Source organism: Citrobacter sp. U14242, assembly GCF_046555775.1.
Lineage (GTDB): Bacteria > Pseudomonadota > Gammaproteobacteria > Enterobacterales > Enterobacteriaceae > Citrobacter.
Map to the genome: position 1 here is coordinate 224,419 of NZ_JBKGLW010000006.1, position 57,671 is coordinate 282,089.

Sequence of the window (57,671 nt, forward strand, 5' to 3'; positions counted from 1 at the left end):
GAAGTGCGCTATCGCCCCATTGTGGAAGATGCGGACGACACCGAGCGCGACCAGCTGCAGGCCATTTTCGACGCAGTAGATGAACTGGGACGTGAAAGTCAGGGCGACATTCTGATCTTCATGAGCGGCGAGCGCGAAATTCGCGACACCGCCGATGCGCTGAATAAGCTGGATTTACGCCACACCGAAGTGCTGCCGTTGTATGCGCGCCTCTCTAACAGTGAGCAAAATCGCGTATTCCAGTCGCACAGCGGGCGGCGTATTGTGCTGGCGACTAACGTGGCGGAAACCTCGCTGACCGTGCCGGGGATCAAATACGTCATTGACCCTGGTACCGCGCGTATCAGCCGCTACAGCTACCGCACCAAAGTGCAGCGGCTGCCGATTGAACCGGTGTCGCAGGCCTCTGCCAACCAGCGTAAAGGTCGCTGCGGACGTGTATCGGAAGGGATCTGTATTCGTCTGTATTCCGAAGACGACTTCCTGTCGCGCCCGGAGTTTACCGACCCGGAAATTCTGCGTACCAACCTGGCGTCCGTTATCTTGCAAATGACCGCGCTGGGTCTGGGGGATATTGCGGCATTCCCGTTTGTTGAAGCGCCGGATAAGCGCAATATTCAGGACGGCGTGCGCCTGCTGGAAGAACTGGGTGCGATCACCACCGACGAACAGCAAACGGCTTATAAGCTAACCCCGTTAGGCCGTCAGTTATCACAGCTACCGGTCGATCCGCGTCTGGCACGAATGGTGCTGGAAGCGCAGAAACATGGCTGCGTGCGCGAGGCGATGATCATTACCTCGGCGCTGTCCATTCAGGACCCGCGCGAGCGCCCGATGGACAAACAGCAGGCGTCTGACGAAAAACACCGTCGTTTCCACGACAAAGAGTCCGATTTCCTTGCGTTTGTGAATCTGTGGAATTATCTCGGTGAGCAGCAAAAAGCGCTGTCGTCGAACCAGTTCCGCCGTCAGTGCAAGCTCGACTTCCTCAACTATCTGCGCGTGCGTGAGTGGCAGGATATTTACACGCAACTGCGTCAGGTCGTGAAAGAGCTCGGTATTCCGGTGAACAGCGAACCCGCTGAGTATCGGGAGATCCACGTCGCGCTGCTGACCGGTTTACTGTCGCATATCGGGATGAAAGATGCCGATAAGCAGGAATTTACCGGCGCGCGTAACGCCCGTTTCTCGATCTTCCCCGGTTCCGGTTTATTCAAAAAACCGCCTAAATGGACGATGGTGGCAGAACTGGTGGAAACCAGCCGACTGTGGGGACGTATTGCCGCGCGTATCGATCCTGAGTGGGTGGAGCCGGTTGCCCAGCATCTGATTAAACGTTCGTACAGTGAACCGCACTGGGAACGCGCGCAGGGCGCGGTGATGGCGACAGAAAAAGTCACCGTCTATGGCCTGCCAATTGTCGCTGCCCGTAAGGTGAACTACAGCCAGATCGATCCTGCGCTGTCGCGCGAACTGTTTATCCGCCATGCGCTGGTGGAAGGTGACTGGCAGACGCGCCACGCGTTTTTCCGCGATAACCTGAAGCTGCGAGCGGAAGTGGAAGAGTTAGAACACAAATCACGCCGCCGCGATATCCTGGTCGACGATGAAACGCTGTTTGAATTTTACGACCAGCGCATCAGCCATGATGTGGTTTCCGCCCGCCACTTTGATAGCTGGTGGAAGAAGGTCAGCCGCGAGACCCCGGATCTGCTCAACTTTGAAAAGAGCATGCTCATCAAAGAGGGCGCGGAGAAAATCAGCAAGCTGGATTACCCGAACTTCTGGCATCAGGGCAATCTCAAACTGCGGTTAAGCTACCAGTTTGAACCCGGCGCCGACGCCGACGGTGTAACCGTGCATATTCCGCTGCCGCTGTTAAACCAGGTCGAAGAGGCCGGGTTTGAATGGCAAATTCCGGGGCTGCGCCGTGAACTGGTGATCGCACTGATTAAATCGTTGCCGAAGCCGGTTCGGCGTAACTTTGTGCCCGCGCCAAACTATGCGGAAGCGTTTTTAGGCCGCGTGACGCCGCTGGAACTGCCGTTGCTGGACTCGCTGGAACGCGAGCTGCGCCGGATGACCGGCGTCACCGTTGACCGCGAAGACTGGCACTGGGATCAGGTGCCCGATCACCTGAAAATCACCTTCCGGGTGGTGGACGATAAAAACAAGAAGCTGCAGGAAGGGCGTTCGCTGCAGGCGTTGAAAGATCTGCTGAAGGGCAAAGTTCAGGAAACACTCTCGGCAGTGGCAGATGACGGCATCGAACAGAGCGGGCTGCATATCTGGAGCTTCGGCCAACTGCCGGAAAGCTACGAGCAAAAACGCGGTAACTACAAAGTCAAAGCGTGGCCGGCGTTGGTGGATGAGCGTGACAGCGTGGCCATCAAGCTGTTTGATAACCCGCTGGAGCAACAGCAGGCCATGTGGAGCGGGTTACGCCGTCTGTTGCTGCTGAATATCCCATCACCTATCAAATATTTACACGAGAAGCTGCCCAACAAAGCCAAGCTGGGGCTGTATTTTAACCCGTACGGCAAAGTGTTGGATTTGATTGACGACTGTATTTCCTGCGGTGTGGATAGGCTTATCGATGCTAACGGTGGTCCGGTATGGACGGAAGAGGGCTTTGCGGCGCTGCACGAGAAAGTGCGTGCCGAACTGAACGATACCGTGGTGGAGATTGCCAAACAGGTCGAACAGATCCTGACGGCGGTGTTCAATATCAATAAACGCCTGAAAGGACGCGTGGATATGACCATGGCGCTCGGGCTTTCGGATATCAAAGCGCAAATGGGCGGGCTGGTTTACCGTGGATTTGTCACCGGCAACGGCTTCAAGCGTCTGGGCGATACTCTGCGTTATTTGCAGGCGATTGAGAAACGTCTGGAGAAACTGGCCATCGATCCGCACCGCGATCGCGCGCAGATGCTGAAAGTGGACAGCGTGCAGCAGGCCTGGCAGCAGTGGTTCAATAAACTGCCACCTGCGCGGCGTGAAGATGACGATGTCAAAGAGATCCGCTGGATGATAGAAGAGCTGCGCGTCAGTTACTTTGCTCAGCAGCTCGGCACGCCGTATCCGATTTCGGATAAACGTATTCTGCAGGCGATGGAGCAGATATCGGGTTAGACCGTATGCCGGATAAGGCGTAGTCGCCATCCGGCATGTGCACCCGGTAAAGAACAACGATCAGGAGTCATGAACATGAGACAGTTTCCGCCACTTTCCGCCACCACCCTTGCGGCGATTAACACCGTAGGGCAATGGCTGGCGCAGAATGATTTCGCTGAAAATATCACGGTTCAGGCAGATTGCGTGATTCTGGCCGGGAACGCGGTGATCCCGACCATCGATGCGGCTTGCCGGATAGCGAAAGAACAACAGGTTCCCTTGCTGATTAGCGGCGGTATCGGCCACTCCACAAGCTTTTTGTATGCCGCCATCGCTCAGCACCCACTCTACAACACCATTCGTACCTCCGGACGTGCGGAAGCGGCAATCCTTGCCGATATCGCGCACCAGTTCTGGCACATTCCCGGTGAGAAGATTTGGGTGGAGGATCAATCCACCAACTGTGGGGAAAACGCCCGGTTCAGTTGTGCGTTGCTGCGTCAGGCGGCCCAAACCATGGAGACCGTCATTGTGGTGCAGGACCCCACCATGCAGCGCCGTACAATGGCAACATTTCAGCGTGTAACGCGTGACGACCTGCAGGCGCCGCGCTGGCTCAGCTTTCCCGGTTTTGTCCCCGAGTTGACCGAGCAGGGCGACGGCGTGGATTTTGCGCCGACCGCCGAAGGTCTGTGGTCGGTGGATCGCTACCTGTCACTCATTACCGGTGAGCTTCCGCGTCTGCGTGATGATGAAACCGGTTATGGGCCCCGTGGTCGCGATTTTATTGCGCATGTGGATATTCCGCAGGCCGTTGAGGAGGCGTGGTTACATCTGCAACACGACGCCGCGCTGATTGACTTATTGAATAGCCGTTCTCTGTAATCTCCGCTGCCCGTTTGTCGTTTTTTTTGTGCAAACGGGCATTCATCCCGCCGGTTTTTTCTCTTCACGACGACGTTGTCTGACGCTTTTATGAAGCGGCTCACAGAACCACCATCACAGTGGCAATGTGTTATGCATGATTGATATTAATTAACAATAGTTTTACTTGTTAAAAACAAATCAATCACAGGAGAAGCGCATGTCAGTACCCGTACAGCATCCTATGTATATCGATGGGCAGTTTGTGACCTGGCACGATGACGCCTGGATTGATGTCGTCAATCCGGCGACGGAAGAGGTGATTTCCCGTATCCCTGATGGCCGCGCCGAGGATGCACGTAAGGCTATCGACGCCGCACATCGCGCCCAGCCTGAATGGGAGGCGTTACCTGCCATTGAACGCGCCAGTTGGCTACGCAAAATTTCCGCCGGGATCCGTGAACGCGCCAGCGAAATCAGTGCGCTGATTGTGGCAGAAGGTGGAAAAATCCAGCAACTGGCGGATGTCGAAGTCTCGTTTACCGCCGACTACATCGATTATATGGCGGAGTGGGCGCGGCGTTATGAAGGCGAGATCCTGCAAAGCGATCGTCCTGGCGAAAACATCCTGCTGTTTAAGCGTGCGTTGGGCGTAACGACGGGCATTCTGCCGTGGAACTTCCCGTTTTTCCTGATTGCCCGCAAACTGGCGCCTGCACTGCTGACGGGGAATACCATTGTCATTAAACCGAGTGAGTTCACGCCAAACAATGCCATCGCCTTCGCCAAAATTGTCGATGATATCGGCCTGCCGCGTGGGGTGTTTAACCTGGTGCTCGGGCGTGGCGAAACGGTGGGGCAGGAACTCGCCGGGAACCCGAAAGTGGCGATGGTCAGCATGACCGGCAGCGTGGTGGCGGGTGAGAAAATCATGGCTGCAGCGGCGAAAAATATCACCAAGGTGTGTCTGGAATTGGGCGGTAAAGCCCCGGCTATCGTGATGGATGATGCGGATCTCGAACTGGCCGTGAAGGCCGTTGTCGATTCCCGCGTGATTAATACCGGGCAAGTGTGTAACTGCGCCGAGCGCGTGTACGTTCAGAAAGGTATTTATGACCAGTTCGTTAATCGTCTGGGCGAGGCGATGAAAGCCGTGCAGTTTGGCAATCCGGCGGAACGTAATGACATCGCGATGGGGCCGCTGATTAACGCCGCCGCGCTGGCACGTGTGGAACAGAAAGTGGCGCGCGCGGTGCAGGAGGGAGCCCGTGTGGTGCTGGGCGGTAAAGCCATAGAGGGGAAAGGCTATTATTACCCGCCAACGTTGTTGCTGGATGTGCGTCAGGAAATGGCGATTATGCACGAAGAAACATTTGGCCCTGTATTACCGGTGGTATCGTTTGACTCGCTGGATGAGGCAATTGCGATGGCCAACGACAGCGACTACGGACTGACTTCATCGATTTACACGCAAAACCTGAACACGGCGATGAAGGCGATTAAGGGGCTGAAATTTGGCGAAACGTATATTAACCGCGAAAACTTCGAGGCAATGCAGGGCTTCCACGCAGGCTGGCGCAAGTCCGGCATCGGTGGCGCAGACGGTAAGCACGGTCTGAACGAGTATTTGCAAACGCAGGTGGTTTATCTGCAGTCTTAATTTTTATGCCGGGTAGCACTGTCGTTACCCGGCATCCTTCAACGCATTAAAGCGTGATAAATTTATCCAGTGTACGAATCAGTTGGGTGACAAAACCGTACTCGTTATCGTACCAGGCCACGGTTTTTACCAGTTGCAGATCGCTCACTTCGGTGATCTCGGTTTGTGTCGCATCAAATACTGAACCGAAATGTGAGCCAATGACATCGGACGAGACAATCTCCTCATCGGTATAGCCGAATGATTCGTTATTCAGCGTCGCCTTTTTCAACGCGTTATTGATCTCCTCGGCGGTGACTTTTTTGCCCAAAACAGAAACCAGTTCGGTGACTGACCCGGTCTTAACCGGCACGCGCTGGGCATGGCCTTTCAATTTACCGCTCAGTGCCGGGATCACCAGACCAATCGCCTTCGCTGCCCCGGTGGTATGAGGAATGATATTTTCTGCTGCCGCGCGTGAGGCGCGCAGATCCTTACCTCGTGGCCCATCAACAAGTGACTGTGTCCCGGTATAGGCATGGATGGTGGTCATGGTACCAAGCTGAATACCAAAGTTATCGTGCAGCGCTTTTGCCATCGGTGCCAGGCAGTTAGTGGTGCACGACGCGACAGAGATAATCCGATCGCTTGCATCCATCGTGTCGTCATTCACGTTAAAGACGATGGTCTTCATGTCACCGGCAGGGGCGGAGATCAGGACTTTTTGGGCACCGGCATCCAGGTGGGCTTGCGCTTTTTCTGTCGAGGTATAAAAACCAGTGCACTCGATGATAATTTCCGCACCTGTGGTTTTCCACGGGATATTTTTGGCCTCTTTTTCGGCGTAAACGGCAATTTTTTTACCATCGACAATCAGTGCGTCCTCGGTAAAGTCGACGCTCCAGGGAAATGGTCCGTAGTTTGAATCGTGTTTTAACAGATAGGCGAGGATTTTCGGGGAGGTAAGGTCATTAATAGCGACAACCTCCACGCTGCTTTTGACTTCCAGTAGCCGACGCAATACCAGACGACCGATACGACCAAAACCGTTAATGCCAATTTTACTCATGGTTTTCTCCTGTCAGGATGAGACGGTACGACATATTTTCCCTACCAGGCATAGTCCAGTCAGGCATCCGCAGCAATAGCTGTTTTTGCGGTTAAACGTAACTGACTGAAAAGGAGTGAACAAAACTTAATGAATTTTTAACAAAAGCCCGTTATGTTGACGCATTATTGTTTTTATTCGAGAAGTGTTATGGGGAATAAGTATTCTGGCCTGCAAATTGGCATTCACTGGCTGGTCTTTTTGTTGGTCATTGTGGCCTACAGTGCTATGGAGTTTCGCGGATTTTTCCCGCGCAGCTATCGTCCCGGGTTCAACATGGTGCATGTTTCCTGCGGTATCACGATTTTAGCGTTGATGGTGGCGCGTCTGCTGGTCAGACTTAAGTATCCGGCACCACCGATTGAACCAAAACCGAAGCCGATGATGACGGGTATGGCACATCTGGGGCATCTGGTTATCTATCTGTTGTTTATTGCGCTGCCGATTATTGGCCTGGTGATGATGTATAACCGGGGAAATCCGTGGGTTGCATTCGGCATTGTTATGCCACATGCAGCAGAAGCCAACTTTGAACTGGCCGATATGTTGAAATCATGGCACGAAACGCTGGCAAACCTGGGTTATTTTGTCATTGGCCTGCATGCCGCCGCGGCTCTGTTACATCACTATTTCTGGAAGGATAATACGCTCCTGCGCATGATGCCGCGTAAGCGTTCGTAACATTGATTATCATCGCCCCGTGTTATGCGGGGCGTTTGTTTTTAGGTCGATTATTTTTGGATACTCTGTACCTGCGCAGTTCGTTTTTTCAGGCTGATGATGGCCAGCGCCAGAACAATCAGCACAATCCCGCTACCTTCGACAACGCCAGGTTCTTCGCCGAGCAACCACCAGGAAAATAGTACCCCACAAACCGGCACCGCCAGCGTGCTTAAGCTGGCGATACTGGCAGGCAGGTTACGCAACACAAACAGCCATAAGCTCCAGGCCAGCGCTGTGGCCAGTACGGCGCTATATCCTAATGCCCAGAATACGACAGGCTGCCAGTCAGGCGTTCGCTGTGGGACCAGCCAGGCTACCAGGCTCATCACCAACGCGGCATACAGCATCTGCCACGAGGTTAGTGCTAACAGGTCGATATTGGGATGACGAACATACATACGCTTAGCGACAACCGCACTGGCTCCCCAACTGATGCCCGAGAGAATTGCCAGCAGCGCGCTCTTCATTGACGAAAAGTCCAGTTGCCACGGCTGTAATACCAGTATCAATCCAAACGCTGCCACCGCAATAGCGACGTACTGCAAACGACGCATGCGTTCACCAAGAAAAAGGGCGGCCATAATGACCACCCAGAAGGGCATGGTATAACTCAGAATGGCAACTTTTCCCGCACCGCCGCTGACCAGTGCCCACTGCGATAACCCCACCATACCGCACGTTTGTAACAAGGCTATCGCCAACGTATAACCGAACGGGGTCGGGCGCATTCCGCGTCCGCGTAGCATCAGGACAATAAATAATAACAACGCCCCAAAAGAACAACGTAATGCGGTGAAGTCGAATGAACCAATGTAGTGCGTGACCTGTTTCATGGCAATCCAGCTATAGCTCCAGATGAGCGTTAGCGCGATCAGGCCGCCAATGGCCAGCGGATTGCTTTTCCCTGCGGTAGTCATAGTGTGTCCGTTTTGATGATTTTATGGCGCTATTATACCCGGTTTCATGTCGCGATACTTTTGTGCAGACACTAGTCGTTATAATTCATGTGAATAGCAATAGCGCCACAAAAAGCCTCTTGAACAACTGCTCAGATAAAACTACTGTATATAAATACAGTTAATATTGGATGAGTCATTATGTTGTTTCTCAAGCCAGCGGATCTCCGCGAAATCAATACAATCCCTTTGTTTAGTGACCTTGTTCAGTGCGGGTTTCCCAGCCCTGCTGCGGATTATGTCGAGCGGGGCATCGATTTGAATGAATTGCTAATTCAGCATCCCAGTGCCACGTACTTCGTGAAAGCAGCGGGGGATTCAATGATTGAGGGGGGGATCGATGATGGTGATTTGCTGGTTGTTGACAGTTCGCTGACGGCGGTACATGGCGATATTATTATCGCTGCTGTCGATGGCGAGTTCACGGTTAAGCGGCTGCAGCTTCGTCCAACGGTACAGCTCGTTCCAATGAACAGTGCTTATGCACCGATCGTTATCGGTCGTGAAGAATCACTGAATGTATTCGGTGTCGTTACCTATGCCGTGAAGGCTCTCCGCTGATGTTTGCGCTCTGCGATGTAAATTCGTTTTACGCCAGCTGTGAGACCGTTTTCCGGCCTGATCTCTGTGATAAACCGGTTGTGGTTCTCTCAAATAACGATGGCTGTGTTATTGCCTGCAGCGCGGAGGCCAAAAAACTGGGGATCCAAATGGGGGCTCCGTACTTCAAACAAAAAGATCTGTTTCGACGTTACGGCGTGACGTGCTTTAGTTCAAATTACGAGCTGTATGCGGATATGAGTAGCAGAGTCATGTCCATTCTGGAGGAACTCTCTCCGCGCGTAGAAAGATACAGTATTGATGAAGCGTTCTGTGACTTGACGGGGGTGAGGAACTGCAGGGATCTGACTGATTTTGGTCGCGAGATGAGGGACTCTATTTTGCAGAAAACTCATCTTAAAGTGGGTGTCGGTATTGCCCAGACCAAAACACTGGCTAAGTTGGCAAACTATGCGGCTAAAAAGTGGCAGGATCAGACTGGCAGTGTGGTCGATTTATCGAATAGCGAGCGCCAACGCAAACTGATGGCCGCAGTTCCGGTAGATGAAGTCTGGGGCATTGGCCGCCGTATCGGTAAGAAACTGGATGCAATGGGCATTAAAACGGTTTGCGACCTGGCCGAAACCGATATTCGCTTTATTCGCAAACATTTCAGCGTTGTGCTGGAGAGAACCGTACGGGAATTGCGCGGCGAATCGTGTCTGGCGCTGGAAGAGTTTGCGCCGGTAAAGCAGGAAATCATCTGCTCAAGGTCGTTTGGTGAACGGCTCACGGATTACAATGCCATGCGGGAGGCGATTTGTACCTATGCTTCACGTGCAGCGGAGAAGTTGCGCGGAGAGCACCAGTTCTGCCGCTTCATTTGTACGTTTATTAAAACCAGTCCATTTGCCCATAATGAACCTTACTATGGTAACAACGCGTCGGTAAAACTACTGACACCAACCCAGGACAGCCGGGATATTATTGGTGCGGCGACGCGTTGCCTTGACGCCATCTGGCGAGAGGGGCGGCATTATCAAAAAGCAGGCGTGATGTTAGGGGATTTTTTCAGTTCCGGTGTGGCGCAGCTAAATCTTTTTGATGAAAACGTCCCGCGGCATAATAGCGACAAGTTGATGACGGTTCTGGATACTCTTAATGCTAAAAATGGTAAAGGGACGCTCTGGTTTGCCGGACAAGGGATACAGCAGCCATGGGCAATGAAACGAGACATGCTCTCACCTCGCTATACGACGAGATACAGTGATTTACTGCGGGTGGGGGATCTCCAACGGTGTAACGCCACATCTACGATTGCGTGTATCTGACATCGTGAGCTGCGGCGGGCGAAAAATAAAGTTGAGCAGTGGGAGCGTGTTTGTGCAGCGCTGCGGGAGTTGAATAAGCACCGGGATATAGTCGTCCAGCTTCGCAAGGAGGATGTTCAGGGAAGAACGATTAAACCCATGGGGTAATTTTTAAATAGATTAAAGGAAATCGCCCCATAAAGGGGCGATAACAATAGTTCTGCGGAAAATTTAGTTTATACGAAATAGGGGGAGCGGGCTCTTTGCGTTACAATGTTAGCCGTCAAAGTTCTATCTTCCCGTCAATTCATGAGAAATCTTAGCAATATCTTTATCAGAAAAAGTAATGTTACTTTTACGTCCAGAATCTGCCAGTATTTTTTGAGCTATCATTTCTGTTAATGGTGCAATGATATTGAAATGATCCCCGTTTGGAATTTTATAAATGAAAAGCGGGATTTTTTCTTTTTTCGCTACTTTTTCAATATTGTCAAATGCTTGCCAATAAGCTTCTTCTCCTTCGAAATACCATGTGGGCTTTTTGATTGATTTAATGTAGCTTGCAGGTGAACGTAGTTGAAACTCCTTTTTTGTTTGTTTAAAAGGAACTATTACCGACATTTCGCCACCTTCAACGCGAGCTTTCAGGTCTGGTATTCCGCCAAGGCTGAAATATCCTCTAAATTTTGTACTATATTCACTTGCAAGCAGAACTCGTGTACCACCAGTGCTGTGGCCTGCAAGGTATATACGTTCTGGATCGACATAGCTCTGCCTCGATAACCAATCATAAGCTGCTTCAATATCATCTAATTCACCATAGAACATTTCATAGCGACCGGGATTTTTATCCTCGCCACGGAAACTTGGCAACATGACTACCAGACCCGCTTTACGAAATGCACTGGCGCTTTGGTCATTATCTCTGTCATGTTCTCTCCAAAAAAAATCCTCACTGTCACTTAATCCACCATATCCACCCGATATCCATATTACGGCAGGATGCCGTTTACCATCCTTAGGGTCCGGGGTGACATAGGTCGTCATATCTCCAAGTTGTGTCGGATATTTTGTTAATATATAAGTGTCTCCTGGGGGGTAAGTATCCGCCCTGAGTCAGTAAAGCTTTCAGCAATAATTTGAGTTGAGTAACCATTACGTGACTCTCGTAATGACTTATTACTCATAAGTACCAGATGACCGGTATCAGGAATTTTAATCACAGGTATCTGGTTAAGCATTGCTTTCCTTTTCTCTTCTTTAGCCTTTACAATTTCAGCAGATTGAATGTTTTCTTTTTTTTGCAACTTCTTGTTTACGTCACTTTCATCACAACCGGCTAACATTAATGACAGAGCAATAATAAAAAACTGATATTTTAATTTCATATGCAAATCACATGGTTATAAAATTGATTAAATCCGTTGCTTTTTATTGGCTTGTACATCTACATAATATATCTATAGGTTGCCCAGTAGAATTTCTCCTTAAAACCAAACACTAGATGGCGAAGAACGAAGACATGTCACGATCTTTAACCTGGTTATCCCTGCAGTTACCGTAAAGCCAGAAATTAGCAATGTATTTCATGCTGTTATGCATCAATTTATCATTCATCCAGCCTGAAATCGTTGTTTGTATGATCCAGGCTGGATGCTTTCCCAGGAATAGTAGAATTTATTCGACTGAACTTAATGGCTCATGTTCATCTGCAACATTAAGTGTTCAAATTTAGGATCTTTCCCAAAACGGTTCTCACCAATAGTACCTTTTTGACACAGGAAGATGAATAGCACAATGTCACCAATGATGGGGATTAAACCAAGTAAAATCCACCACCCAGAACGGTCGGTGTCATGTAATCGTCTAGCTGTAATGGATGTAATAAGTAAGATGTGTACTGCCATCCATATGAACTGGGCTAGTTCTATATCCGTCCCCGTAAGGAGTAAACCTACTGCAAGCGGGAGTATAATAAAGAATAAAACACCTAAGCGATAATACCAATATTCCCTTCTCCTGGTTCGGCCATTGAAGTTAGTGAGGTTTTTTAATGGGTTTTTGAAACAGTATGAGAACGTCAAAGACATTATTGAATCACCATAAATAATTTCGGCAAAAGAGTGTCATTGTTTTAAATAAACTTGTTAAACTAATCCTTTCGTGTTGTTGCGTGCTTTAATACCTCCTGTGTACCGAACTAAATTCTACAGATGTGCCGTAAAACATCGACCTTCAGAGTTAGGATATAAGGCGCGATTTTCCAATTAACGGTATTCATTGAAAGCAACAGCAATAAAACGGCTAGCGGCGTTCAAATTCCAGTTAAGATCAAGTAGTCAGCAGGGGTTGAATTGGGGCGTTTTTTTGGAACCTGTCGTTTCGTTTTTAACCGCGCGCCCTTACTTTATAAAAACAGAGCCCATACCAGACAGGATGCAAATAACACAACGGTTGCAAATGGAATATAGAATGCATAATTATCTTCTTTCATAATCACGGTCTCCACATGGTTATCATTAAAAACACATTGCGACATAATTTTATTTTTTAACTGATGTCTTTTGGGTATTAGTCTATAACTATTTTACAACCATGATTAATCAAATTTTATGTTTTTATAACCAGTTTTGTCGATTAGGATTAATGATAAGAGGCCACTGCTGTTGATTGCTGCATCGGGTTGAATAAAAACCCCTTGCTTGATTAGCGGCAGGGAGAAGAAGAATTGACTCATCTTGAGGAGATGTTTCATGTTTTTAGAATATTGGTTTACTGGATAAAAAAAGGCACGACCAACGTCATTCTGGTCGTGGGACAAGGTCCGGGAATGTCTACGATGAAAACGAGGAGAAAAAAGAGCGCGGCTGTCGGATTAGAAGCCGCGGGACAATGTCCGTGATAATTAAACCAACTTGCCGTTCCATCCAGGGAACAGTGACACTATAAATATTAATCTTTATGGTTTAAATACCATAATTAACCTGAATTATAGGTAAGCCTTATTCCCCGGAACCTCACCTGGTATGCCTCTCAATCCTCTCTAAATAATTCCTGTGCAAAGGTGGCAGCAGGTGACTTTGCGTGGGTGTTATTGACGGGGCACTGGCGGCCCTGTTTATTTACAGGAGAACATTATGTCTGAACCCGTATCCGGGACGGGTATGGTTGCGGCGCCGGGAGGATATCCGTGCATACCCGGTGGGATGGCCGGAGATGGAAAGTGAGTAAATTTACGACCCCAGCGGTGCGGCACATCGAAAGACAATGTGATTTCAGTCATTCACACCTCCGGGATATGAAGCAGGGCGCCGCAGCCACGTCGTATGCAAGAACGTTGCTGCGGCAGACTGGCGTTCGTTCGATATTGCGAGTATGGAATGACTGCCAGTCGGCGCAGAGTGTACTTGTCCAGTATGACGATTCAATATGTTTAATCTGAAAACATCCACATATCAGCGTCTTCATCAAACCGGAGCAATGAATGTCTACCCGAAAATTTCTCACCCACCATGAAGTTTCTTTGCTGCTGCAGGCAGTGGTGACCAGCCGTCACCCTGAACGCGACACCTGCATGATACTCCTGGCTTTTCTCCACGGGCTTCGGGTCAGTGAACTGCTGTCACTGCGGCTTGCTGACCTTGAACTTGTATCCCGAAAACTGTGTGTCCGGCGCCTCAAAAACGGATTCAGTACCGTTCATCCTTTACTGGCAGAAGAGGTGAAATGCCTCAGAAGCTGGCTTGGGGCCAGGGAAACGATGACATCACCGGCTGCAGAAGAAGAAGGGGACTGGCTTTTTATTTCCCGGTCGGGGCGTCCGCTTACCCGTCAGCGGTTCTATGACCTGCTGGCTGATGCCGGGAGGAAAGCCGGACTGGCTGTCTCTGTCCACCCCCATATGCTCAGGCATGGCTGTGGTTATGCGCTGGCGGATAATGGTATTGATACGCGGCTGATTCAGGATTATCTGGGACACCGGAATATCCGGCATACGGTGATTTATACGGCTTCAAATTCGGCCCGTTTTGAGCGGGTATGGAATCGGTCAAAAAAGGGGAAAAAGCAACTTTTTGACCCAAACTGTAAACTGCCTGTATTGCATCCACAAATGTTAAAAAAACGCATGTCATGCAGACAACAATTTATGAAGTAATGTTTGATTTAAATCAATAAAATCCTCATATCACTTCCCTTCTGTAAAGGTGTCACATTGACAGCCGTCATTTTTCTGAATTGTTCAGAATTCTGCGTCTGGCGTAAAAATCTAATATTCTCATGATGATTGGTGAATAACTCCAGTAATACGCCTGAATTTGGGTTATTAACCCACTATTGTCAAAATGGGTCATTTTGACAACCACGGATCCTCTTCCCGTACACCTGTATTGCGCGTTACCCGGCACTGATACCCAACACATACGGTAACCGATGTCTGTTGTTATTACTGGAGTGGAGGGATGTCAGTGCTTCGTATTTCATACTTCTGACGGAGAGATATTCAGGTGGCGGGTATGCCTGAGAGACGCAGCCGAAAAAAGAGACCTTTTTTCTGTCCCGAGTGTGTTCAGGATCTACAGGCTAAGCCACTGTATATCATCGTGGCCTTCTGGGGGATGCGAACCGGCAGGTTACTGACAGTGGAGCTGGTCAGCCGGGAATTTCATATTCCCCAGCGAACAGCAAAAGATATTCTGCATTACATTGAGCACGAGGGACGAAACCATATCTGCAGCAGGCGCTTCATACAGAACGAACCGACAACGGGACGAAGACGCGCCCTGCGGATCCTGGATGTGCAGGAGCCACAGAAAATTCCGGCCAGTTCAGGAGCAAAACTGGATTTTCTGTCGGAGCCTGTTGCCCCTGTAGCAAAACAGCCACCCAGGCCACTGACAAAATTCCAGAAACTACGTCAGTGGATGTTATCGAGAAAACAGAATGAACAGGCTCCTCCGGAGCTGACAGAAGACGGATGAAACAGATATTTTTGATGAGTCAGTGTCAGTACACCCGCCTCGGGCTTTTTGAACTGATGGGAAATACCGGGAAACATGCCGTTCAGGTTATTTCCGTGGAAACACCGGAGCAGATTGTGTCGCATATTCTGTCTGACAGCCACCTTCACGTGAAAAAGCGTGTCATTGTGGTGGATCTGACCTGTCATGAGTCATCAGTAATGGTGAAGGCGTTGTGGTTTTTGTGGAATCTGTCAGTCCTTTATTCTGAACGCCACGAACTGAGAGTAACTCCCTGCATTTTATTTGGGCATCAGGGGGAGAGGAGTAATATCAGATACCCTTTCCCCTGGGTTTCTCCGTTACAAGATCTCCGTCAGTTGCAAAATATTTTTCTGCGCATTCTGGCCGTGCCTTCGCGCTATATAAATAGTGGGTATGGATTTCAACGTTTAAGTGTTAACGAGCGACGGGTGATAAATGCACTTCTTGGTGGGGAAACGGTAAGTGATATTGCAAAGCGTATGCAGATACATTACAGGAATGTGTGTTACTACCGACAAAGGGCAATATTTAAAATCGGCCTGAGAAACCGGAATGATATTGCATGGATTATGAACAGGACGTTTTTGTAAGCGCTGTAACGATATGTGCTGACCGGATGCACTTCCGAAATTGATAAGTCTTTCCACACATAAACTGTAAACTAACTCCTGCGCGTAGCCGGAAGTAATGCAGAGAACATTTCATCTGCAACGACTAAAGTCGTTGACTAAACAGGATGGGATGCGCGAGGTGATGACATTATAAGAAAGACACGTCAGTTATATTGTTAGCGTACTCATCGTGCTTTTCAACGCTTATATATTTTTGAAGGTGAAAATATGTCAACGCTGAAGAATACATTTTTTATCCCTCCGCCTGACACGCCAACACAGGCCGGACCTGAAAATATCTTTTATGATTTTAATGATGGCGCCCGTGTATTGCTTCCTGAAGGGAAATGGCACGTGCGTCTGCTGGATGCGGATTCAGACAATATTCTTTTCTGCTGCGATGTGGATAAAGGCTGGGTGACCAGCCGTAAGAAATATTTTGTGCGTTTTCGTATTCAGGTATTCCGTCAGGGGGAAGAAACGCCCCTGCTGGATGAAACCCTGAAATTAAAAGACCGGCCTGTGCTGATTTCATTCCCGACCGGGACGCTGGGCGATTTGCTCGGCTGGTTCCCTTATGCCGAACGCTTCCAGGCCCTGCACAAGTGCCGTCTGGAGTGCACGATGGCGCAGGACATTATTGACCTGCTGGCACCTCAGTATCCGCAGATACAGTTTTCCACGCCGGATAAACCGCGCACGGGGGCGCCTTATGCCACCTATCGTGTGGGGCTCTATTTCGGTGGTGATACAGACAATCAGCCGGTGGATTTCCGCAAGGTCGGTTTCCACCGTTCTGCGGGCTACATTCTGGGCGTTGACCCGCGTGAAGCCCCCGTCCGGCTTGACCTGTCTGCGCCCCGGGTTATCCAGGAGCCCTATGTGTGCATCGCCACACAGTCCACCTGTCAGGCGAAATACTGGAACAACGGCACCGGCTGGAGTGAGGTTGTCGCTCACCTGAAATCGCTGGGTTACCGGGTGCTGTGCATTGACCGGGATGCCCATTATGGCCAGGGCTTTGTCTGGAACCATATCCCCTGGGGTGCAGAGGACTTCACCGGCAGGCTCCCGCTGCAGGAGCGGGTGAACCTGCTGCGGCATGCCAGCTTCTTCATTGGCCTGCCAAGCGGCCTGTCATGGCTGGCGTGGGCTACCGGAATCCCGGTGGTGCTGATAAGCGGCTTCAGCCTGCCCAACAGCGAATTTTATACCCCGTGGCGGGTATTTAACTCTCACGGGTGCAATGGATGCTGGGACGACACGTCGCTGAATTTTGACCATAAAGATTTTATGTGGTGCCCGAGACATAAAAACACCGACCGGCAATTTGAATGTACCCGGCTGATAACCGGCGCCCAGGTCAATGGCGTCATCAATAAACTTCACCGTTTTTTAACTGAGCAGGGTGTTGAGGTCCCCCTGGAGAAAGGAGTAAGCAATGAATAAGGTTTATAACACTGTGTGGAACGAATCCACCGGGATGTGGGTCGTTACCTCAGAGCTGACCCGGAAAGGAGGTCGGCGCCCCCGTCAAATCAAACGTACCGTGCTGGCAGGGCTGATTGCCGGCCTGCTTATGCCGTCGGCGCCCGCTCTGGCTACAGCCTATGACAATCAGACGCTGACAAGTTCATCCATGTACCTGTCTGCAGGCGATACGGCGACAAATACCACCATTAACAGCGGTGGGAGCCAGTATGTTTCCAGTGGTGGTAGCGCCACGGACACTACCATTAACAGTGGTGGGAGCCAGTATGTCTCCGGTAGCGCCACGGACACCACCATTCACGATGGGAGCCAGTATGTCTACGGTAGCGCCACGAGCACCACCATTAACGATGGGACCCAGTATGTCTTCGGTAGCGCCACGGACACTACCGTTAACAGTGGTGGGTACCAGTATGTCTACAGCGGAGGCAGTGCCACGGGCACCACCATTCACGATGGGACCCAGTATGTCTTCAGTGGGGGCAATGTCACGAGTACCATTATTAACAGCGGTGGGAGCCTGTATCTCAGCTCTGGCGGCAGTGCGGTTGATATTACTCAGAACAGCGGCGGCAGAATTTCCACGGATACCGGTGCCGCCCTGAACGGTACTCACACTAACGGCAGCTTCAGTATTGCCGGGGGAAGCGCCAACAATATGCTGCTGGAAAACGGTGGCTCTCTCGATGTACTCAACGGGCATCAGGCCACGGGAACCACCATTAACAGCGGTGGGTATATGCGTGTCAGCAGCGGTGGTAGTGCCGCAAGTACCACCATTAACGACAGAGGGACCCAGTATGTCGACGGCAGTGCCACGAGCACCACCATTCACGATGGGAGCCAGTATGTCTACGGTAGCGCCACGAGCACCACCATTAACGACAGAGGGACCCAGTATGTCGACGGCAGTGCCACGAGCACCACCATTAACGACAGTGGGACCCAGTATGTCTACGGTAGCGCCACGAGCACCACCATTAACGACAGTGGGACCCAGTATGTCTACAACGGTGGTAGCGCCACAAGTACCACCATTAACGACAGAGGGACCCAGTATGTCGACGGCAGTGCCACGAGCACCACCATTAACGACAGTGGGACCCAGTATGTCTACAACGGTGGTAGCGCCACAAGTACCACCATCAATGGTGGACGCCAGTATGTCTACGGCAGCGCTACTGACACTACTATTAACAGCAATGGCTTACTGCATGTCTCCAGCGGCGGTAGTGTCACGGGTACCATTGTTAATAACGGTGGCCGCGAGAATATCTATTCAGGCGGCAGTGCCACGAGCACTACCCTTAACAGTGGTGGTGTCCAGGCCGTCTCTGGTGGCGGTGTTGCCTCGGCCACTCTCATTAACAGCGGGGGGAGCCAATATGTCTACAGCGGCGGCAATGCTTTGAATGCCTCTGTTAATGACGGAGGGCGTCAGTTTGTCTCAAAAGGCGGCAGCGCCAGGGCAACTTCTGTTAATAGCGGCGGTCGCCAGTATGTCCGTATCGGCGGCAGTGCCACTGACACCGTGATTAACAATACTGGGCGCCAGTTTGTCTCCAGCGGCGGCATTACCACTGACACTACAATTAATTCCGGTGGGGGGCAGTTTCTCTACGGCGGAAGTGCCACAGGTACCTCTATTCTCAACGGCGGACGCCAGTACGTCTCCAGTGGCGGCAGTGCCACGGACACAACCGTTAACAGCGGTGGACGTCAGCATGTTTACATCGACGGCAATGTCACAGAAACGACCATTACCAGCGGCGGCATGCTGCAGGTGGAAGCCGGTGGTTCAGCCTCTAAAGTTACCCAGAACAGTGGCGGGGCAGTCGTCACCAATACCAGTGCATTCCTGAGTGGTACCAGCGATAAAGGCAGTTTTAGTATCGCTGGCGGCAGTGCAGCCAATATGCTGCTGGAAAACGGCGGATACCTGACGGTGTTTGACGGTCATCAGGCCAGCGCTACAACTGTTGGCAGTGGTGGTACGCTGGATGTCCGCAGCGGCGGTGTGCTCTACGGCACCACCACCCTGACTGATAAAGGGACGCTCGTCGGTGACGTAGTCACAAATGAAGGGAACCTGTATTACCTCAACAACAGTGCTGCGACCTTCACAGGCACCCTGACGGGTAGCGGTATCCTGACACAGGAAGGCGGGAGCACCCGCTTCAGCGGTCTGTTGTCTCAGGACGGCGGGATTGTCCTTCAGAGTGGTGGGGCCATGACGATGGATGCCCTTCAGGCGAAAGCTAATGTGACGACCCAGTCAGGCACCACCCTGACGCTGGATAACGGGAGCATCCTGACGGGGAGCGTTGAGGGAGACAACACCGGCGCAGGTGATATGGCGGTTAAAGGTGCGTCTGTCTGGCATCTCGATGGTGACTCCACTGTCGGCGCATTAACGCTGGATAACGGGACCGTTGATTTCCGTCCGCCAACAACCACGCGTCTGACGCCAGCCTTCCAGGCGGTGTCGCTGGCGCTCGGGAGCCTGTCGGGTAGCGGGACGTTCCGGATGAACACGGATATCGCAGCACATACCGGAGATATGCTGAATGTCACGGGTAATGCCAGCGGTAACTTTGTGCTGGATATCAAAAACACCGGCCTGGAGCCAGTATCTGCTGGTGCACCGCTTCAGGTGGTGCAGACCGGCGGCGGTGATGCGGCGTTTACCCTGAAAGGCGGGAAAGTCGATGCCGGTACCTGGGAATACAGCCTGAGTAAGGAAAATACCGACTGGTATCTGCAGGCTGACACCCCACCTCCGGTTACTCCGCCGGCTGAGCCGGATGCAGGTACATCGTCGTCTCCGGTGCGTCGCACAACCAAATCAGCCGACGCGGTACTGGGCATGGCGACGGTACCGGCATACGTTTTCAACAGCGAGCTGGATAATCTGCGTTTCCGTCACGGTGATGTGATGCAGAATACCCGTGCCCCAGGGGGCGTATGGGGCCGTTATACCGGGTCAGAAAACCGCATCAGCGGCGGGGCCAGCTCCGGCTATACCCTGACGCAGAACGGTTTCGAAACCGGCGCCGACAAGGTCTTTGACCTGGGTGAGAGCCGTTTAGCTGCAGGCACTTTCTTCTCTTACAGCGACAACAGCATTAAGCATGCGCGTGGTGGAAAGAGTACAGTCGACAGCACAGGTGGTGGTCTGTACGCGACCTGGTTTGATAATGACGGCTACTACGTGGACGGGGTTATCAAATTCAACCGCTTCAGTAATGAGCTGCGTACCTGGATGAGCGACGGCTCGGCGGTGAAAGGGGATTACAGCCAGAACGGTTTCGGCGGCAGTCTTGAAGCGGGCAGGACCTTCAGTCTGAATGAGAATGCCTGGGCGCAGCCATACGTGCGGACAACGGCGTTCCGGGCCGATGGGAAAGATATCAGCCTGAATAACGGCATGAAAGCCAGTATCGGTGCGACCAAATCCCTGCAGGCTGAAGCTGGCGTGAAGCTGGGGATGACCCTTGACGTTGCAGGAAAAGAAGTCAAACCGTACCTGTCGGCGGCGGTGAGTCATGAATTTTCGGACAACAACAAAGTCCGTATCAATGACACCTACGACTTCAGGAATGATATCTCCGGGACGACCGGGAAATACGGACTGGGTGTCAGTGCGCAGCTGACCCCAAATGCTGGCGTCTGGGCTGAAGCCCGTTATGAAAACGGTAAGCAGACCGAGTCACCGGTCACGGGCAGTGTCGGGTTCCGTTTTAATTTCTGAGCCGAGTCCTGAACACAGCAGGGATTAAATCCTGCGCTGCGGGCGGAAGCTGAAAGGCTGCCGTCCGCGTTGAATACAAAACTTTATATAAAAAACTATATTTTTTATTATGGAAAATAGAGGAGTTATCATGGAAATAGCAATCAAACATCCACGTTTTCAGGGTAAAAAACTCAGCGTTAGTACCAGGACAATATTTAAAAACCCCTCTCTACTGATAGATGGTATAGAGCAAAAGAAGATGAAAGGTCTAAAAAAACGGTATCTGTTGGAAGACGATAATGGATCACCAGCCATAGTAGAAATTAAGTCAGTCATCGATCCTATCCCAACTATTGTCATTGACGGGGAAAAAATACCGCTGGCTCCTCCAATGACCTGGTATGAGTATGTATTATTATGCCTGCCATTTCTTCTCATATTCATTGGTGGTGCGATAGGCGGTTTCGTAGGTTTAGTTGGGGCAATGATCAATGCCAGTATTATTCGTGGTCAGGGCTCAGTTATAGCGCGCTACGGGTATGCTTTGTTGGTGACGATTATTTCTTATCTTGTGTTTTTTGTTATAGCGAGTGTTATAGCGAGCATGTTTTCATACTTGAGGTAATACATATTGCTCGCCTGAAGAATACTTATTCGGCACGAAAGTGATATATCAAATGATTGTGCAAAAAGGTTATTCATCAATAAACTAACAACATACTGTGTAATGAGATTGGCATCCTCCCCGTCCTGAAGGACGGGGTTCTACGGTGTTGTGCTGGCTTGGAGTTGGGCTATTTCGCCTCCCTAAGCGCAAGCGGCTTTGTTCATTGATGAAACCCTAATTTTAAACTCCTGATTCAGTCAAAACCGATAGCTAAAGAAGATAAAGTCTGGGGGCATATTGGGGGCAAAATTGCTTTGGAGGCAGATTTTGGGGCATGAAAAAGGCTGTGTATGTCCACATATGTCTATATGTGCTGTTTGTACAACTCATTAAATAATAACAAGTTATTTATTTTACAATTAGTTAAAAAAACTGATACCATACCCCCCTATAGTATATGGAGGGCGTATGCCGCATTCACCTGAAGATAAGAAACGCATTCTCACCCGTGTACGGCGTATTCGCGGCCAGGTTGATGCGCTTGAGCGCGCGCTGGAATCCGGCGAGCCGTGTCTGGCTATCCTGCAACAAATTGCCGCCGTGCGCGGCGCATCCAATGGCCTGATGGGCGAAATGGTTGAGATCCACCTGAAAGATGAACTGGTCAGCGGGGATACAACCCCAGACCAGCGTGCTGTGCGCATGGCTGAAATCGGCCATCTTCTGCGCGCTTATCTAAAATAACACTATCACCTCGCAATAATGGGAAGAGACAAATGAAATCACGTGCAGCAGTTGCATTCGGCCCCGGCCAGCCGTTAAAAATTGTCGAGATCGACGTCGCACCGCCAAAGAAAGGTGAAGTGCTGGTTAAAATTACCCACACAGGCGTGTGCCATACTGACGCTTTTACGCTCTCTGGCGACGATCCGGAAGGTGTGTTTCCGGCGGTACTCGGTCATGAAGGCGGTGGTATCGTGGTTGAAGTGGGTGAGGGCGTCACCAGTCTGAAACCGGGTGACCATGTGATCCCGCTGTACACGGCAGAATGTGGTGAGTGTAAGTTCTGTAAGTCTGGCAAAACTAACTTGTGTCAGGCCGTACGTGCTACCCAGGGTAAAGGCCTGATGCCGGATGGCACTACGCGTTTCTCTTATAACGGCGAACCCATCTATCACTATATGGGTACCAGTACTTTCAGCGAATACACCGTTTGTGCAGAGATCTCGCTGGCAAAGGTTAACCCGCAAGCACCGCTGGATAAAGTGTGTCTGTTGGGCTGTGGCGTAACCACCGGGATCGGTGCAGTACATAATACGGCGAAAGTGAAAGAAGGCGATACCGTGGCCGTATTTGGACTGGGCGGCATTGGTCTGGCAGTGATCCAGGGGGCAGTACAGGCGAAAGCAGGGCGTATTCTGGCGGTTGATACTAACCCGGAAAAATTCAAGCTGGCGGCTGAAATGGGGGCGACCGATTTCATCAACCCGACCGATTATGATAAACCGGTTCAGGATGTGATTGTCGAGCTTACCGACGGTGGCGTGGACTTCAGCTTTGAATGCATTGGTAACGTAAATGTCATGCGTGCGGCGCTGGAATGCTGCCATAAAGGATGGGGTGAAAGCATCATCATTGGTGTGGCTGGTGCCGGACAGGAAATAAAAACCCGTCCGTTCCAACTGGTAACCGGACGCGTGTGGCGCGGGTCTGCGTTTGGTGGCGTGAAAGGGCGCACCCAGCTGCCTGGAATGGTTGAAGATGCAATGAGCGGGAAAATTCAGTTGGACCCGTTTATTACCCATCGCTTACCGCTGGAGCAGATCAACGAAGCGTTTGATTTAATGCATCAGGGTAAGTCCATTCGTACCGTTATCCACTTTGGCGATAACTGATTCATTGGCCAGCGGAATTCACCGCTGGCACTTTCCTGAATTTCTTTGAATGATGTTGTGAAAGTGTGACGAATCTTGCGCTTTTCACGGTAAGCAAACTTTATGAATTGCCGATGACTATCTAATGGGCGTGTTTTCACGCATAACCCCTACAAGAGAGTCGACGGTCATGGACAATACAATATCGATGCAAGCCCAGAATAAACTGGGCTTTCTGCATCAAATCAGACTGGTTCCGCTGTTTTCCTCCATTCTCGGTGGCATCCTTCTGCTGTTTGCTTTGAGTTCCGGGCTGGCAGGCTATTTTCTTATGCAGGCCGATCGCGATCAGCGCGACGTGACCGATGAGATTCAGGTCAGGATGGGGTTATCTAACAGTTCTAATCACCTACGTACAGCCCGTATCAATATGATCCACGCCGGCGCAGCGAGTCGCATTGCCGAAATGGACGATATGAAGGCCAATATCGCAGAGGCGGAAAAACGCATTAAGCAATCTCAGGATGGTTTTACTGCTTATATGTCTCGCGTGGTGAAAACGTCGGAGGACGAAGCCTTAGACGCTGAACTGAGCGCAAGCTTTAAGGCCTATGTCGACGGTTTACAACCGATGCTCAAGTACGCCAAAAACGGCATGTTTGAAGCGATCATCAACCATGAAAATGAACAGGCCAGGTCGCTGGATTCTGCCTACAACAAGGCGCTACTGAAAGCCATTGAAATTCGTACTGCAAGGGCGAATCATCTCAGCGAGCAGGCTCACCAGCGCACGCAACTCGGCATGGCCTTTATGCTGGGCGCATTTATTCTGGCACTGGTGTTAACCATGATGACGTTTGTTGTCCTGCGTCGTACCGTGATTCATCCACTGTTGCGCGCGGCCCAGCGTATTGAGCAAATTTCTGCAGGCGATCTGACCATGCAGGATGAACCAACCGGACGCAGTGAGATTGGTCGTCTGAGCCATCATCTTCAGACGATGCAACATTCACTGCAGAAAACCGTAGGCACGGTACGCCAGGGGGCGGAAGAAATCTATCGCGGCACCAGTGAAATCTCGGCGGGCAATACCGATCTGTCATCACGTACTGAAGAACAGGCCGCGGCGATTGAACAAACGGCGGCCAGCATGGAAGAACTGACTGCTACGGTGAAACAAAACGCGGACAACGCACACCATGCCAGTAAACTGGCGGAAGATGCCTCCGGCAAAGCCAGTCGCGGTGGGCAGATGGTTTCTGGCGTGGTGAAAACCATGGGCAATATCTCGACCAGCTCGAAAAAAATCTCTGAAATTACCGCTGTCATCAACAGCATTGCCTTCCAGACCAATATTCTGGCGCTGAATGCGGCGGTGGAAGCGGCGCGGGCAGGAGAACAAGGGCGTGGATTTGCCGTCGTCGCCAGTGAAGTTCGCACGTTGGCAAGCCGCAGCGCCCAGGCAGCGAAAGAGATTGAAGGATTGATCAGTGAGTCAGTGCGGTTGATTGACCAGGGGGCTGGTGAGGTTGTGGCTGCGGGTAATACCATGACGGACATTGTCGATGCGGTAAAACGTGTCACCGATATTATGCTGGAAATTGCAGCGGCCTCTGATGAACAGAGCCGGGGTATCGTGCAGGTAAGCCAGGCGATTTCAGAGATGGATAAAGTGACGCAGCAGAACGCCTCACTGGTCGAAGAAGCCTCGGCTGCAGCGGCCTCGCTGGAAGAACAGGCTGCGCGCTTAACGGAGGCGGTCGGTATATTCCGCTTACAGGGTGCAAGTGCTGTAAAGCGCGTGCCATTTGCCAAAAACTCGGGACATACGCTGCCGAAGACAGCGGGAACCAGCGGTGATAACTGGGAAACATTTTAATGAGATAAGGGACCGAATGGTCCCTTATTTTTTACCTCAGAATGGTACGGTTTTGCGTATTGCGGCAATGAGAACTTGCGCTGCTGAGGGCAATTGCACGTCCACGCGGGTAAGTATCCCAATGGGCTCTCCCGCGCCATGCGTAGGTACCGGTAATGACACCAGCGTTGCCTGGCGCAAATCTTCCCGTACCGCGCCTGAAGGCACAAACCACACGTAGTCGTAATCCACCGTCAGTTGGCGGGAAAGCGAAGCTGACAACGTTTCGATACATCCAGAGGGCATTTTACAGCCCTGGCTTTGCAGCAAGGCTTCCGCGTGCTGTCGTGGCGCGGTCCCTTTGGGGGACACCACGACAGGCCATTCCATTACCCGACTCAGCGTGATGGTCTCTTGCAACAACGGATGATTCGGTCGCACAACCAGCTTGAGCGATTCGAGAAATAACAGTTCGTAGTTCAGACCAACCATCAATTCCGGATCGGCCATACGGCCAATACCAAGGTCGATCTCCCCGGATTTTAAGCCAGCCAGAATCATGGGATTACTCATGGTGGCAACCTGCAGCGTTGTTTCCATTTGCTGCTTGTGATACTGACCAATTACTGCAGGCAGAATACCTAATGCAGCTGTTGGCAAGGCACCAATACGAACGACATCATTCTGAGATTCTTCACGATGATTTAATGCCTGACCGGCGGTGTTGAGTGCATCAAGCACTCTTACTGCATGGGTAAGAAACTGTTCGCCGGGCAACGTTAACTGCGCACCAAGACGACCGCGTTCAAAGAGTCGGGTTCCGGTCAATTGCTCCAGTTCGTTCAGGGTTTTGGAGAGGGCTGGTTGACTCAGGTTAAGGGTTTCGGCCGCGCGCCCCAACGTTCCCTGTTGGGCAACGGCGACAAAAGTATGAAGATGGCGCAAGCGAATGCGCTGATTGAACAGAACATTTTTTTCCATAAGCGATGTTAAAAACAGAGCCGTATCGGTGACAAGTGAAGTTGTTTGTTTTTGATAACTTGATAGCAAAATATTATTAACATTTAACGCGTTTTACTTACAACTGATTTATTTTGCTTATGTTTTGTACAGTGTGACTGCGTGGTGGGATCATGGAAGGGAATGTAGCCAGTCGTTATACTCTGACAATTGTTCGCTTTTTCATCATTCATCATCACAAGGCACTGACCAATGATCCATGTAATAGGGCACCTTAACCCCGATAGCGATGCCATTTGCACCGCGGCAATGACAGCCCGCTGGCTTACGTTACGAGGCCAGCAGGCGACGGCATGGCGCGCGGGGGAACCTAACCGCGAAACGCAATTTATCTTTGCGCATGCAGGACTGGATATGCCCGAACGACTCACGTTTCCGCTGACCGATCTGGATGTTTGGGTGGTCGATTTCACCGAACCGACACAAGGACCGGAATCGCTGTCTGAGAGCAATGTCGTCGGTATCATCGACCATCATCGACTCGGCGGATTAGTGACTCGTCTTCCTCCAGAGGTCTGGGTTAAGCCTGTTGGCAGCAGCGCAACGCTGTTGTGGCAACTGATGACGGATGACGAGCGCAGTCAGTTGTCGTCTGCGGAAGCTGTTTTGCTCCTGGGGGCTATTCTAAGTGACACCGTCACGCTTCGTTCGCCCACTACTACGTCGGATGACAGCCAGGCGGTGGGGGCTCTGGTCCAAAAAACGGGTGTGGATCTGGACGCTTTCAGCCGTGATCTGCTGTCGGCCAAAACCAGCGTCGAAGGTATGAGTGCCCGTGAGCTGCTGCATAAAGACATTAAAACGTTCACTATTCATGGGCATAAAGTCTGCGTGGCGCAACTCGAGCTGTATGCACTGCGCCAGGTTGACGGTGTGCTGGACGATCTCCGCGAGGAGATGACCCGTTATGCTGAGGAAAATCAGGCCGCGCTGGTGGTACTGATGCTGACGGACATCAATCTTGGCGACACCAGTCTGTGGTTCGCCGGATCGGCGTTGTCAGATATCCCGCAACCCTGCAAGGTCGAAGGCATGCTCAGTCGTAAAAAACAGATGCTGCCATGGCTGGAAAGTCATTTAAAACCACGTCAGTAAGTTTCAGTTCACTGTCCTGGTGGGTGGGGGGAATTTATGCGGGATCACAGTTTGTAAATTCTTCCCACCGGACTCAGCGGTGTTTTCTACACTCCAGGTAATATTCACTGGAGGCATGACATTATGGCGAACACCATCACGGCAGATGAGATTCGGGAACAATTTTCGCAGGCAATGTCAGCAATGTACCAGCAGGAAGTCCCGCAGTATGGCACGTTGCTGGAACTTGTCGCTGATGTGAATCTGGCGGTACTGGAAAATAATCCGACACTGCATGAAAAACTGGCCAATGCGGATGAACTGGCACGGCTCAATGTTGAACGCCATGGGGCAATCCGGGTCGGTACTGCGCAGGAGTTGTCTACACTGCGGCGGATGTTTGCCATTATGGGCATGTATCCGGTCAGCTATTACGATCTCTCCCAGGCGGGCGTCCCCGTCCATTCCACGGCGTTTCGCCCCATCGACGATGCCTCGCTTTCGCGCAACCCGTTTCGGGTATTTACTTCACTATTACGCCTCGAATTAATCGAGAACGTGGTGTTGCGCCAGCAGGCAGCGGAGATCCTCGCAAAGCGTGATATTTTCACGCGTCGTTGTCACGAATTGCTGGATGAGTTTGATGCACAGGGCAGTTTCACACCCGCACAGGCCCAGGAATTTGTGCATGAAGCACTGGAAACGTTCCGTTGGCATCAACACGCCACTGTAGATGAGCAAACGTATCATGCCTTGCATAACGAGCATCGACTGATTGCCGATGTGGTCTGTTTTCCCGGTTGCCATATCAACCACCTGACGCCGCGCACGCTGGATATCGATCGGGTACAGTCGATGATGCCGGAGTGCGGTATTGCACCGAAAATTCTCATTGAAGGCCCACCACGGCGCGAGGTGCCCATCTTGCTGCGCCAGACCAGCTTTAAGGCGCTGGAAGAGCCGGTGTTGTTTGCCGGCGAAATGCGAGGAACTCACACTGCGCGTTTTGGCGAAATCGAGCAACGTGGTGTGGCGCTGACGCCAAAGGGGCGGGCGTTGTACGACGAACTGTTGAGTATAGCGGGAACGGGGAAAGATAACCTGACACACCAGCTGCATCTTCAGGACGTGTTTAAGGCGTTCCCGGACAGCGAGTTTCTGCTGCGCCAACAGGGACTGGCCTGGTTCCGTTATCGCCTGACGCCGTCGGGCGAAGCGCATCGCCAGGCTATTCGCCCGGATGACGATCCACAACCGCTCATCGAGCGGGGCTGGCTGGTTGCTCAGCCTATCACCTATGAAGATTTCTTGCCGGTGAGCGCCGCAGGGATTTTCCAGTCTAATCTGGGTAATGAAACACAGGCGCGCAGCCACGGTAATTCCAGCCGCGATGCCTTTGAACAGGCGCTGGGTTGCGCGGTATATGATGAGTTTGCGTTGTATCAGGAGGCAGAAGAACGCAGTAAACGGCGGTGTGGTTTACTTTAACTGAATTTACACGGGATTCGGCCTGTTCTCATCGACATAAAATATTTTCGATATTGTACAGATAATCGGCGACCAACAATTGGATTATTAATGAATTTTGTCTAGAGTGAGCGGTCAGAAATGTGCACTCTCTTGCCGCAGATGTTGACCGGCGCGGGACCATTTACACGACCAGAAGGATTCACTTTCAGGCATGAATCGCAGACGATTTATTAAAGGTTCAATGGCAGTGGCCGCCGTGTGCGGAACCAGTGGTATTGCATCACTCTTTTCCCGCGCCGCCTATGCGGCAGAGTCTGACATTGCAGACGGAAAAACGGTACGTTTTGATTTTTCCGTTCTGCAATCGATGGCCCATGATTTAGCACAGAAGCCGTGGGGCGGTGCACCGCGTGCATTGCCGGATACGCTGGCTAAACTGACGCCGCAGGCTTACAACAGTATTCAGTACGACGCAGAACAGTCACTGTGGAACAACGTTGAAAATCGTCAGCTTGACGCGCAGTTCTTCCATGTGGGAATGGGCTTCCGTCGCCGCGTACGTATGTTCTCGGTTGATGACAGTACGCATATGGCGCGTGAGATCCATTTCCGCCCGGAGCTTTTCAAGTACAACGATGCCGGTGTGGATACCAAACAACTGGAAGGGCAAACTGACCTCGGTTTTGCCGGTTTCCGCGTGTTCAAAGCGCCTGAACTGGCCCGTCGTGATGTCGTGTCCTTCCTGGGAGCCAGCTATTTTCGCGCTGTAGATGACACCTATCAGTACGGTTTGTCGGCGCGTGGTCTGGCGGTTGATACCTATACTGACAGCAAAGAAGAGTTTCCTGACTTCACCGCATTCTGGTTCGAAACGGTTAAACCGGGCGCCACTTCATTTACGGTTTATGCACTGCTCGATAGCCCAAGCGTGACCGGCGCATTTAAGTTTGTGATCCACTGTGAGAAAACGCAGGTGATCATGGATGTGCAGAATCATGTCTATGCGCGTAAAGACATCAAGCAACTCGGCATTGCGCCGATGACCAGCATGTTCAGCTGTGGTAACAATGAACGCCGGATGTGTGACACCATTCACCCGCAAATTCACGACTCCGATCGTCTTGCTATGTGGCGTGGCAACGGCGAGTGGATCTGTCGTCCACTGAACAACCCGCAAAAACTGCAGTTTAATGCCTATACCGATAACAACCCGCGCGGGTTTGGCCTGCTGCAGTTGGATCGTGACTTCTCCCACTATCAGGACATCATGGGCTGGTACAACAAGCGGCCAAGCCTGTGGGTCGAGCCGCGTAACCAGTGGGGCAAGGGGACCATCGGCCTGATGGAGATCCCGACGACTGGCGAAACGCTGGATAACGTCGTCTGCTTCTGGCAGCCGGATAAAGCAATCAAAGCCGGTGACGACCTGGAATTCAAATATCGCCTGTACTGGAGCGCACAGCCGCCGGTACGTTCGCCGCTGGCCCGTGTGATGGCAACCCGCACCGGTATGGGTGGCTTCCCGGAAGGATGGGCACCGGGCGAGCATTACCCGGAAAAATGGGCACGTCGTTTTGCCGTTGACTTCGTGGGGGGGGACCTGAAAGCGGCTGCGCCGAAGGGAATTGAACCGGTCATTACGCTCTCCAGCGGCGAAGCGAAGCAGATTGAAATTCTCTACGTGGAGCCTATCGACGGTTACCGTATCCAGTTTGACTGGTATCCAACGTCTGATTCAACCGACCCGGTCGATATGCGCATGTTCCTGCGCTGCCAGGGCGATGCTATCAGTGAAACCTGGCTGTATCAGTATTTCCCGCCTGCACCGGATAAACGTCAGTACGTTGACGACCGTGAAATGCGTTAATTGATCTTCTGATGGCTCTCCTTCTGGGGAGCCATTGCTGAAATCTCTACCGTAACAATCTGTACACTATTTACTCGATCCTCTTCGCATTTTTCCCTGACCTAACCGGGTAAGCTGATCATGTGTATTTCGTATACACATTCTTTACCACTAACAGGGAGAAAGTATGTTTCCAGAATACAGAGACCTTATTTCCCGACTGAAATCCGAGAATCCTCGTTTTCTGTCCTTATTCGAAAAACACAACAGCCTTGATCATGAGATTTCCAGACTGGAAGGTTCGGATGGTCGGGGATACAGTTTGGACATTGTTCGTCTTAAGAAACAGAAACTCCACCTGAAGGAAGATTTGCTCAAAATTTTGCAAAGAGAGAGTGTCAGTGAGAGCTAAATAGTACTGTGCTCACTGTGTAAAAGGGCTTCCAGCGAGAAAAGGAAGCCCTTCCTGTTTTAGGCGTTAATCGACCATCACGCGTTTGTTTGTTGCCCCCCAGAGGATCGACATTTCAGTGAACAGCGCGCCGCTAATTTCTTCGACTTCTTCTGCGCTCACCTGCGCATTTCCCTGTTTACCGAATAACACCACTTCATCGCCTGAGGCAACCTGCGGCAGATCGGTCACATCAACAATCACGGTATTCATGGATGTTTTACCCAGCACAGGAACCCGCTGGCCGTGGATCAATACGTGTCCCACGTTACTGAACACACGACGATATCCATCAGCATAACCCGTCGGAATATTGGCAAGAACGGAGTTACGTTTAAGGGTATAGGTTCTGTCATACCCGACGGTATTTCCTTTGGGGTAATGGTTTACCGACGCGATGGCCGATTTAAACGTCATGACGCGTTTGTATTCGGTGCTGGCGATCGTATCGCCATAAAAAATACCGCCAACACGTACCATGTCGAGCCAGGATTCAGGAACGGTCAGGGTGGCAAACGTATTCGCGACATGCAGGGTTACCTCTTCGCGCTTAAGCCCGGTAATGTTGAGTACCTGGGCCGATTGCGTATTGAAACGGGCCAGATCGCGTTTAACCACCGCCGCATCTTCTTCCGGGAAATGCGACATGATGCCAACAATTTTCAGACCGGGTAATGTGGAAATGGCGCGGGCCTCTTCCAGACCTGCCGCCGTGCTGACTTCCAGACCATTTCGTGACATACCGCCAGAGTTGAGAGCCAGATGGATACGAATCGTTTTCCCTTTCTCCAGAGCAATCGCATTCAGTCGTTTAGCCATATCCAGATTACCAATCAGCTCTTCGGTATCAAAATCCGCCGCCTGGCGCATCTCTTTTTCCGTCGCGTTGCGAACGCGCATTAGCTGCGATGTATAACCTGACTGACGAACAGTGCTAATTTCCTCGTTGCTGGCGATGCCAATACACTGCACACCGTTTTGCATCATCACCGGCGTAACCAGTGAGAGATCGTGGCCATACGCATCGCCTTTAAGAATGGCGCACATCCGGGTTTTGTCTCCCAGCAGTTGCTGAACTTTATGAATGTTATATTCCAGCGCGCTACGGGAAATTTCCAGCGTAGTATTATCCACAACCTGTTGTTTGTTAACGGCAAAGGGAACAGGCCCCGCTTGCGTGGTGGGGACGGGTTGGTGACAGGCGGTAATCAGTAAAAGCGGAATAAGTGCTAAACGACCCAAAGGTGCTGCCATGCTTGCTCCTTAGCAATAAAATGAAAGTGTTGTTGTCATCAGTACGGCCTATCCCTGCCAGGGATAACCGGACATCCAGAGTAACGGCTTCCGCGCCAGAGATTGTTTCTAAGTGATTGCTGTTACAGCATAAAAATATGACATCCCCGGCGATAAGCAGATTAATATCGGCTACTGCCAGTCAGAAATCCCCCGTTTACAATCGCAAAGGAGATAAACATGTCAGAAATTATTACCGTCAGTGACACGCTGGAACTGCGGGCAGTGGAAGAACAACACGTCACGCCTTTGCATCAGTTAGTGCTCAAAAATAAAGTTTGGCTCCAGCGGTCGCTGAACTGGCCGCAGTTTGTCGAATCTGAGGACGATACGCGTAAGAATGTGCAGGGGAATATGATGTTGCACCAGCGTGGCTACGCCAAAATGTTCCTTATCTTCAAACAAGGTGAAGTGGTTGGCGTTATCTCGTTTAACCAAATAGAACCGTTGAACAAAGCGGCCTACATCGGCTATTGGCTGGATGAGGCGCATCAGAGACAGGGCATTATGTCCCGGTCACTACAGGCATTGATTCATCATCATGCACAGCGTGGCGAGATCCGTCGGTTCATTATTAAATGCCGCGTGGATAACCAGGAAAGCAACCAGGTGGCGCTGCGCAACGGTTTTCAGCTGGAAGGATGTTTAAAGCAGGCCGAGTTTCTCAATGATGGCTATCATGATGTGAATCTCTATGCCCGTATCATTGATAGCGTTTCAGAATAAGCCGGCGAGGGGGGTACGCGTAATACGTTGTTCGCCGTTGATAACTTTTGGCCCGCGCAGATGGATCTCATCACCATCAAAGGCTTCAACGTGGGCCTGACCGGTTATCTCAATATGATGCTCGATCAGCACTTCACCCAGAATACAGGCGTGGCCTTCAATCAGGATGTGATCATCCAGCAGGAGTGGTCCGCCGCGTAATTTTGCATGCCCCCCGACCAGCACATGGTGTTTCAGGACACAGTTACCTTCAACTACCGCATGCTCAGCCACCTGAGAGCTATAGCGCAGGGTTGGTATCGCATCTTCATCGGTGCCAGCAATGATGCGGGCGTTGCCGTAGACCTTCGCGCAATCGCAGATCCAAACGTTATTTTCCTCATTACCTTCGATGCGAGCACAATCAAAAACCTCGGCGCGGTGTTCAATAAAGGCGTAGTCAATGGTTGCATCGCCATAGATCTGCACCTGATGCACAATGCGCGAATGGTTTACGGTTGCGCGATCATATATTTGCAGGGACTGGTCGCTTTCACGGGTTAACCCTTTGGCGGCGATGACTTCGGAGCCTCCAAGAACACGCGCATCACCCGACAGAAGACACTCGCCACGTACAACAGAATCCTGAATGGTGACGTTGTCACGTATTTGTGCGCCATGGCTAATTTCAGCCCGATCTATCCATACGGCACCGCCAATCCGTGCGCCATCTCTGACCACGCTGGCCTGCGTAATACGGGCATTTCCTGAAATGGTTGCCCCAGCAAATGCCATCGCATTCTCATCGTAAATCCAGCAATCACCGTACTGCGCCAGTACGGCCTCATCATCAATCCAGCCACCAGGCGTGCCAGCCGGAACATCATTAAAATCAATCAGTGCAATGATCTGGCGTAGTAATACGCTTCTTTTGTTGCCATTATCCTGATAACTGAAGGACCGGGGTTCGTCGCTCAGACGGTATTTGGTCATAGCTCATTTCCGTGTTGCGCACCTTAGTTAAACGTAGCAAAGTTTTCCGTACTGGCTAAATCGCCATAATTTCCATAAAATGCATTTCAAATATACTTTAAAAAATAAACAAAATGAGTAATAACAAGCATAGTGATCGGGTCCTTAATCTTCCGGCCGGTTATTTTGGCATGGTACTGGGCACCATCGGCATGGGATTCGCCTGGCGATATGCCAGTCAGGTGTGGCCGGTGAGCCACTGGATTGGCGATGGGTTAGTCATCCTGGCGATGGTTATTTGGGGTCTGTTAACGTTGGCTTTTCTGACCCGTTTAGTGCGTTTTCCCCAGAGTGTGCTGGCAGAGATTCGCCACCCGGTGATGAGTAGTTTTGTCAGCCTTTTTCCGGCAACAACCATGCTGGTGGCGATTGGTTTTGTTCCCTGGTACCGCCCGTTAGCCGTCGGGCTATTTAGCATTGGCGTGGTGATACAGCTATCGTATGCGGCCTGGCAAACGGCAGGCCTGTGGCGAGGTTCGCATCCCGAGGAGGCCACCACGCCGGGGTTGTATCTGCCGACCGTCGCCAATAACTTTATCAGCGCGATGGCCTGCGGTGCACTCGGCTATAACGATGCCGGACTGGTATTCCTGGGGGCCGGGGTTTTCTCCTGGCTTAGTCTTGAACCGGTGATCCTGCAGCGTTTACGCAGTTCTGGTGAGTTGCCCGCGGTATTACGTACGTCGCTGGGTATTCAATTGGCACCCGCGTTAGTGGCCTGTAGCGCATGGCTTAGCGTCAACGGCGGAGAGGGCGATACGCTGGCGAAAATGCTGTTCGGCTATGGCCTGCTGCAACTGCTGTTTATGCTTCGGCTGATGCCGTGGTATCTGTCCCAGCCGTTTAATGCGTCTTTCTGGAGTTTCTCGTTCGGCGTGTCGGCTCTGGCAACCACTGGGCTACATCTGGGACATGCCAGTGAATCGGGATTTTTCCATACGCTGTCGATGCCACTGTTTATTTTTACCAATTTTATCATTGCGTTATTACTGGTACGTACGTTTGCATTGCTGATGCAGGGGAAACTGCTCATCCGCACGGAGCGTGCTGCATTACTGAAATCTGAGGATAAATAATGACCCTTTGCGACGAAAACTACTTTACTGAAAAATACGATCTCACCCGGACCCATTCCGAGGTTGTTGAAGCGGCCAACATTGTCACACCAGGTAAAACACTGGATCTGGGCTGTGGCAATGGCCGTAACAGTCTGTATCTGGCGGCAAACGGCTATGACGTCACCGCGTGGGATAAAAACCCCATGAGCATCGCTAATCTTGAGCGCATCAAAGCGGCTGAGGGACTGACCAATTTGCACACGAACGTCGCAGACCTGAATGCACTCAGCTTTGACGGCGAATATGACTTTATTCTTTCTACCGTGGTGCTGATGTTCCTGGAAGCGAAAACGATCCCGGGGCTTATCGAAAATATGCAACGTTGCACGAAACCGGGTGGATATAATTTAATCGTAGCGGCAATGGATACCGAAGATTTCCCGTGCACTGTCGGTTTCCCGTTTGCATTTAAAGCAGGTGAATTACGTCACTATTACAGTGGATGGGATCTGCTGAAATACAATGAGGATGTGGGTGAACTTCATCGTACAGATGAAAATGGCAACCGCATTAAACTGCGCTTTGCCACCATGCTGGCGCGTAAAACTGCCTGAACATCCCGCCTGGCTTAACTCGTTCTGCGTTCAGCATTTTTTGGTGCTGAGCGCAGAGAAAAAATTGTGCGGTCGTTACCATTTTTCGTACATCCAAAATGAAACTGTTTTGCTATCCTTTATAGGCATCATTGCGAAAACTAAAGGGATCGTTTCATGCGTACTCAAACTTTATTTAAAGTTGCAGTGCTTACTGGTCTGTTGGCATTATCGGGCTGTGCGTCAAAAGTGACGCAGCCGGATAAATATTCTGGGTTTTTAAAAGATTATTCTGGCCTGAAGGAAACGAAATCGGCAACAGGACAGCCTGTGCTGCGTTGGGTTGATCCCAACTTCAGTGAGTCCAAATATGACAGTATTGTGTATAACCCTATAACCTATTATCCGATTCCTAAACCAACGACTCAGGTTGGTCAACAGGTGCTGGATAAACTGTTGAGCTATACCAACACACAGATGAAAACCTCCATCGGCAAGCGTAAACCTCTGGTGGCAACGCCAGGGCCACGCAGTCTGATTTTCCGCGGGGCAATCACCGGTGTTGCGACCAGTAAAGAAGGTTTGCAATTCTATGAAGTCGTCCCGGTTGCGTTGCTCGTAGCGGGCACACAAATGGCGACAGGCCACCGTACCATGGATACTCACCTCTATTTTGAAGGTGAGTTGATCGATGCGGCAACCAATAAGCCTGTGATTAAAGTGGTACGTCAGGGTGAAGGCAAGGACCTGAACAACGAAAGTACGCCGATGGCGTTCGAAACGTTGAAGAAAGTTGTTGATGACATGGCGACAGATGCCTCCATGTTTGATGTGAACAAAAAATAATAATGAAGGACGCACCCTCTGCGGAGGGTGCGTTTTTTTATGCCACTCGCCGACGGTACAACAGTTTTCCCATCAAGCCTTCCGGTCGCGCAAACATCACCAGATTTCCCAGCAAAATCAGCACTAAACCGGCAATCGCGTTAGCCTGCCAAACATACCCTTCATACAGTGTTGACAGCGTGAGCGCCACCAGAGGGAAAAGCAACGTACTGTAAGCGGCCTTACTCGGACCGATGCGTCCTACCAGTGTGAAATAAGCGCCGAAGGCAATCACAGAGCCAAAAATAGCCAGATACAACAGCGCGCTAAGGTAGCTAAAAGTCCACTGTGGCGTGAAGTCATCACCACGAACCAGTGCAATGGTGGCAATCAGCAAGGTACCGTATAGCATGGCCCAGCTGTTGGTGGTCATCACCTCCAGCCCTTTTTTCTGATGACGCAGGCTTATCATATTGCCCAGGGAAAAACCAAACGTTCCCAGAGCGCTTAAACCAATACCCAGCAGAAGCGAGTGATTCAGGCCGCTATTAGCCAAATCCTGCCAGAACAGGGTGATGATACCCGTCAACCCCAGCGCCGCGGCGAAATAAAAGCGTAGCGGTGGTTTTTGACCAAAAAATACAAAACTATTCACCGCATTGAACAGCACGGCCATCGAGAAAATTACTGACTCCAGACCGGTGTTAATCCAGGCCGCTGCCGTGTAGAAACACCAGAAATTGAAGCAAAAAACACATCCGCCCTGTAACAGACAAAACAGATGGTCGCGTCCGGAGAGTTTACGCAATTTGCCGCTGAACAGCAGGAGAAGGATCATCACCGAGCTGGCGACCGCAAAGCGCCAAAAGATAGAGACCGGGGCAGCAACAGGCCCTTGCTGCAGGTAAATGGCAATCCATGTCGTTCCCCATATCACGACCACCAGGCAGTACAACAATGCGTTCATACATCTCTCTCATTTTGGTATTTAATTGCACACAGTGTCATGGCTGGCCGGGGTTGGCTTTCATCTGATTGCGGTCGACTTGCAAAATCTTGCGCTTTTTTCTCGCAAACATGAAAAGGAGGCTGTTAACAACATGTAGCTGATATAGACTGAAAGCCTGCTAACTTATTCTGAATGTGATGGTATGTCTCAGCCCTATGGCGCCTTTGAAAACTTACGCAAACATAATGCCGTGCTGCATGAGTCGGTTGCGTTACACTCAGGGATCCAACTGGCGGCGTGGTCAAACAAACGCGACACCATTACCCAATATTGCGATCACCACACGCTCAGCTTATATGTCGCGGATGGTTACGAGAGCTATCACAAGACGGCAGGGGGCTGGAAAAACGGCGGCGGCCCGGATCGCTTCTGCCTGATGCCGAAAGAGAGCGAATCCAGTTGGGATATTCGTGACGATCTCTCCTTTGTACATCTTTATTGTACCGACGCGCATCTACGGGAAGTGGGTGAGAAAGTTTGGGACAAAAGCCCTTATCGCTTCACGCTGGACGAACATACGTTCGGCAGCGATCCGGGGATCACGGCGGTTTATCGTCAGTTTTTACTGGGTAATGACTGGCAACAACCGGCTAATCACCTAACGCTCAGCGCGGCATCTTCGCTGTTGCTGACACACCTGATTCAACATTACAGCAATGTTCAATGGCGGCCGCCGGTGGTAACCGGTGGGCTTGCGCCAGCGACATTGCGCAACGTGCTGGCCTATATTGACGCGCATCTGGCCTACCCAATGACCCTCAGCGATTTGGCAGGTGAAGCGGCACTGAGCGATTTCCACTTTGCCAGAATGTTTCGCCAGTCGATGAATATGGCCCCGCATCAGTATGTTATGCAACGTCGTATGGCGCTGGCGCAGCAACTGGTCTGTTATTCTTCACGTAGTTTGTCGGATATCGCGATGGCTTGCGGATTCAGTTCAGCAAGCCATTTTAGCAATCGGTTTAAACAGGTGACGGGCAAGACGCCAACGCAATTACGTGCGTCGCGATAACCTCAGCACGGCATAACATATCCCTCCGGCGATTAATCCCCAGAACGCAGAACCAATCCCCAATAACGTCAAACCACTGGCAGTAACCAGAAAGGTGACGATGGCAGCATCTCGCTCAGCTTCATGAAGCAATGCCTGATACAGACTACCGCTAATCGTACCGAGCAAGGCGAGGCCAGCCAGCATCTGGATCCAGCTTGCCGGCAGAGCGGCCATCAATCCGGTTACCGACCCACCAAACACCCCGGCCAGAAGGTAGAACATTCCGGCAGCGGCAGCGGCTAACCAGCGTCGCTGGGGATCCGGATGCGCATCCGGACTTTGGCAAATTGCGGCGGTGATGGCAGCAATACAGATGGAGTAGACGCCAAAGGGAGAAAACAGTAACGCCAGCAGCCCCGTGAAAATAATCAGTGGTGAAACGGGCAAGGAATAACCTGACGCTTTCATGGTGGCAATGCCTGGGGCATTTTGTGACGCCATGGTCACCAGGAAGAACGGCAATGCGATGCTTATACTGTGTGCAAGAGAAAAGTGGGGCGCAATGAATTCAGGCATCACCGGAGATAAATTAATGTTATAGGTGACAATGTCACCTTTTAGCAGTGCGATGGCGATACCCACCAGCATTGCAGCAATGACGGCGTATCTGGGTGCGACAACTTTTAACATCAGCCACGCCAGCAGCATGCTGCCGCACAGGAGAAGCGCATTATTAAGGCTATTGAATGCCTGCAAACCAAAACGCAGCAGGATCCCGGCCAGCATTGCCGACGCCAGTGAGTGTGGGATTATCTGCATCAGACGTGCAAACAACCCCGTCACACCACACAGGACTATCAGCGCGTTAGCAACAATAAAAACGCCGATAGCATCCTGAACGGTCACGCCTTGCAGACCCGTAACCAGCAGCGCAGCACCGGGCGTAGACCAGGCGGTCAGGATGGGAGCACGATACCACACTGACAATGCCAGCGTACTCACGCCCATCGCGATTCCCAGTGCGGTCATCCAGCCCGCAATCTGCCCGGTCGTTGCGCCTGCGGCTATCGCCGCTTGCCAGATGATGGCTGCTGAGCTTGCATAGCCGACCAGCACGGCAACAAAACCGGATAAAACGGTGGGCAAAGGGATTGATACTGTGCGCATAGGGACTCCGCGTGCGTTATAACGGTCATTCACTGTAGCACTGTGCGTTATAGCGTACAAGTGATAAGCTGATGGACAGAAACAGGAGATAGAGGAAGGCGACAATGGACAATTTAACCCACCATCTGGCTACCACGCTCCGGACATTACGTCACCAGCGGGAATGGAGTCTGTCGCGTCTGGCAGAGGAAACCGGTGTATCCAAAGCTATGTTGGGGCAGATAGAACGCAATGAATCCAGTCCAACAGTGGCGACGCTATGGAAAATTGCCACCGGACTGAACGTGCCGTTTTCGACGTTTATTTCACCACCAGAGTCAGAAGGCACAGCGACTTTTGATCCCGAGCAGCAGGCAATGATAGTGACACCCTTGTTTCCATGGGATCCACAACTCTGCTTTGACCATTTTTCAATATTGCTGGCACCGGGGGCGTTGAGTGAATCTACACCGCATGAAACCGGTGTGATTGAGCACGTCGTGGTGATTAGTGGCCTGCTGGATATGTGCATTGATGGGCAGTGGCGAACCATCAAATCAGGCGAGGGTGTCCGTTTTGCGGGTGATACTGCACATAGTTACCGTAACAGCAGCGAACAGACAGTTCACTTTCATTCCCTGATCCATTACCCACGCGGTTAATCGGGAAAACTATTCCGAAATGCCGCGCTTCTGACTACAATAGCCGCCATTTTACCGCTTGTGGATGGTAACAACTGTATGCGCCAGCAACCTCATCACCTTGAATTGTTAAGCCCGGCTCGTGATACCGCCATTGCGCGCGAAGCCATTTTGCACGGCGCGGATGCCGTATATATTGGCGGCCCCGGTTTTGGTGCGCGTCACAACGCCAGTAACAGCCTGAAAGACATCGCTGAACTGGTGCCATTCGCTCATCGATATGGGGCGAAAATTTTTGTGACGTTGAACACGATTTTGCATGATGATGAGCTGGAACCTGCTCAGCGGTTAATTACCGACTTGTATCAGACTGGCGTGGATGCGCTGATTGTGCAGGATATGGGGATTATGGAGCTGGATATCCCGCCGATTGAACTGCATGCCAGCACCCAGTGTGATATTCGCAGCGTCGAGAAGGCGAAGTTTCTTTCTGACGTCGGATTCTCACAGATTGTGCTGGCGCGCGAACTGAGCCTTGAGCAAATTCACGCGATTCATCAGGCGACGGACGCGACGATCGAGTTTTTCATCCACGGTGCGTTATGCGTTGCCTATTCAGGCCAGTGTTATATCTCTCATGCGCAAACCGGGCGCAGCGCTAACCGCGGCGACTGTTCACAAGCCTGCCGACTACCGTATACCCTGAAAGACGATCAGGGGCGGGTGGTGTCGTATGAAAAACACCTGCTGTCGATGAAAGATAATGATCAGACCGCCAACCTCGGTGCGTTGATTGATGCCGGAGTACGTTCCTTCAAAATTGAAGGACGCTACAAAGACATGAGCTATGTGAAAAACATCACTGCACATTATCGGCAGATGCTGGATGCCATCATCGAAGAACGCGGCGATCTGGCTCGTTCATCTGCAGGTCGCACTGAGCATTTCTTCACGCCATCTACAGAGAAAACGTTCCACCGCGGTAGCACTGACTATTTTGTAAATGCCCGTAAAGGCGACATCGGGGCATTCGACTCACCTAAATTCATTGGCTTACCAGTGGGTGAAGTACTGAAGGTGGCGAAGGATTATCTTGATGTCGAGGTGACGGAACCACTGGCAAACGGGGATGGCCTGAACGTATTGATTAAGCGTGATGTGGTTGGATTCCGTGCCAATACGGTAGAGAAAACGGGGAATAATCGTTATCGGGTATGGCCAAATGAAATGCCAACGGACCTGCACAAAGTGCGGCCGCACCATCCGCTCAATCGCAATCTCGATCATAACTGGCAGCAGGCGTTAACCAGGACATCCAGCGAACGCCGTGTCGCGGTTGATATTGAATTGGGCGGCTGGCAGGAACAATTGATCCTGACGTTGACCAGTGAAGACGGCGTGAGTATCACCCATACGCTGGATGGCCAGTTTGCAGAAGCGAACAATGCCGAAAAAGCATTGAGTAACATGCAGGAGGGTCTGGCAAAACTTGGCCAGACGCTGTACTACGCCCGCGATATTCAGGTGAATCTGCCGGGTGCGCTGTTTGTTCCGAATGGTCAACTCAATCAACTTCGCCGCGAAGCTATTGACATGCTGGATACCGCGCGTCTGGAAAACTACCCGCGTGGCAGTCGTAAACCCGTTGCCCAGCCGGCACCGGTCTATCCGCAGACGCATCTGAGTTTTCTGGCAAACGTCTATAACCATAAAGCGCGTGAGTTTTACCACCGTTATGGTGTCCAGTTGATTGATGCAGCATATGAAGCGCATGAAGAAAAGGGCGATGTTCCGGTGATGATTACCAAGCACTGCCTGCGTTTTGCATTCAATTTGTGTCCGAAACAGGCAAAAGGGAATATCAAAAGCTGGAAAGCCACACCGATGCAATTGGTGAATGGCGATGAAGTGCTGACGCTGAAATTTGATTGCCGACCGTGCGAAATGCACGTTATCGGCAAGATGAAACACCACATTCTGAAAATGCCATTGCCGGGCAGCGTAGTGGCTTCTGTCAGCCCTGATGAGCTGATGAAAACACTGCCGAAGCGTAAAGGCTAACTCAGGTGTGTATCTGGCTTGCGTGATTTTTGCCAGTGATGGTGTTCGCGAAGATCGGCGGCGGATTCTTCCGCCGTCACTCTCAGCTCATCGCTGTCAGCCGTATGGCGTAATAAATGATCGGCATCCTGTACCTGAAGATATTCATGTCCCTGATGAGTAGCGAAAAGCTGGCCGGAGAAAAGCGCGCTGGCCAGCAATAACACCGTTAACCCTTTCTTAAACATCATGCACCCTCTGGTACGTTAGCTGTGGACGTGGCGATAATTTCGCCGGGTGACTATTCAATAATTTAATCGCTGTAAAGGCAATCGTCCGTTGCGTAAAATCGAGAGTTATTGCGCATTTGTTTAATAAGTGTGGACAGTGAGTTCGCCGGGAAGTGCAGGCCCCGCCCGGCTTTTATTCATGTTTATCAGGACTTAAAGCCTGCTGCGGTCATCAGTAGGCGAAAGAACATACCGACGGCGGCCAGAGCCAATACGCTTCCCCCCCACAGGATCACCAACCACATCAGACGTTTCCAGATTGATTGTTCCATCAATGATACCCCTCACCATGTTGAACTTTGCCGCGAAAGACGTAGTAGCTCCAGAAGGTGTACACCAGAATGATCGGGATAATCAGTAGCGCGCCCACCAACATAAAGCCCTGGCTTTGCGTTGGCGCCGCGGCCTGCCAAAGGGTAATAGACGGCGGAATAATATGTGGCCAGATACTGATCCCCAGCCCGCTGAAACCGAGGAAAATTAAACCCAGCGTCAATATAAATGGCAGGGCATGACTATGTTGCTGGCCCAGAGAACGCCACAGCCACAGGCTGATGAATGCGACCAGCAGCGGAACCGGCATCAGGAACCACAGATTTGGCAGGCTAAACCAACGATCGGCAATCGCACTGTGTGCCAGCGGTGTCCACAAACTGATAATGACAATGACGACCAGCAGCGCCAGCAGCAGTTTTTTTGCCACACTGCGCATTTTATCCTGTAGCGGGTTTTCGCTTTTCATTACCAGCCATGTTGCGCCAAGCAGCGCGTAGGCCACGACGAGCCCCAGCCCGCAAAACAGCGTGAAAGGCGTTAGCCAGTCAAACGGACCGCCGCTGTAGCTGCGGCCAGTAACGGAAAATCCGTTGAGGACCGCACCCACAACCACGCCCTGGGTAAACGTGGCAAGAATTGAACCGCCCAGAAAGGCTTTATCCCAGAACGGTCGGTGTGCAGGCGTGGCTTTGAAACGAAACTCAAAGGCCACGCCGCGAAAAATCAGGCCAATCAGCATCAGGGTGAGTGGGATCGTCAGGGCATCGACAATGACCGCATAGGCCAGAGGAAATGCGCCAAACAATCCTGCGCCGCCCAGTACCAGCCAGGTTTCATTCCCATCCCATACTGGTGCAACGCTGTTGACCATCACGTCGCGGTCATCAGCATCCTGAATGGCGGGGAATAAGATACCGATCCCGAGATCAAAGCCGTCCATCACGATATACATCAGCGTGGCGAACACGATAATAACGAACCAGATAACTGATAAATCAATACCCATTAGCGATGAGCCTCAGCTTGAGAATCGAGGACGGCAGCGGAAAGCGGCCGTGCAGGTGTGCCGGTTGGCGGAAGGGTCGGATCATCTTCCTGTGGCCCTTTACGGATCAGGCGAATCATGTAGCTATAACCCACGCCGAAGACCGAACTGTAAACCACAAAGAAAGCCAGCAGGCTGATGCTCATATGCAAATCACCATGGGCGGAAACCGCATCCGCTGTGCGTTGCAAACCGTAAACCACCCACGGCTGACGACCAACTTCGGTGGTGACCCAACCGGCCAGAATAGCGATCAGACCAGACGGCCCCATCCACAGCGCGAAACGCAGGAAGGGACGTGAGGTATACAGACGTTGCTTGTAACGTAACCACAAGGCGAATGTGCCCAACAGGATCATCAGCATGCCAAGCCCCGCCATGATGCGGAACGACCAAAACACCATGGTGGAATTGGGCCGGTCTTCTTTAGGAAACTCTTTTAGCGCCGGGACCTGTTTATCCAGGCTGTGAGTCAGGATTAGGCTTCCCAGCGCCGGAATTTCCAGCCCATAGCGGGTACGCTCTTGCGCCATATCTGGCCAACCGAACAATAGCAGCGGAGTGGGTTCGCCGGGCGGGTTTTCCCAGTGCCCCTCGATGGCGGCAATTTTGGCAGGCTGATGCTCAAGCGTATTCAATCCGTGCATATCGCCAATCAACGCCTGCAACGGGGCGACGATTAACGTCATCCACAGCGCCATAGAAAACATGGCGCGAATAGCCGGGGTGCTATTCCCGCGTAATAAATGCCATGCCCCTGACGCTGCGACAAACAGCGCGCTGCTCAGGAAAGCGGCGACCGACATATGCAGCAGGCGATAAGGGAATGACGGGTTGAAAATAACGGCAAACCAGTCCACAGGAACGACCTGTCCATTGACTATTTCATAGCCCTGTGGGGTCTGCATCCAGCTGTTGGAGGCCAGTATCCAGAAGGTAGAAATAATTGTCCCCAGCGCAACCATGCAAGTCGCGAAGAAGTGCAGGCCCGGCCCCACACGGTTCCAGCCAAACAGCATTACGCCGAGGAAGCCTGCTTCGAGGAAGAAGGCGGTTAACACTTCATAGGTCAGCAGTGGCCCGGTGATGCTCCCGGCAAACTCGGAGAAACCACTCCAGTTGGTGCCAAACTGGTAGGCCATGACGAGACCTGATACCACACCCATACCAAAGTTAACGGCAAAGATTTTGGACCAGAAATGATACAGCGAACGCCAGGTCGGATTTTTGGTTTTCAGCCACAGTCCTTCAAGTACCGCCAGATAGCTGGCAAGACCGATAGTTATGGCAGGAAAGATGATGTGAAAGGATACCGTAAACGCGAACTGGATCCTCGCCAGGTGAAACGCGTCAAAACCGAACATGCTTAACTCCGCAGGCAAAATTGATTTAGCGCAATTCTAAGCCTGAGGAGCATAAGGGGGCAGAAACAGAACAGTTCTTTTTACCCATAACAGTTGCATCAATAGTGTCAGTTAACAGACCTGATATGGGATCTGGAATGTGCATTCCGATCCGGACACATCATCCTCCCCATGGCATCGATTTTTCGCTATGAATAACAAAACAACGGAAAAGTAAACACAAATGTTTACTTTTTATGTATCCTGGTCAATAGGGAGGCGCAGTGAAGCAAAGTGAGTTCAGACGCTGGCTTGAATCTCAGGGCGTTGAAGTAACGCCGGGTGCAAATCACTTGAAGCTGAGATACAGGGAAAGCGAAGCGTTATGCCCAGACATCCTGGTGATGAAATAAAAGAAGCCTTGCGAAAAGCCATTCTTAAGCAGTTTGGTTTGTATTAAACATCACTGTTATAAGGCTAATTACATGAGAGATTTTACAGAAATTATGCGCTATCCCGTCAATATCACCCCTGCGGAAGAAGGTGGCTTTGTGGTTTCGTTTCCTGATGTTCCTGAAGCATTAACTCAGGGCGATACCCGCCATGAAGCGCTGCAGGCCGCACAGGAGGCACTGGTCACTGCATTTGAATTTTACTTCGATGACAATGAACCCATCCCGTTGCCTTCGGCGGTTGATCCCGCTGATGACTATGTCGAAATTCCCCTTAGCGTTGCGTCCAAGGTTCTTCTGTTAAATGCCTTCCTCGAATCAAATATCACGCAACAGGAACTGGCGAGCAGAATCGGCAGGCCAAAGCAGGAAATCACGCGTTTATTCGATTTAAAGCATGCAACGAAAATTGATGCTGTTCAGGTAGCGGCACGGGCGCTAGGGAAAGCACTCTCGTTGACTATGTTGTAAAGCTGTTAACTATAACAGTTATCAAAAATTTATGATTTATGTAAACTGATATACACAGAGGCTATTGCCTACACCGGTTATCAGGACAAAAAAATGAAGAAGTACCAGCGACTGGCGGAGCAAATTCGCGATCAAATCGCGTCTGGCGTATGGCAACCGGGCGATCGGTTGCCCTCTTTGCGCGAGCAGGTGGCAAGCAGCGGGATGAGTTTTATGACCGTGGGGCATGCCTACCAACTGCTGGAAAGCCAGGGGCGGATCATTGCCCGGCCACAGTCGGGTTATTATGTTGCTGCGCGTCCCGAGCGCGAAAACGTCGTGCCGCAGGTACAGGTCATGCGCGATGAAGCCGTGGATATCAACACCTACATCTTTGACATGCTGCAGGCCAGTCGTGATGCTTCAGTGATGCCGTTTGCATCCGCTTTCCCCGATCCGCGCTTATTTCCGCTTCAGCAGCTTAATCGTTCGCTGGCTCAGGTGAGTAAAACAGCTACCGCCATGAGTGTTATCGAAAACCTGCCGCCAGGGAATGATGAACTGCGTCATGCTATTGCCCGTCGATATGCGCAACAGGGAATGACCCTTTCCCCGGATGAAATTGTAATCACCACCGGCGCACTTGAAGCGCTTAACCTGAGCCTGCAGGCCGTCACCGAGCCGGGGGACTGGGTGATTGTCGAGAACCCGTGTTTTTACGGCGCATTGCAGGCTCTGGAGCGATTGCGCCTGAAGGCGTTGTCCGTTGCCACCGACGTGAAGGAAGGAATCGACCTTGTCGCACTGGAGCAGGCACTCCAGGAGTACCCGGTCAAAGCCTGCTGGCTGATGACCAACAGCCAAAATCCGCTGGGTTTTACACTCAGCGCACAGAAAAAAGCCCATCTGGTCGCATTACTGGAAAAATACAATGTGATGCTGATTGAAGATGATGTTTACAGCGAACTCTATTTTGGCCGGGAGAAACCACTGCCGGCTAAAGCCTGGGATCGAGGGGACAGGGTGTTGCACTGTTCATCTTTCTCGAAATGTCTGGTCCCCGGCTTTCGCATCGGCTGGGTTGCTGCCGGGAAACATGCCCGTCGTATTCAGCGACTCCAGTTGATGAGCACCTTATCCACCAGTTCCCCAATGCAGCTTGCGCTGGTGGACTACCTGTCGACCCGGCGTTATGACGCGCATTTGCGACGGCTGCGTCGTCAGCTGGCGGAACGCAAACAGCAGGCCTGGCAAACGCTGCTGCGTCATCTTCCGGCGGAGGTCAAAATACACCATAACGACAGCGGCTATTTTCTGTGGCTCGAACTGCCAGAACCGTTGGATGCGGGGGAGCTCAGCACCCAGGCGCTGGCGCACCACATCAGCATTGCACCCGGTAAGATGTTTTCAACCTCAGGGGCATGGTCACGTTTCTTTCGTTTTAATACCGCATGGCACTGGGGAGAACGCGAAGAACTGGCGGTTAAACAGCTTGGAAAATTAATTCGCGAGATGATGAAATAAAACTGAATGTGCTATTCAATATAAAAGAATAGCGCATTCTTATTTTAGAAATAGTAAATGTTAAATCCTGATGTTATTTATATCAGGTGCCACCATACGAAATATCAATAGTTCTTCCTGGTACCACCCTGGCACCTAACTCCTTGTCTATACTCCAGAAGATTAAATCACCTTGCTATAACCCGTGGCGTAATGAGCGTTAGCTCACAACCTGATTAAATTTCCTTGCGCCAGCAGGAACGCTTTCAACACCCCGACTATTTTTAGGAATAGGACATATATTTACGGCAAGGCTGCCGCTCAATATTTTTTCGACAGGAGTAAGACGTTATGAGCAAGCAATTTGCCCTCAGTAGCTTGTGTGCACTCAGTATGACGCTGATGACAGCACAGGCAGCCGAACCCCCAGCATCATTAGATAAACCGGAAGGGCGCCTGGATATTATTGCCTGGCCGGGTTATATCGAACGCGGTCAAACCGATAAACAATATGACTGGGTTTCGCAGTTTGAGAAGGAAACCGGTTGTGCCGTCAATGTTAAAACAGCGGCTACATCAGACGAAATGGTGAGCCTGATGGCGAAAGGCGGCTATGACCTGGTGACGGCTTCTGGCGATGCGTCACTGCGCCTGATTATGGGCAAACGTGTCCAGCCTATTAATCCTGCGCTTATTCCAAACTGGAAAACTATCGATCCGCGAGTCGTCAAAGGGGAATGGTTTAACGTCGGGGGGAAAGTTTACGGTACTCCGTATCAATGGGGGCCCAACTTGCTGATGTATAACACCAAAACTTTCCCAACGCCGCCAGATAGTTGGAACGTGGTGTTTGTCGAGCAGAAACTTGAGGACGGAAAAAGCAATAAAGGGCGAGTCCAGGCGTACGATGGCCCGATCTATATCGCCGATGCGGCGCTGTTCGTCAAAGCCACTCAACCGCAGTTGGGTATCACCGATCCTTATCAGCTCACCGAGAAACAGTATCAGGCGGTCATCAAAGTCCTGAGCGATCAGCACGCATTGATCCATCGCTACTGGCATGACACCACTGTGCAAATGAGTGACTTCAAAAACGAAGGTGTGGTGGCATCAAGTGCCTGGCCTTATCAGGCTAACGCCCTGAAAGCAGAAGGCCAGCCAATTGCCACGGTTTTCCCGAAAGAGGGCGTTACCGGTTGGGCTGACACGACCATGCTGCATAGCGAAGCGAAGCATCCTGTCTGTGCTTACAAATGGATGAACTGGTCATTAACCCCGAAAGTTCAGGGCGACGTCGCTGCCTGGTTTGGATCTCTGCCGGTAGTCCCTGAAGGCTGTAAAGCCAGCCCGCTGCTGGGTGAGAAAGGCTGTGAAACCAACGGCTATAGTTATTTTGACAAGATTGCTTTCTGGAAAACGCCAATCGCAGAAGGTGGAAAATTCGTTCCTTACAGTCGCTGGACGCAGGATTACATCGCCATTATGGGCGGTCGTTAATTCCGCTGGGGGTTTTATGACGTACGCAGTGGAGTTTCATAATGTCTCGCGTCTGTACGGGGATGTTCGTGCAGTTGATGGGGTAAGTATTGCAATTAATGATGGTGAGTTTTTCTCAATGCTGGGGCCATCCGGCTCCGGCAAAACGACCTGTCTGCGCATGATTGCAGGGTTTGAGCAGCTTTCTGGCGGTTCAATTAAAATTTTTGGTAAGCAAGCCAGTGAATTACCGCCCTGGGAACGGGACGTCAACACGGTGTTTCAGGATTACGCACTATTCCCGCATATGTCGATTCTCGACAACGTGGCTTATGGGCTGATGGTGAAAGGCATTGATAAAAAGCAGCGTCATGCCAGGGCGCGAGAAGCGTTAGATAAGGTTGCGCTCGGTTTTGTCCATGAGCGCAAGCCATCACAACTCTCTGGTGGACAGCGTCAGCGTGTAGCGATTGCCCGTGCGTTGGTCAATGAGCCTCGCGTTTTACTGTTGGATGAGCCACTCGGTGCGTTGGATCTCAAGCTACGCGAACAGATGCAACTGGAGCTGAAAAAACTCCAGCAGTCTCTCGGCATCACCTTTATTTTTGTCACCCACGATCAGGGTGAGGCGCTGTCGATGTCCGATCGTGTGGCGGTATTTAACAATGGCCGTATTGAGCAGGTGGATTCACCACGAGAACTCTACATGCGTCCACGCACGCCGTTTGTGGCGGGTTTTGTTGGGACTTCAAACGTCTTTGACGAAGCGATGTCAGCAAACGTCTGTGGGTTACAGGGTATGTTCTCGCTGCGCCCGGAACACATTCGGCTAAATGATATGGGGGGCGAGGTTCAGGCTCGGGGTGTCATTCAGGCGGTGCAGTACCAGGGGGCGGCGACGCGTTTTGAGCTGAAACTTGCTGGCGGTGAAAAATTGCTGGTTAGCCAGGCGAACCTGACGGGAGACATGCTGCCGTCGACGCTGTCGCCGGGTCAGCAGGTGATGGCATCGTGGTCACGCGATGTCATGGTTCCGCTGGTAGAGGAGAGGTGAATGGCTATGAACGTCATACATTCGCCCGCACAGCCGACAAAGCTTAACCGTATCTCGGGGTTCTTCTGGCGTAATCCAGGGCTTGGGCTGTTTTTGCTGCTGCTCGGGCCGTTGATGTGGTTTGGCATCGTCTACTTTGGATCGTTGCTGACGCTGTTGTGGCAAGGTTTTTACACCTTCGACGATTTCACTATGTCGGTGACGCCAGACCTGACGCTGGCGAATCTGCAGGCGCTGTTTAATCCGGCCAATTACGACATCATTGTACGAACGTTGACAATGGCGGTGGCGGTGACGATTGCCAGCGCCATTCTGGCGTTCCCGATGGCATGGTATATGGCACGTTATACCCGTGGCAAAATGAAAGCCTTTTTTTACATTGCCGTCATGTTGCCGATGTGGGCGAGCTATATCGTCAAAGCCTATGCGTGGACGCTGCTGTTAGCGAAAGACGGCGTGGCGCAGTGGTTTTTAACCCATCTCGGGCTGGAGCCACTGTTGACCGCTTTCCTCACCTTGCCCGCTGTCGGCGGTAATACGTTGTCAACATCGGGATTAGGGCGCTTTTTGGTTTTTGTCTACATCTGGCTTCCCTTTATGATCCTGCCGGTTCAGGCTGCTCTGGAACGGCTTCCCCCCTCGCTTTTGCAGGCATCGGCTGATTTGGGGGCGCGTCCTCGCCAAACCTTCCGCTATGTGGTTTTCCCGCTGGCAATACCCGGTATAGCCGCTGGTTCTATCTTTACTTTCTCACTGACGCTGGGTGACTTTATTGTGCCGCAACTGGTGGGACCGCCGGGATATTTCATCGGCAACATGGTGTATTCGCAACAGGGGGCTATCGGCAATATGCCAATGGCGGCGGCATTCACTCTGGTGCCAATTGTCTTAATTGCACTGTATCTGGCGTTCGTGAAGCGTCTGGGAGCTTTTGATGCACTCTGAACGCGCACCCTGGTTACTCAAACTGGCCGCATGGGGCGGGGTTCTTTTTCTGCACTTTCCCATCCTCATCATCGGCACCTATGCTTTTAATACAGAGGAGGCTGCTTTTAGTTTTCCGCCTCAGGGACTGACATTGCGTTGGTTTAGCGTGGCGGCGCAGCGTAGCGATATTCTTGAATCAGTGACGTTGTCACTTAAGATCGCCGCGTTGTCGACAGCAATCGCTCTGGTACTGGGTACGCTGGCGGCGGCTGCGCTGTGGCGCAGGGACTTTTTCGGTAAAAGCGCAATATCGCTGTTGCTGCTATTGCCGATTGCGCTGCCGGGCATTATTACCGGCCTGGCACTGCTGACGGCATTTAAAACCATCAACCTGGAACCGGGTTTTCTCACGATCGTGGTGGGCCATGCGACGTTTTGCGTGGTGGTTGTCTTTAACAACGTCGTGGCGCGTTTTCGCCGCACCTCATGGAGTCTGGTTGAAGCGTCTATGGATCTTGGCGCCAACGGCTGGCAAACCTTTCGTTATGTCGTGCTGCCCAATCTGGCATCTGCACTGCTGGCGGGAGGTATGCTGGCGTTTGCCTTGTCATTCGATGAAATCATCGTGACAACGTTCACCGCCGGACATGAAAGAACACTTCCTCTGTGGCTGCTCAATCAACTGGGCCGTCCACGAGATGTGCCTGTTACCAACGTTGTGGCATTGCTGGTAATGCTGGTAACAACACTGCCAATTTTAGGGGCCTGGTGGCTAACGCGTGAAGGCGACACCGTCGCCGGAAACGGTAAATAAACGACGATATGGGAAATTGCTATGCAACATCAATTACTGATTAACGGTGAGCTGGTCAGCGGTGAAGGTGAAAAGCAACCAGTTTATAACCCTGCCACTGGTGAACTTATTCTGGAGATTGCTGAGGCGTCAGCCATGCAGGTTGATGCCGCAGTGCGCGCGGCAGACAACGCGTTTGCCTCCTGGGGCCAAACCACGCCGAAAGTGCGTTCGGAGCTGTTGTTAAAGCTGGCGGATACCATTGCCGATAACGCACAGACCTTCGCGGAGCTGGAATCGCTCAACTGCGGTAAACCACTTCATTGTGTGCTTAATGATGAAATTCCGGCCATCGTGGATGTTTTCCGTTTCTTCGCGGGGGCAGCGCGCACCCTGCAAGGACAGGCTGCCGGGGAATATCTGGAAGGGCATACTTCCATGATTCGTCGCGATCCGCTGGGTGTGGTGGCATCCATCGCGCCCTGGAACTATCCGCTAATGATGGCTGCCTGGAAGCTGGCTCCTGCACTGGCCGCCGGCAACTGTGTGGTGATTAAACCTTCAGAAATTACCCCGCTGACGGCACTTAAACTGGCGGAATATGCGAAAGATATTTACCCGGCAGGCGTGATTAACGTCCTGTTTGGCCGTGGTAAAACGGTGGGCGATCCGCTGACCGGCCATGAAAAAGTACGCATGGTTTCACTGACCGGTTCAATTGTGACCGGGGAACATATTATCCAGCATACTGCGCCTTCAATTAAACGCACGCATATGGAACTGGGTGGGAAAGCCCCGGTGATTATTTTTGATGATGCCGATCTTGATGCGGTGGTCAGTGGTGTACGGACCTTTGGGTACTACAACGCCGGACAGGATTGCACTGCTGCGTGTCGAATCTACGCGCAAAAAGGCATCTATGATGCGTTGGTCGAAAAACTCGGCGCCGCAGTTGCCAGCCTGAAAATTGGCGCACCAAATGATGAAACGACAGAACTGGGACCGTTAAGCTCACAGGCACATCTTGACAGGGTAGCAAAAGCGGTCGATGACGCGAAAGCGCTCGGACACATCAAGGTTATCACCGGCGGCAAAAAAGTGGAGGGTTCAGGCTACTATTTTGCGCCAACGTTGCTGGCGGGAGCGAAACAGGAAGATGCTATTGTGCAGCGTGAGGTCTTTGGTCCGGTGGTCAGTGTTACCGTCTTTGATGATGAAGATCAGGTCCTGGCGTGGGCCAATGATTCGAAGTATGGACTGGCATCGTCAGTCTGGACGCGGGATGTTGGTCGCGCGCACCGACTGAGCGCTCGCCTGCAGTATGGCTGTACCTGGGTCAACACCCACTTCACGCTGGTGAGTGAAATGCCGCACGGGGGACAAAAACAATCCGGCTATGGCAAGGACATGTCGGTCTACGGACTGGAAGATTACACGGTGATTCGCCATGTCATGATCAAGCATGAGTAATATCGTAACCCGCGGACGGTAAAAGGAGCACGGATAGCTAAATATCAGCAAACGTGTCTCTATACTATGCGCGCCACTGGCCTCGTCGCCATCGGACGGCGGTAAGTTGGAAATATCCGCGAGGTCAGGCTAATTTGCACACAATCAGGCCCCGGCACAATGTCGGGGCCTGATTATTTAGGTGATTGTTCAAACGACACGGCACAGGCGACATAGCCAGCCGATGAACGCACAGACAGTCAGAACCCGTCCCGGTTGCTGCACGATACCCGCTAACCCTAACATCATTCCCGGTAACAGGTACAACACCGACCCGCTATCACGGAGAAATAATGCTGCGGAAGGATTAGGGGGGGTACATATTAAGGATAATTTACCGGGCAGTGGCGGAGTGGGAAGATCGTTTACTAATGGCAGAGAGAAGATTTTCTCTCTGCCAGCAGGCGCTGCAATTCATCAAAAAGAGTCACATCAAGCAAACCAGCCGAACCTTACGGATATCAGGCTGAAAAGTCCTACAGCAGCAAATATATTTATCAGCACCACAGTCTTACTGGAAACATTCATTTTTGCCACCTTTCATTTTAACCCCTTTGGGTATAGTACGGCTTATAACTATCCGCAATAGTACGAAATCTGAACATATTGAAAGTGGGCTGTTTTTCAGGCGTTTTTCTTAAAGAAGTGAATAAAACTTGATGTGGATCATAAAAGAGAGCATATTGCGCGCGTTTTTCCCTTCTGGCCTGGAAGCCCTAAATGTCTCTGTACCAAAAAATGTTGGTTTTTTATGCGGTGATGGCCGCTATTGCGGCAATCATCACCTGGTTTCTGTCGCGTGATAAAAAACGTATTCGCTTTCTGAGCGCGATATTAGTCGGGGCGACATGGCCGATGAGCTTTCCTGTCGCACTCCTGTTTTCTCTTTTCTGATGGCGCTGTCAATGCCGTATCAGGGGGTCAGCAGAGCGACTAATCGCAGTCTGTCGTCTTTGGTTACGTCCAGAGGATGCTGGTATCCCACGTTTTCTTTCGCACGAGTGTACAAAGCAACCAGCCAGTCGTAAACGTGTCGGCTTGCACCGTGCTGCGGCTGCTCATCCAGCTGAGTCAGGCGCGACATCGGTTGTTGTGCTGGCGCACTGAAAATAGCCGCACCCTTGAGGACCCTGCTGGCAGGCCGTTGATCCTCTGCAACGTTGGCGTAGCCAAGCCAGGTAATAAAATCACCAATATCGGCGTGTAACTGTGCCCCGCAGACATTCTCTCGCTGCATAATCTGCTGAAGTCGTTGAGGCATCTCAAGCCGATAGCTGGTCGTGATAAGAATATCGGCTACCTGTCTAAGCGTTCGCGGATCAAGCCGCAATCGGCGCGCGTTATTGTCATCACGACACCACTGACGCACATGGTTGATCCACATTTTGTGTGCCTGGTACCCGGTCTCTTTGCTTTCGGATGAGTGCAATGGCTCCCGGACGTCGGCAAACAGGTCAATCTCTTCATTAAAGAGTCCACTGACTTGTTCTTCGCGTGGCTGCTGAATACGCAGCAACGACTCAAAGCAGCGCATCGGTGGTAGTAACCCCTCCAGGAGTTCACCATGTTTTGCTGCCTGGGCCTGAAGCTGGCGGATCACTGTCTCGCTGGCGTCGGGCACGCTTTCGCTATCGTTAAGCCAACTCATCAGCGTCTCACGAACATGCTGTTGATGCTGTTCATGCAGGGACGTTAACCGTGACTGGCGTTGTTGCGCTGATGTCGCCTGCGACAACCATTCAGCAAGGCGCAACAGGCTGTGTTTATCCAGTGCCTGTAATGTCCCCCAGCGCAACCCGGGCTTGCCCATTAATTGCTGCACGGCCTCATCGAGGTTTTGCTGTGTGCTAAAACGTGCATCTTGTGGCGTAATGGCCCACACAACCCCCGGTAATGCCGCATCATGTACGGGTTGGGTATCGTTGGCCCAGCTCATCAGCTTACGCGTGATGGCTGGTGTCTGCGAGCGTGAAGACACTGCGTTGCAGATCAGCAGGACGTCGGGTTGCAGATGCTGGCGGTAATGTTCCAACATCCAGCCTAATTTGGCCCGCCACAGCGGGTTGGGGTGGGCATCCGGTGCGAGGGGAATATCGAGCAGGTCGACGTCTTCCAAAACTGAGTCTTCAACAGTCAGCACCAGTTCACGCGTCAGCAGCGCCAGCGATTCCAGCGACAGACTGACCGCGTTAAGCAGCTGATGGTTTTCAACAGGATGAACCACCACATCGCTTTGTGCGTCGTTCCCGGTTAATGCGACCTGGGTCAGGAAGCTTTCGGCAGGCAAGCCAAAATGATCGACCAGCAAACTCAGCGGCGCGGCTAGCTCGTGTGCCTGTCCGGTTTGTTGCAAAGTGTGCGCTAATGCCAGCCATTGCTGCGTTAACTCTGGTTGTTCTCCCCACAACAGCGCCCAGGCGTGAGCGCGAGTGGTCAGATCCAGCGCCGGCAGCAACGTAGCAAATTGATGCCATAGCGCATCATCAATTTGCTGCTGGTTTGCAGGAACACAAGAGCGCCAGAAACGGCCGATGGCGGCTACGTCATGTGCCGTGATGCCCTGAACTGGATGACGTTGACGCAGCGTTTGCCATTTTTCTAACCGGGCTTCAATAATCGATTTTTCCACCTGGCGGCTGTCAGGCATGGCGCAAAACTGCGTGATAAACAGCTGTACCAGTTCCGCTTCACTCAGTAAGCGCAGACGCAGAGGCCACTCGCTATCAACGGAATTGTCTTCACGCGTAAAACGGAGCGCCATATTGGTTGGCGCATGGCCCGGATTGATATGCGAAAAGTAATCAAAGCTGCGATCCGGTGTGGTAATAGTCAATTTCCCACTGGTGTTGTTGCACAGTGCGGACAACAGATGTGCTTTTGCTGGCTGTGAATGACCGTACAGCCCCACACAGCCACGCGATGAAAACGCCGTGTTCAGCGCAGACTCAGTCACTGCGGCGATGGTGAGCTGAGCGAGTAGAGAATCCGCTTCATCATCAAGACGCGCTGCGCGCTGGCGTGTGTCATTCACCCATTTGATGGCGGCTTGTGCTGTGTTAAACATCTTACTCATTTCAGGTACACACTCCCGCTATCAATCCAGTAATGGCTGCCGCTATGGCGACGATCTGCCAGTGTATTCAGTTTTAACGTCAGGGCATTGGCGGCAACGGGCGTGCCATCCTGTAGCCAGGCATCGCTGAGAACGAAAAATTCCGGTCCCGTCTCTTTGCTGCCGCCGCGCAGTTGCAGCCGCACATTTAATACACCGTCACCGGCAATCGTTTTTGCCAGCTCAGCAGAATTGATGCTCAACGTATACAGCGGGGTGGCTGGCCAGCGGCTGTTTGCTAACTGGCGAAAGCCCAGTGTCACGTTCCCGCGCAGCGGGAAGTGCAGACGGGTATCCAGTTTTGCGCCGGGTTTATCCAGATCGATGTCGTGATACCAGATGTTTTCATCGCGCAACGTATTAACCGTATTATCCAGTACACCGAGGTAGCGGACCGTTGAGTACGCGCCGATATCCGCAGCTTTAAAGTTAAAGCGCGGCAGGCGTAAATCCAACGCCAGGCTACACAGCATCGCGCCAACGGCAGCGGTAGATTTTGGATTGCCAATACGCCCTTGCTGGCTGAACGGATACCACTCATGTACGCGATAGCTGTCCATCCAGATCATGCGGTTGACCGGAACGGGTTGCAGATGGCGGATTAGCGCCTGAACCCCCGGCAAACAGGCGGGTCTGCCAGTGACTAACAAAATATCGCAACGATAGTGGGAAATCGCTTCACAAACGGCGTGCAGAGGGGATGTCAGGGTAAATTGCCCTGCCAGCAGCGCTTCTTGCAACTGTCTGAACTGCACCTGCAACGGAACGCTCAGTACATCAAAAGCCGGTGAACCAGACGGTAATGCATGA

The 57,671-nt window shown here is 51.6% G+C and carries 51 protein-coding genes and 3 pseudogenes (2 of these 54 only partly in view); 37 read left to right on the forward strand and 17 right to left on the reverse strand.

Annotated features, from left to right (window positions below):
• The 3 genes from hrpA to aldA all read left to right on the forward strand — a co-directional run.
• Positions 1-3,135, forward strand: partial view of an ATP-dependent RNA helicase HrpA gene (gene hrpA, locus ACLJXE_RS12180; RefSeq protein ID WP_410750967.1) — the 3' portion only. 768 nt of this gene lie to the left of the window's left edge; only the last 3,135 of its 3,903 coding nucleotides appear in the window; its start codon lies beyond the left edge, outside the window; the stop codon is at positions 3,133-3,135.
• A gap of 75 nt (positions 3,136-3,210) precedes the next feature.
• Entirely contained in the window at positions 3,211-4,002 is a 792-nt protein-coding gene (locus ACLJXE_RS12185) for a YdcF family protein (RefSeq protein ID WP_410750968.1), read from the forward strand.
• 199 nt (positions 4,003-4,201) lie between these two features.
• A complete protein-coding gene (gene aldA / locus ACLJXE_RS12190; protein WP_410750969.1) occupies positions 4,202-5,641 on the forward strand; it encodes an aldehyde dehydrogenase in 1,440 nt (479 codons plus the stop codon).
• A gap of 46 nt (positions 5,642-5,687) precedes the next feature.
• On the opposite strand, the gene gap is transcribed toward aldA, so the two are convergent.
• Positions 5,688-6,689, reverse strand: a complete 1,002-nt coding sequence (gene gap / locus ACLJXE_RS12195) for a type I glyceraldehyde-3-phosphate dehydrogenase (RefSeq protein WP_410750970.1) — start codon at positions 6,687-6,689, stop codon at positions 5,688-5,690.
• A 189-nt stretch (positions 6,690-6,878) separates the two neighbouring features.
• Here gap and cybB point away from each other — a divergent pair, with 189 nt between their 5' ends.
• Positions 6,879-7,409 carry a cytochrome b561 gene (cybB, locus tag ACLJXE_RS12200; RefSeq protein WP_286628811.1) on the forward strand — a complete coding sequence of 177 codons (531 nt, stop codon included), beginning with the start codon at positions 6,879-6,881 and terminating at the stop codon, positions 7,407-7,409.
• Between the two features lie 50 nt (positions 7,410-7,459).
• Here cybB and ACLJXE_RS12205 read toward each other — a convergent pair whose 3' ends face one another.
• Positions 7,460-8,368 carry a DMT family transporter gene (locus ACLJXE_RS12205; RefSeq protein ID WP_410750971.1) on the reverse strand — a complete coding sequence of 303 codons (909 nt, stop codon included), beginning with the start codon at positions 8,366-8,368 and terminating at the stop codon, positions 7,460-7,462.
• Positions 8,369-8,548: 180 nt separating this feature from the next.
• Between ACLJXE_RS12205 and ACLJXE_RS12210 the strand changes: the two genes are divergently transcribed.
• The 3 genes and pseudogenes from ACLJXE_RS12210 to ACLJXE_RS12220 form a co-directional block, all read left to right on the forward strand.
• On the forward strand, positions 8,549-8,968 hold the full coding sequence (locus tag ACLJXE_RS12210) for a translesion error-prone DNA polymerase V autoproteolytic subunit (RefSeq protein ID WP_121584685.1): 420 nt from the start codon (positions 8,549-8,551) through the stop codon (positions 8,966-8,968).
• Entirely contained in the window at positions 8,968-10,278 is a 1,311-nt protein-coding gene (locus tag ACLJXE_RS12215; RefSeq protein WP_410750972.1) for a Y-family DNA polymerase, read from the forward strand. The genes ACLJXE_RS12210 and ACLJXE_RS12215 overlap by 1 nt, the downstream gene beginning before the upstream one ends.
• Positions 10,279-10,425 (forward strand): annotated as a pseudogene (locus ACLJXE_RS12220) (DUF1627 domain-containing protein); the annotation flags it as partial. It lies immediately after the preceding gene.
• A gap of 123 nt (positions 10,426-10,548) precedes the next feature.
• Here ACLJXE_RS12220 and ACLJXE_RS12225 read toward each other — a convergent pair.
• The 3 genes from ACLJXE_RS12225 to ACLJXE_RS12235 all read right to left on the reverse strand — a co-directional run bounded on the left by ACLJXE_RS12225 (position 10,549) and on the right by ACLJXE_RS12235 (position 12,347).
• The gene (locus ACLJXE_RS12225; RefSeq protein ID WP_410750973.1) at positions 10,549-11,304 is read right to left on the reverse strand and encodes an alpha/beta hydrolase family protein; all 756 of its coding nucleotides are present in this window, start codon (positions 11,302-11,304) and stop codon (positions 10,549-10,551) included.
• A 26-nt stretch (positions 11,305-11,330) separates the two neighbouring features.
• On the reverse strand, positions 11,331-11,645 hold the full coding sequence (locus tag ACLJXE_RS12230; protein ID WP_410750974.1) for a hypothetical protein: 315 nt from the start codon (positions 11,643-11,645) through the stop codon (positions 11,331-11,333).
• Between the two features lie 303 nt (positions 11,646-11,948).
• Positions 11,949-12,347 carry a DUF805 domain-containing protein gene (locus ACLJXE_RS12235; RefSeq protein WP_410750975.1) on the reverse strand — a complete coding sequence of 133 codons (399 nt, stop codon included), beginning with the start codon at positions 12,345-12,347 and terminating at the stop codon, positions 11,949-11,951.
• Positions 12,348-13,741: 1,394 nt separating this feature from the next.
• On the opposite strand from ACLJXE_RS12235, the gene ACLJXE_RS12240 reads away from it, so the two are divergent.
• The 10 genes and pseudogenes from ACLJXE_RS12240 (at position 13,742) to ACLJXE_RS12285 (ending at position 25,455) form a co-directional block, all read left to right on the forward strand.
• A complete protein-coding gene (locus tag ACLJXE_RS12240; protein WP_410750976.1) occupies positions 13,742-14,413 on the forward strand; it encodes a tyrosine-type DNA invertase in 672 nt (223 codons plus the stop codon).
• Positions 14,414-14,771: 358 nt separating this feature from the next.
• Complete coding sequence (locus tag ACLJXE_RS12245; RefSeq protein WP_410750977.1) at positions 14,772-15,236, forward strand: CaiF/GrlA family transcriptional regulator; 465 nt, start codon at positions 14,772-14,774, stop codon at positions 15,234-15,236.
• Entirely contained in the window at positions 15,233-15,850 is a 618-nt protein-coding gene (locus ACLJXE_RS12250; protein WP_410750978.1) for a LuxR C-terminal-related transcriptional regulator, read from the forward strand. Before ACLJXE_RS12245 ends, ACLJXE_RS12250 begins: the two co-directional genes overlap by 4 nt.
• A 249-nt stretch (positions 15,851-16,099) precedes the next feature.
• The gene (locus tag ACLJXE_RS12255) at positions 16,100-17,320 is read left to right on the forward strand and encodes an autotransporter strand-loop-strand O-heptosyltransferase (RefSeq protein WP_410750979.1); all 1,221 of its coding nucleotides are present in this window, start codon (positions 16,100-16,102) and stop codon (positions 17,318-17,320) included.
• Positions 17,321-17,354: 34 nt separating this feature from the next.
• Positions 17,355-17,834 (forward strand): annotated as a pseudogene (locus ACLJXE_RS12260) (AIDA repeat-containing protein); the annotation flags it as partial.
• A 129-nt stretch (positions 17,835-17,963) separates the two neighbouring features.
• Positions 17,964-21,113 (forward strand): autotransporter outer membrane beta-barrel domain-containing protein, encoded by a 3,150-nt coding sequence (locus ACLJXE_RS12265; protein WP_410751037.1) that lies wholly within the window; start codon positions 17,964-17,966, stop codon positions 21,111-21,113.
• A gap of 130 nt (positions 21,114-21,243) precedes the next feature.
• Positions 21,244-21,720 carry a hypothetical protein gene (locus ACLJXE_RS12270; protein ID WP_410750980.1) on the forward strand — a complete coding sequence of 159 codons (477 nt, stop codon included), beginning with the start codon at positions 21,244-21,246 and terminating at the stop codon, positions 21,718-21,720.
• A 450-nt stretch (positions 21,721-22,170) separates the two neighbouring features.
• Entirely contained in the window at positions 22,171-22,446 is a 276-nt protein-coding gene (locus tag ACLJXE_RS12275; RefSeq protein ID WP_012132328.1) for a metal/formaldehyde-sensitive transcriptional repressor, read from the forward strand.
• Between the two features lie 32 nt (positions 22,447-22,478).
• Positions 22,479-23,597 carry an S-(hydroxymethyl)glutathione dehydrogenase/class III alcohol dehydrogenase gene (locus ACLJXE_RS12280; protein ID WP_286630196.1) on the forward strand — a complete coding sequence of 373 codons (1,119 nt, stop codon included), beginning with the start codon at positions 22,479-22,481 and terminating at the stop codon, positions 23,595-23,597.
• Positions 23,598-23,766: 169 nt separating this feature from the next.
• Entirely contained in the window at positions 23,767-25,455 is a 1,689-nt protein-coding gene (locus ACLJXE_RS12285; RefSeq protein WP_410750981.1) for a methyl-accepting chemotaxis protein, read from the forward strand.
• Between the two features lie 36 nt (positions 25,456-25,491).
• Here ACLJXE_RS12285 and ACLJXE_RS12290 read toward each other — a convergent pair whose 3' ends face one another.
• Positions 25,492-26,415, reverse strand: coding sequence for a LysR substrate-binding domain-containing protein (locus ACLJXE_RS12290; RefSeq protein WP_410750982.1), 924 nt, complete (start codon positions 26,413-26,415; stop codon positions 25,492-25,494).
• A 231-nt stretch (positions 26,416-26,646) separates the two neighbouring features.
• Between ACLJXE_RS12290 and ACLJXE_RS12295 the strand changes: the two genes are divergently transcribed.
• The 4 genes from ACLJXE_RS12295 (at position 26,647) to ACLJXE_RS12310 (ending at position 31,256) form a co-directional block, all read left to right on the forward strand.
• Positions 26,647-27,549, forward strand: coding sequence for a manganese-dependent inorganic pyrophosphatase (locus tag ACLJXE_RS12295; protein ID WP_286630199.1), 903 nt, complete (start codon positions 26,647-26,649; stop codon positions 27,547-27,549).
• Positions 27,550-27,672: 123 nt separating this feature from the next.
• A complete protein-coding gene (locus ACLJXE_RS12300; protein WP_410750983.1) occupies positions 27,673-29,016 on the forward strand; it encodes a VOC family protein in 1,344 nt (447 codons plus the stop codon).
• A 193-nt stretch (positions 29,017-29,209) separates the two neighbouring features.
• The gene (locus tag ACLJXE_RS12305) at positions 29,210-30,865 is read left to right on the forward strand and encodes a glucan biosynthesis protein D (protein ID WP_137381794.1); all 1,656 of its coding nucleotides are present in this window, start codon (positions 29,210-29,212) and stop codon (positions 30,863-30,865) included.
• 166 nt (positions 30,866-31,031) lie between these two features.
• Positions 31,032-31,256: a YdcH family protein gene (locus ACLJXE_RS12310; RefSeq protein WP_003020276.1), complete on the forward strand. Its 225-nt coding sequence runs from the start codon at positions 31,032-31,034 to the stop codon at positions 31,254-31,256.
• Positions 31,257-31,322: 66 nt separating this feature from the next.
• On the opposite strand, the gene alr is transcribed toward ACLJXE_RS12310, so the two are convergent.
• Positions 31,323-32,549 (reverse strand): alanine racemase, encoded by a 1,227-nt coding sequence (gene alr / locus ACLJXE_RS12315; protein WP_410750984.1) that lies wholly within the window; start codon positions 32,547-32,549, stop codon positions 31,323-31,325.
• A gap of 219 nt (positions 32,550-32,768) precedes the next feature.
• On the opposite strand from alr, the gene rimL reads away from it, so the two are divergent.
• Positions 32,769-33,314, forward strand: coding sequence for a 50S ribosomal protein L7/L12-serine acetyltransferase (gene rimL, locus ACLJXE_RS12320; RefSeq protein WP_410750985.1), 546 nt, complete (start codon positions 32,769-32,771; stop codon positions 33,312-33,314).
• Here the strand turns inward: rimL and ydcK are convergent.
• Positions 33,306-34,286 (reverse strand): YdcK family protein, encoded by a 981-nt coding sequence (gene ydcK / locus ACLJXE_RS12325; RefSeq protein ID WP_410750986.1) that lies wholly within the window; start codon positions 34,284-34,286, stop codon positions 33,306-33,308. The two genes, rimL and ydcK, sit on opposite strands and share 9 nt — an antisense overlap.
• A gap of 113 nt (positions 34,287-34,399) precedes the next feature.
• Here ydcK and tehA point away from each other — a divergent pair, with 113 nt between their 5' ends.
• The 3 genes from tehA to ACLJXE_RS12340 all read left to right on the forward strand — a co-directional run bounded on the left by tehA (position 34,400) and on the right by ACLJXE_RS12340 (position 36,822).
• Positions 34,400-35,401 (forward strand): dicarboxylate transporter/tellurite-resistance protein TehA, encoded by a 1,002-nt coding sequence (tehA, locus tag ACLJXE_RS12330; protein ID WP_410750987.1) that lies wholly within the window; start codon positions 34,400-34,402, stop codon positions 35,399-35,401.
• Positions 35,401-35,997 carry a tellurite resistance methyltransferase TehB gene (tehB, locus tag ACLJXE_RS12335; RefSeq protein ID WP_410750988.1) on the forward strand — a complete coding sequence of 199 codons (597 nt, stop codon included), beginning with the start codon at positions 35,401-35,403 and terminating at the stop codon, positions 35,995-35,997. The genes tehA and tehB overlap by 1 nt, the downstream gene beginning before the upstream one ends.
• 156 nt (positions 35,998-36,153) lie before the next feature.
• A complete protein-coding gene (locus ACLJXE_RS12340) occupies positions 36,154-36,822 on the forward strand; it encodes a DUF3313 domain-containing protein (protein ID WP_410750989.1) in 669 nt (222 codons plus the stop codon).
• Between the two features lie 37 nt (positions 36,823-36,859).
• Here the strand turns inward: ACLJXE_RS12340 and ACLJXE_RS12345 are convergent, their stop codons facing one another.
• Complete coding sequence (locus ACLJXE_RS12345; protein WP_286630207.1) at positions 36,860-37,768, reverse strand: DMT family transporter; 909 nt, start codon at positions 37,766-37,768, stop codon at positions 36,860-36,862.
• 184 nt (positions 37,769-37,952) lie between these two features.
• Between ACLJXE_RS12345 and ACLJXE_RS12350 the strand changes: the two genes are divergently transcribed.
• The gene (locus ACLJXE_RS12350; protein ID WP_286630208.1) at positions 37,953-38,822 is read left to right on the forward strand and encodes a helix-turn-helix domain-containing protein; all 870 of its coding nucleotides are present in this window, start codon (positions 37,953-37,955) and stop codon (positions 38,820-38,822) included.
• Here the strand turns inward: ACLJXE_RS12350 and ACLJXE_RS12355 are convergent.
• Positions 38,805-39,971, reverse strand: a complete 1,167-nt coding sequence (locus ACLJXE_RS12355; RefSeq protein WP_410750990.1) for a benzoate/H(+) symporter BenE family transporter — start codon at positions 39,969-39,971, stop codon at positions 38,805-38,807. The two genes, ACLJXE_RS12350 and ACLJXE_RS12355, sit on opposite strands and share 18 nt — an antisense overlap.
• 104 nt (positions 39,972-40,075) lie before the next feature.
• Between ACLJXE_RS12355 and ACLJXE_RS12360 the strand changes: the two genes are divergently transcribed.
• Both ACLJXE_RS12360 and ACLJXE_RS12365 read left to right on the forward strand, forming a co-directional pair.
• The gene (locus ACLJXE_RS12360) at positions 40,076-40,612 is read left to right on the forward strand and encodes a helix-turn-helix domain-containing protein (RefSeq protein WP_286630210.1); all 537 of its coding nucleotides are present in this window, start codon (positions 40,076-40,078) and stop codon (positions 40,610-40,612) included.
• A gap of 78 nt (positions 40,613-40,690) precedes the next feature.
• Positions 40,691-42,652 carry a peptidase U32 family protein gene (locus ACLJXE_RS12365; protein ID WP_410750991.1) on the forward strand — a complete coding sequence of 654 codons (1,962 nt, stop codon included), beginning with the start codon at positions 40,691-40,693 and terminating at the stop codon, positions 42,650-42,652.
• On the opposite strand, the gene ACLJXE_RS12370 is transcribed toward ACLJXE_RS12365, so the two are convergent.
• From ACLJXE_RS12370 to ACLJXE_RS12385, 4 genes are all read right to left on the reverse strand, one after another.
• Positions 42,649-42,879: a DUF2554 family protein gene (locus ACLJXE_RS12370; RefSeq protein ID WP_005126741.1), complete on the reverse strand. Its 231-nt coding sequence runs from the start codon at positions 42,877-42,879 to the stop codon at positions 42,649-42,651. The genes ACLJXE_RS12365 and ACLJXE_RS12370 overlap by 4 nt on opposite strands.
• Positions 42,880-43,067: 188 nt before the next feature.
• On the reverse strand, positions 43,068-43,193 hold the full coding sequence (locus ACLJXE_RS12375; RefSeq protein WP_124021191.1) for a DUF2474 domain-containing protein: 126 nt from the start codon (positions 43,191-43,193) through the stop codon (positions 43,068-43,070).
• Complete coding sequence (cydB, locus tag ACLJXE_RS12380) at positions 43,193-44,203, reverse strand: cytochrome d ubiquinol oxidase subunit II (protein ID WP_410750992.1); 1,011 nt, start codon at positions 44,201-44,203, stop codon at positions 43,193-43,195. Before cydB ends, ACLJXE_RS12375 begins: the two co-directional genes overlap by 1 nt.
• Entirely contained in the window at positions 44,203-45,606 is a 1,404-nt protein-coding gene (locus ACLJXE_RS12385) for a cytochrome ubiquinol oxidase subunit I (RefSeq protein ID WP_410750993.1), read from the reverse strand. The genes cydB and ACLJXE_RS12385 overlap by 1 nt, the downstream gene beginning before the upstream one ends.
• 263 nt (positions 45,607-45,869) lie before the next feature.
• On the opposite strand from ACLJXE_RS12385, the pseudogene ACLJXE_RS12390 reads away from it, so the two are divergent.
• The 8 genes and pseudogenes from ACLJXE_RS12390 (at position 45,870) to patD (ending at position 53,710) form a co-directional block, all read left to right on the forward strand.
• Positions 45,870-46,045, forward strand: a pseudogene (locus ACLJXE_RS12390) (type II toxin-antitoxin system HicA family toxin).
• A 46-nt stretch (positions 46,046-46,091) separates the two neighbouring features.
• Positions 46,092-46,508 carry a type II toxin-antitoxin system HicB family antitoxin gene (locus ACLJXE_RS12395; protein WP_410751038.1) on the forward strand — a complete coding sequence of 139 codons (417 nt, stop codon included), beginning with the start codon at positions 46,092-46,094 and terminating at the stop codon, positions 46,506-46,508.
• A 93-nt stretch (positions 46,509-46,601) separates the two neighbouring features.
• Positions 46,602-48,011: a PLP-dependent aminotransferase family protein gene (locus ACLJXE_RS12400; protein ID WP_286630214.1), complete on the forward strand. Its 1,410-nt coding sequence runs from the start codon at positions 46,602-46,604 to the stop codon at positions 48,009-48,011.
• Between the two features lie 330 nt (positions 48,012-48,341).
• Entirely contained in the window at positions 48,342-49,487 is a 1,146-nt protein-coding gene (gene ydcS / locus ACLJXE_RS12405; RefSeq protein WP_410750994.1) for a putative ABC transporter substrate-binding protein YdcS, read from the forward strand.
• 16 nt (positions 49,488-49,503) lie between these two features.
• Positions 49,504-50,520 (forward strand): ABC transporter ATP-binding protein, encoded by a 1,017-nt coding sequence (locus ACLJXE_RS12410; RefSeq protein ID WP_410750995.1) that lies wholly within the window; start codon positions 49,504-49,506, stop codon positions 50,518-50,520.
• Complete coding sequence (locus ACLJXE_RS12415; RefSeq protein WP_286630217.1) at positions 50,521-51,465, forward strand: ABC transporter permease; 945 nt, start codon at positions 50,521-50,523, stop codon at positions 51,463-51,465. It begins immediately after the preceding gene.
• Positions 51,455-52,261 (forward strand): ABC transporter permease, encoded by an 807-nt coding sequence (locus ACLJXE_RS12420; RefSeq protein ID WP_005126751.1) that lies wholly within the window; start codon positions 51,455-51,457, stop codon positions 52,259-52,261. Before ACLJXE_RS12415 ends, ACLJXE_RS12420 begins: the two co-directional genes overlap by 11 nt.
• 21 nt (positions 52,262-52,282) lie before the next feature.
• Complete coding sequence (patD, locus tag ACLJXE_RS12425) at positions 52,283-53,710, forward strand: aminobutyraldehyde dehydrogenase (protein WP_410750996.1); 1,428 nt, start codon at positions 52,283-52,285, stop codon at positions 53,708-53,710.
• 471 nt (positions 53,711-54,181) lie between these two features.
• On the opposite strand, the gene yncL is transcribed toward patD, so the two are convergent.
• Complete coding sequence (yncL, locus tag ACLJXE_RS12430) at positions 54,182-54,277, reverse strand: stress response membrane protein YncL (RefSeq protein ID WP_071828932.1); 96 nt, start codon at positions 54,275-54,277, stop codon at positions 54,182-54,184.
• 192 nt (positions 54,278-54,469) lie between these two features.
• On the opposite strand from yncL, the gene ACLJXE_RS12435 reads away from it, so the two are divergent.
• On the forward strand, positions 54,470-54,643 hold the full coding sequence (locus ACLJXE_RS12435) for a GhoT/OrtT family toxin (RefSeq protein ID WP_286630219.1): 174 nt from the start codon (positions 54,470-54,472) through the stop codon (positions 54,641-54,643).
• A 19-nt stretch (positions 54,644-54,662) separates the two neighbouring features.
• Here ACLJXE_RS12435 and ACLJXE_RS12440 read toward each other — a convergent pair whose 3' ends face one another.
• Both ACLJXE_RS12440 and ACLJXE_RS12445 read right to left on the reverse strand, forming a co-directional pair.
• Positions 54,663-56,822, reverse strand: coding sequence for a virulence factor SrfC family protein (locus ACLJXE_RS12440; protein ID WP_410750997.1), 2,160 nt, complete (start codon positions 56,820-56,822; stop codon positions 54,663-54,665).
• Positions 56,819-57,671, reverse strand: the final stretch of a protein-coding gene (locus ACLJXE_RS12445; RefSeq protein ID WP_410750998.1) for a virulence factor SrfB. Its footprint extends 2,126 nt past the window's final position; 853 of the gene's 2,979 nt are visible here — the last part of the coding sequence; its start codon lies off the right edge, out of view — the gene reads right to left on this strand; it ends in the stop codon at positions 56,819-56,821. Before ACLJXE_RS12445 ends, ACLJXE_RS12440 begins: the two co-directional genes overlap by 4 nt.

Coding starts and splice junctions, on each gene's coding strand:
- ACLJXE_RS12185 (WP_410750968.1), top strand. CDS start 3,211: ATGAGACAGTTTCCGCCACTTTCCGCCACCACCCTTGCGGCGATTAAC.
- aldA (WP_410750969.1), top strand. CDS start 4,202: ATGTCAGTACCCGTACAGCATCCTATGTATATCGATGGGCAGTTTGTG.
- gap (WP_410750970.1), bottom strand. CDS start 6,689: ATGAGTAAAATTGGCATTAACGGTTTTGGTCGTATCGGTCGTCTGGTA.
- cybB (WP_286628811.1), top strand. CDS start 6,879: ATGGGGAATAAGTATTCTGGCCTGCAAATTGGCATTCACTGGCTGGTC.
- ACLJXE_RS12205 (WP_410750971.1), bottom strand. CDS start 8,368: ATGACTACCGCAGGGAAAAGCAATCCGCTGGCCATTGGCGGCCTGATC.
- ACLJXE_RS12210 (WP_121584685.1), top strand. CDS start 8,549: ATGTTGTTTCTCAAGCCAGCGGATCTCCGCGAAATCAATACAATCCCT.
- ACLJXE_RS12215 (WP_410750972.1), top strand. CDS start 8,968: ATGTTTGCGCTCTGCGATGTAAATTCGTTTTACGCCAGCTGTGAGACC.
- ACLJXE_RS12225 (WP_410750973.1), bottom strand. CDS start 11,304: ATGACGACCTATGTCACCCCGGACCCTAAGGATGGTAAACGGCATCCT.
- ACLJXE_RS12230 (WP_410750974.1), bottom strand. CDS start 11,645: ATGAAATTAAAATATCAGTTTTTTATTATTGCTCTGTCATTAATGTTA.
- ACLJXE_RS12235 (WP_410750975.1), bottom strand. CDS start 12,347: ATGTCTTTGACGTTCTCATACTGTTTCAAAAACCCATTAAAAAACCTC.
- ACLJXE_RS12240 (WP_410750976.1), top strand. CDS start 13,742: ATGTCTACCCGAAAATTTCTCACCCACCATGAAGTTTCTTTGCTGCTG.
- ACLJXE_RS12245 (WP_410750977.1), top strand. CDS start 14,772: ATGCCTGAGAGACGCAGCCGAAAAAAGAGACCTTTTTTCTGTCCCGAG.
- ACLJXE_RS12250 (WP_410750978.1), top strand. CDS start 15,233: ATGAAACAGATATTTTTGATGAGTCAGTGTCAGTACACCCGCCTCGGG.
- ACLJXE_RS12255 (WP_410750979.1), top strand. CDS start 16,100: ATGTCAACGCTGAAGAATACATTTTTTATCCCTCCGCCTGACACGCCA.
- ACLJXE_RS12270 (WP_410750980.1), top strand. CDS start 21,244: ATGGAAATAGCAATCAAACATCCACGTTTTCAGGGTAAAAAACTCAGC.
- ACLJXE_RS12275 (WP_012132328.1), top strand. CDS start 22,171: ATGCCGCATTCACCTGAAGATAAGAAACGCATTCTCACCCGTGTACGG.
- ACLJXE_RS12280 (WP_286630196.1), top strand. CDS start 22,479: ATGAAATCACGTGCAGCAGTTGCATTCGGCCCCGGCCAGCCGTTAAAA.
- ACLJXE_RS12285 (WP_410750981.1), top strand. CDS start 23,767: ATGGACAATACAATATCGATGCAAGCCCAGAATAAACTGGGCTTTCTG.
- ACLJXE_RS12290 (WP_410750982.1), bottom strand. CDS start 26,415: ATGGAAAAAAATGTTCTGTTCAATCAGCGCATTCGCTTGCGCCATCTT.
- ACLJXE_RS12295 (WP_286630199.1), top strand. CDS start 26,647: ATGATCCATGTAATAGGGCACCTTAACCCCGATAGCGATGCCATTTGC.
- ACLJXE_RS12300 (WP_410750983.1), top strand. CDS start 27,673: ATGGCGAACACCATCACGGCAGATGAGATTCGGGAACAATTTTCGCAG.
- ACLJXE_RS12305 (WP_137381794.1), top strand. CDS start 29,210: ATGAATCGCAGACGATTTATTAAAGGTTCAATGGCAGTGGCCGCCGTG.
- ACLJXE_RS12310 (WP_003020276.1), top strand. CDS start 31,032: ATGTTTCCAGAATACAGAGACCTTATTTCCCGACTGAAATCCGAGAAT.
- alr (WP_410750984.1), bottom strand. CDS start 32,549: ATGGCAGCACCTTTGGGTCGTTTAGCACTTATTCCGCTTTTACTGATT.
- rimL (WP_410750985.1), top strand. CDS start 32,769: ATGTCAGAAATTATTACCGTCAGTGACACGCTGGAACTGCGGGCAGTG.
- ydcK (WP_410750986.1), bottom strand. CDS start 34,286: ATGACCAAATACCGTCTGAGCGACGAACCCCGGTCCTTCAGTTATCAG.
- tehA (WP_410750987.1), top strand. CDS start 34,400: ATGAGTAATAACAAGCATAGTGATCGGGTCCTTAATCTTCCGGCCGGT.
- tehB (WP_410750988.1), top strand. CDS start 35,401: ATGACCCTTTGCGACGAAAACTACTTTACTGAAAAATACGATCTCACC.
- ACLJXE_RS12340 (WP_410750989.1), top strand. CDS start 36,154: ATGCGTACTCAAACTTTATTTAAAGTTGCAGTGCTTACTGGTCTGTTG.
- ACLJXE_RS12345 (WP_286630207.1), bottom strand. CDS start 37,768: ATGAACGCATTGTTGTACTGCCTGGTGGTCGTGATATGGGGAACGACA.
- ACLJXE_RS12350 (WP_286630208.1), top strand. CDS start 37,953: ATGTCTCAGCCCTATGGCGCCTTTGAAAACTTACGCAAACATAATGCC.
- ACLJXE_RS12355 (WP_410750990.1), bottom strand. CDS start 39,971: ATGCGCACAGTATCAATCCCTTTGCCCACCGTTTTATCCGGTTTTGTT.
- ACLJXE_RS12360 (WP_286630210.1), top strand. CDS start 40,076: ATGGACAATTTAACCCACCATCTGGCTACCACGCTCCGGACATTACGT.
- ACLJXE_RS12365 (WP_410750991.1), top strand. CDS start 40,691: ATGCGCCAGCAACCTCATCACCTTGAATTGTTAAGCCCGGCTCGTGAT.
- ACLJXE_RS12370 (WP_005126741.1), bottom strand. CDS start 42,879: ATGTTTAAGAAAGGGTTAACGGTGTTATTGCTGGCCAGCGCGCTTTTC.
- ACLJXE_RS12375 (WP_124021191.1), bottom strand. CDS start 43,193: ATGGAACAATCAATCTGGAAACGTCTGATGTGGTTGGTGATCCTGTGG.
- cydB (WP_410750992.1), bottom strand. CDS start 44,203: ATGGGTATTGATTTATCAGTTATCTGGTTCGTTATTATCGTGTTCGCC.
- ACLJXE_RS12385 (WP_410750993.1), bottom strand. CDS start 45,606: ATGTTCGGTTTTGACGCGTTTCACCTGGCGAGGATCCAGTTCGCGTTT.
- ACLJXE_RS12395 (WP_410751038.1), top strand. CDS start 46,092: ATGCGCTATCCCGTCAATATCACCCCTGCGGAAGAAGGTGGCTTTGTG.
- ACLJXE_RS12400 (WP_286630214.1), top strand. CDS start 46,602: ATGAAGAAGTACCAGCGACTGGCGGAGCAAATTCGCGATCAAATCGCG.
- ydcS (WP_410750994.1), top strand. CDS start 48,342: ATGAGCAAGCAATTTGCCCTCAGTAGCTTGTGTGCACTCAGTATGACG.
- ACLJXE_RS12410 (WP_410750995.1), top strand. CDS start 49,504: ATGACGTACGCAGTGGAGTTTCATAATGTCTCGCGTCTGTACGGGGAT.
- ACLJXE_RS12415 (WP_286630217.1), top strand. CDS start 50,521: ATGGCTATGAACGTCATACATTCGCCCGCACAGCCGACAAAGCTTAAC.
- ACLJXE_RS12420 (WP_005126751.1), top strand. CDS start 51,455: ATGCACTCTGAACGCGCACCCTGGTTACTCAAACTGGCCGCATGGGGC.
- patD (WP_410750996.1), top strand. CDS start 52,283: ATGCAACATCAATTACTGATTAACGGTGAGCTGGTCAGCGGTGAAGGT.
- yncL (WP_071828932.1), bottom strand. CDS start 54,277: ATGAATGTTTCCAGTAAGACTGTGGTGCTGATAAATATATTTGCTGCT.
- ACLJXE_RS12435 (WP_286630219.1), top strand. CDS start 54,470: ATGTCTCTGTACCAAAAAATGTTGGTTTTTTATGCGGTGATGGCCGCT.
- ACLJXE_RS12440 (WP_410750997.1), bottom strand. CDS start 56,822: ATGAGTAAGATGTTTAACACAGCACAAGCCGCCATCAAATGGGTGAAT.